Below are 57671 nucleotides of genomic sequence, written 5' to 3' on the forward strand. Positions count from 1 at the left end.
TCAGTTGTTCCGAAATACCATTGTGATGACACCAAAATGGCGTCACAATGGTGTCATGCAGCTAAACCAGTACATCACGGCGGTGCAGCACCAGCTGGAGACCGCCGCCGAGGCTGGCGGCCCGGAGGCTCGCGCCCTCAGCGAACGCCTCACTGCCGCTGTCGAATCCACGGTCCGTCTGATCCTCCTGGAGGCCCTCTCTGATGCCGCCAGCGAGATTACCTTGGAGCTCGCTCCCGGGTCCGTGGAAGTCAGGCTCCGGGGCCGTGACCCGGAATTCGTGGTCACAAATCCGCACGGCGGGGACTTCGAGGCCATGATCGAACAAACCATCCAAGGCACCATGGCACCAGAAGACTTTGATGGCACCAGTACCTCGCGCACCACGCTCCGGCTTCCGGATCAGCTCAAGCAACAAGTTGAAGAGGCGGCCGGCCGGGACAGCCTTTCCGTGAACTCCTGGCTGGTCCGCACCATCGCCGAAGCGTTGAACGGCGGCAACGCGCCCAGGAAAGGCACACGCCGCGAACCCGGCGAGCAAAACTTCACAGGATGGGCCCGCTAATGGCAACCTTCCAGACCCCCCAGCCAATCGCCGTCGTCATTGACGTCTCCGTCCGCGGCGATATCCAGGTGGTAGCCCAAGATCGCCACGACACCGAGGTGACGGTCCAACCCCGCAAGGCCACACGAAACCTGGACGTCAAAATGGCCGAGCAGACCACCGTGGACTACTCCGACGGCCGCCTGCAGGTAAGGCTTCACCCATCGTTCCGCCATAGCTGGTTCAGCGACGGCGGCGCTGTAGAGATCACGGTGGAGGTTCCTACCGGCAGCAGCCTGGAGCTGAAGTCCGCCATGGGAGACCTCCGTTGCGAAGGCGAATTCGGCGCAGCCGACCTCAAAACCGACCTTGGCCACATCCGCGTCGATCACTGCGGCGAGCTGCGGGCACACACGGACATGGGAGACATCACGGTGGAGCACGCTGTGGGCCGGTCCCGAATCAAGACGGGCTCAGGAAAAATCCGCATCCATCACCTGGACGGAGTTGCCACCGTCAAGAACGGCAATGGCAATACGTACATCGCCCACGCTTCCGGAGAACTGAGCGTTAGCGCAGCCAACGGCGACATTTCGCTGGAACGGGCCGGCCTTTCCACCACCGTCAAAACATCCAGCGGCGATGTCACCGTGGGCGAAGTGGCCGCCGGCAGCCTCACAGTTCAGACTGCTGCCGGCACGCTGGCCGTGGGTGTGTCTGAAGGCACTGCCGCGTGGCTCGACCTCAGCACCAAATACGGACGTGTGCGCAATGCCCTCGAAGCTACCAACGGACCGGGCGACACCGTGGACAGAGTGGAGATCCGCGCCCGCAACGCCTATGGCGATATCGCGGTGATGCGGTCCCCTGTCAGCGCGCGGTAGCTGTGGCGAGGGCCCGCTTCCTGCGGGCTTTGGCCAGTCGCGTACCGATCAGTCCCTGCCGCGGGCTGAACAGATACACAAAGCCGAACACCACTCCCTGAGTAAGGACCACCATGGCCCCGGAAGCCGTGTCCAGATAGTAGCTGAGGTAGATGCCGGCCACGGAGCACACCACTGAAATGACGGGGGCAATCACCAGCATCCGGGCGAACCGGTCGGTCAGCAGGTACGCGGTGGCACCCGGGATGATCAGCATGGCCACCACCAGCACCACACCCACAGTCTGAAGGGCAACCACGGAGGTCAGCGCCAGCAGCCCTAGGAGCAGGGCGCCGAGCCTGCGCGGAGAGAGTCCGATCGCGTGGGCGTGCGTGGGGTCAAAGGCATAGAGCGTGAGGTCACGGCGTTTGAGGATCAGGATCGCGAAGGCCACCACACCCAGGACCACCACTTGGATGAGGTCCGGAACACTGACACCCAGGAGGTTGCCGAAGATGATGTGGTTCAGGTCGGTCTGGCTCGGGGTCACGGAGATCAGCACCAGGCCCAGTGCGAACAGCGAGGTGAACACGATGCCGATCGCAGCATCTTCCTTCACCCGGCTGGTATTCCGTACCACGCCGATCAACGTCACCGCGATCAGGGCGAACACCAACGCGCCCAGCGCGAACGGCGCACCCACGATGTAGGCAAGGACGACGCCGGGAAGCACCGCATGCGAGACGGCGTCGCCCATGAGGGACCAGCCGATCAGGACGAGCCAGCAGCTCAGGACGGCGCATACCACCGCAGCGATGGCGGTGGTTGCCAGGGCCCGGACCATGAAGTCGTAGCTGAGGGGTTCCAGGAGGAATTCCATGGCTTAGCCCCTGTTCATGACATCGAGGCCGAAGGCCATGGCGAGGTTCTCCGGCTGGAGCACGGTGTCCGGGCTTCCATGCATGAGCACCTTGCGCATCAGGAGCACTGCTTCGTCACAGAGTTGGGGCAGGGCGTGTAGGTCATGGGTGGAGATGAGGATGGTGGCTCCGTTGTCCGCAAGCTCGCGGAGCAGCCTGGTGATAGTAGCCTCAGACCGTTTATCCACGCCCGCGAACGGCTCGTCCAGCAGCATCATGGTGGCGCCTTGCGCAATGCCGCGGGCAACGAAAGCCCGCTTTTTCTGCCCACCGGACAATTGACCGATCTGCCGGTCGGCGTACTCGCTCAGCTCCACGCGTTCCAAAGCATGCTCGACGGCGTCCCGGTCGGCTTTACGGGGCCGGCGCGTGAATCCCAAGTGCCCGTAGCGGCCCATCATCACCACATCCCGGACGGACAGGGGAAATGCCCAGTCAACGTCTTCGCTTTGGGGAACGTAGCCGATCCCCGCGTCCTTGCGCATTTTCACCGGAGGTTGACCATTGATGAGCACCCTGCCGGAATCCGGTTTGACCATGCCCATGATGACTTTGAACAGAGTGGACTTGCCGGAGCCATTCATGCCCACCAATCCGCAGATCCGCGAATGCTCCAAGGTGAGGGATGCCTTGTCCAGGGCCAGGACGTCACCGTAGTGAACCGTGACGCCCTCAACAGCGATCGTGGGTGTGCTCATGAGGTTCCTCCTGTCAGCGCCGTGGTGATGACCTTTGCGTCATGGCGCATGAGGTCCAGGTACGTGGGAACGGGCCCGTCCGCTTCAGAGAGGGAATCAACGTAGAGCACCCCGCCGAACTTGGCATCGGTGGCTCCGACAACCTGCTGCATGGGTTCGTCGGACACCGTGGATTCACAGAAAACGGCCGGAACCTGGTTCTCCTTGACGAATTCGATGGCCCGCGTGATCTGCTGCGGCGTGGCCTGCTGCTCCGCGTTCACAGCCCAGATGTACACCTCTTTGAGGCCTGCGTCGCGGGCCAAGTAGGAGAATGCGCCTTCGCAGGTGACCAGCGCCCTCTGTTTTTCCGAAAGGACGGACAGTTTGGATACCATCTCGTCCTGCACGGCCTGAAGTTGGGTGTTGTAGGCCTTCGCGTTGGCTTCGAACTCGGCAGCGTGGGAAGGAGCCAGCTTGGCGAAAGCCGTGGCCATGTTGTTGGCGTAGATCTGAACGTTCTTGGGCGACATCCATGCATGGGGGTTCGGCTTGCCCTGGTAGGAGTCCTCGGCAATGGGCATGACCTCCACACCATCGCTGACTACTACGTGCGGCACATCAAGGTCTTCGACGAACTGGGCGAACCAGGCTTCGAGATTCAGCCCGTTGTCAAGGATGAGGTCGGCTTGGGCGGCTTTCCGAATATCACCTGGCGTCGGTTCATAGCCGTGGATTTCAGCTCCGGCTTTGGTGATGGACTCTACGCGCAGTTTGTCTCCGGCAACGTTTTTTGCAACGTCCGCCAGCACGGTGAACGTTGTGAGCACCACCGGCTTGTCATCGCCTCCGGCCGAGGAATTCCCACCGCAGGCGGAGACCCCCAGGGCAAGTGTGATTGCGGTCAGGGCAGCAGCGAAACGGCGGACATCTTTGGCGCGCCGAAACGGAAAGTTAGGCATACCGAAAATTGTAGCGACGCATGGGCCGCCCGGCAAAGCTAGGCTGGTCATATGGGCACTCTTTCCACCAAGGCACCTGAGTTCAAGTTCACTGCCTTGGACGGCCTCGCCGTTGCCGTCTACGTAGGCTTCACGGCCTACTTCCTGCTGGCCGGTGAGACGCTCAACCTCCTGATGCTGCAGCTTTTCGCGAACCCGGCCACAGCGTCGTTTGCCGTCAACGCAATCTTTTATGCCGGCGTCGGAATATTCTCCGTGGCGTCTGCCTGGCGTGTGGCCGGCCGCGACCTGAAGATACTGGGGACCCGGCCGTGGTTCACGCTGGGCATGGTGCCGCTCGCCATCGTGGTGATGCTGATACTTACGGCACTTCTGGTGGCGGCCTTCGGAGGCGTTCAAAGCTCTGAAAACCAACTGGGCATCCAGGGCATGCTGCAACAGGTCCCCGCGTGGTTGATGGTGCCACTATTGGTGATCCTGGGCCCGTTCGTGGAGGAATACCTCTTCCGTCACCTCCTGATCGGCAAGTTGTCGCAGTACCTGAACATCTGGATCTGCTGCGTGATCTCCGTAGTGGTTTTCGCATCCATCCACGTGGTGGGCCGCGAAGGGCTTGCTTTGCCCGCGTTGGCACCGTACTTGGGGATGGCCGTGGTGCTGGTGGGGGTCTATGTGTGGACGGGGAAAAACCTGATGTTCTCCTACTTTGTGCACGCCGCCAAGAACCTCATGGCCGTTGTCCTGATCTACGCTGTTCCCCCCGAACTCCTACCCAACTGAGTCGGGAACCCGGACGGAAGCTGACCGCAAGGCCCTACCCGGCCACCCGCAGTCGGGAATAGCTTGAGGGCATGACACTGAACATCCAGGTAGTAGTCGACTGCAAGAAGCCCCACGAACTCGCCGATTGGTGGGCAGAAACCCTTGAGTGGACCGTGGAGCCCCAGGACGAGGCCTTTATCCGCTCCATGATCGAGCAGGGCCACGCCACCGAGGCCCAGACCATCACCCACAAGGGCAAGCTGGTGTGGGCCGAGGGCTGCGCAATTGTGCCCGCCGAGGACAAAGACCCCAAGACCGGCCGGCGGATCCTTTTCCAAGCCGATCCCAACCAAAAGTCCGTCAAAAACCGCGTCCATTGGGACGTCCGCCTGGACGGCCGTGACAAGGACGACGTGCGTAAACAGCTGGAAGCACGCGGTGCCAAACACTTATGGACCGCCAACCAAGGACCCCACGAATGGCACACCATGGCCGACCCCGAGGGCAACGAGTTCTGCATCAGCTAAGGCCATTACTAGACTCAGGGTGTGAACAACCAACTCCCTGCCAAGGTTTCCGACGTCTTTGACCCCTCACGCTGGCGCACCGTTTCCGGCTTCGACGACTTCAAAGACATGACCTATCACCGGCAGGTTGAGCGTTCAACGGACGGCTCCGTCAAGGACCTCCCCACGGTCCGCATCGCCTTCAACCGCCCCGAGGTCCGTAACGCGTTCCGCCCGGGCACCGTGGACGAGCTCTACCGCGCCATGGACCATGCCCGCATGACACCCGACGTCGCCACCGTCCTGCTCACGGGTAACGGCCCCTCGGACAAAGACGGCGGCCACTCGTTCTGCTCCGGCGGAGACCAGCGGATCCGCGGCAGGGACGGGTACCGCTATGCCGAAGGGGATACCCAGGAGACCATAGACCCCGCCCGCGCCGGCCGCCTCCACATTCTTGAAGTTCAGCGGCTCATGCGGACTATGCCCAAAGTGGTGATCGCTGTGGTGAACGGTTGGGCGGCAGGTGGTGGCCATTCATTGCACGTGGTCAGCGACCTCACCATCGCCTCGCGCGAGCACGGCAAGTTCAAGCAGACCGACGCCACCGTGGGAAGTTTCGACGCCGGATACGGCTCTGCGCTGCTGGCCCGCCAAATCGGTCAGAAGGCCGCGCGGGAGATCTTCTTCCTGGCCCGCGAATACTCTGCCGAAGACATGGTCCGGATGGGCGCTGTCAACGAGGCCGTGGATCATGAACGGCTGGAAGAAGTGGCCCTGGAATACGCCGCGGACATCGCCCGCCAATCTCCGCAGGCCATTCGCATGCTCAAGTTTGCCTTCAACCTGGCAGACGACGGCCTCGCCGGGCAGCAGGTATTTGCCGGCGAAGCCACCCGCCTCGCGTACATGACGGACGAGGCCGTGGAGGGCAAAGAAGCGTTCCTCCAGAAGCGCGATCCCGACTGGTCCAACTTCCCTTACTACTTCTAGGACACCCGGTGGACATCGATCCCATACTCAAAGCCCTGATGGCCGCCCTCCACGGCGAGGGCCCCGCCGTCGAAATCGTCGTGGACGAACTCGGCGAGCCGCAAGCGGTTCCGGTGGAGACCGGCGTCGAAGAGGCAGCCGTTGTGGTCCGCACCTCCGGCTCCACGGGGACGCCCAAAGCCACCGTTCTGACCATTGACGCCCTGGCTGCGTCCTCCGTGTCCACTGCCATGGCCCTCCGCGGCGAAGGCCAGTGGCTGCTGGCCCTCCCCCTGCAGTATGTGGCCGGGGTTCAGGTGCTGGTCCGCTCGCTCTATGCGGGCACACGTCCTTGGGTGATGGACCAGTCGAACGGCTTCACCCCTGAGGCCTTCACCGCTGCGGCCGAGGAACTCACGGACAAGATCCGGTTCACCTCTTTGGTGCCCACGCAACTGCAGCGGCTGTTGCACTCCCCCGCGCCGGAAACCCTCGCCGTGCTGCGCCGCTTCAACGCGATTCTGCTGGGCGGCGCACCCGCTTCGGCTGAACTCCTCAGCACTGCCCGGGAGCAGGGACTCAAGGTGGTGACCACCTACGGCTCAGCCGAGACTTGCGGTGGGTGCGTCTACGACGGCGAGCCGTTGGACGGCGTCGAGGTCCGCATCGGCCAGGGCGAACTGGAAGGCCGCATCCTGCTGGGTGGCGACACCGTGGCGGCAGGCTATATGGATGCTGCCCGGGCTTCAAAGGCTGCGTTCTTCGAGGAAGACGGGACCCGCTGGTACATCACCGGGGATCTTGGGGAACTGTCCGACGACGGCAAGCTTACGGTTCTGGGCCGCGCCGATGACGTGATCATCACCGGCGGCGTCAAAGCCTCCGCCGCATACATCCAAGGCAAGTTGGAAGAGCTCGACGGCGTCACCGCGGCTTTCGTGACCGGCGTCCCGTCGCGCGAATGGGGCCAGGCCGTGGCAGCCTACGTTGCCGTGACCGATCCCTCGCCCGAAGGCGTGAAGGGATTCACCGCCCGACGCGAAGAGGCACTGGGCGTCCTTGCACCCAAGACGGTGCTGGCCGAGAAGGAACTGCCGATGCTTCCCAACGGAAAACCGGACCGCATGGCCATGATTGACCTGCTTTCCAATCTGCATCAGGGACAATAGACACGTTCTTCCTCCCGAGCCTGACTCAAGATCAACCGCGAAATACACGAGGTACTACACGTGGCGACAGCTGCACAATGGATTCAAGGAGCCCGGCTCCGCACACTGCCCGCGGCGATTGCGCCGGTCCTCATCGGTTCGGCAGCGGCGTACGAGCTCCAGGCTTTCCGGCTGCCGAACGCGATCCTGGCGGCACTTGTGGCTCTCTTGCTTCAAATCGGAGTCAACTACGCCAACGACTACTCGGACGGGATCCGCGGGACGGACGAGGACCGGGTGGGTCCTCTTCGCTTGGTGGGTTCCGGCGCAGCCAAACCGGAACAGGTGAAATGGGCAGCCTTCGCGCTCTTCGGGGCGGCGATGATCTGCGGCCTGATCCTGGTGATCATTACCCAGACGTGGTGGCTGATCCTGGTGGGCATTGGCTGCGTCCTGGCAGCTTGGGGATACACCGGCGGGAAGAATCCCTACGGGTACCTGGGCTTGGGTGACGTCTTTGTCTTCGTGTTCTTCGGTCTTGTGGCCACCCTTGGCACCACCTACACCCAGGCCGGGCAGGTCAGCCTCGCCGCGGTGATTGGTGCGATCGGCACCGGGCTCATTGCCTGCGCATTGCTGATGGCCAACAACGTGAGGGACATCCCCACGGATGCGGCAGCAGGAAAGCGCACCCTTGCTGTGCGGCTTGGTGACAGGCATGCCCGTGAAAGCTACGTCCTGATGCTGGCCGTCGCCATTCTGCTGGTGATCGTGCTGGCACCCACCAAACCGTGGATGCTCATTGTCCTGCTGCTGATCCCCGCGTGCCTCATGCCTGCCTGGCTGATGGTGAACGGCAAGAAGCGCAAGAGCCTCATCCCGGTCCTCAAGCAGACCGGCATGATCAACCTCGGCTACAGCCTGCTGTTCTCGCTGGGGCTGATCCTAAGCCGCGGCTTCTAGACCTTTATACGAGTTTTTGTACAGCTAACGCCCCCAAGAAGCTCTCTTAGGGGCGTTAGCTGTACAAAAACTTCTAGACCGTGCCCGGGCGTTTGTCGTTGTTAACGGCGATGTCCGGGTTTTTCTCTACCAAGCCGTCCTCGGCTGCGGCGTCTTCAACCTCACCCGCGGTGCGAATCGGCTTGGCCCGCCCGGAGAAACGCTCGCGCATGGCCGCAGTGGCGGCGTCGCGCTGTTTTTGGAAGAAGAGGTAGCTGATGGCGAAGGCAATCAGACCGGCGAACACCACAGCCAGGATCCAACCAACCCCCAAAAAGGCGAACAACACGAACAACGGCACGAACAGTGCCAGGCGGATGAGGGAATACTTCAGGAAAGCCACCATCCAAGTTTAGCCGCCCGGATGGTTGCACTCTGATCACAGCCGCAAGAGGGCGTCCAGTGATTGGCTTCCGGCGACTAGACTTGGTGCATGCTCCGGGTTGTAGGCGTCGTCATTGTATTGGTCATCTTTGTCTATGCCTTGGTGGACGTCATCCGCACCGACGGCCACCAGACACGCGGGATCTCCAAACCCGCGTGGATCATTGTGATGATCGTCCTCCCGCTGCTGGGCGCGATCCTCTGGTTCATTTTCGGCCGCCCTTACAACAAACCCAAAGCCGCACCGGTTCGACGCCAGCCCACAGCTCCGGATGACGACCCCGAATTCCTCCGCAACCTGGAAACCCGCCGCCGTAACCAGGCTGAAGACGATCGCCTGAAAAAGCTCAAAGCGGACTTGGAAGCCAAGGAACGCGATCTTGGCGAGAAGCCCGGCGATGGCAGCGGCGACGCCAAAAACAACGGATTCAAACCCGGCGATGTCAAGCGTACCGAGCCGGATCCGCATGATACGGACGAGCTGAAGTAGGGAACATGGCCCAGCAAGCTGATGGATCACGGCAGACACCTTCCTCCACGCCATCAGTCAGCGGGCCCGCGTCACCCTCCGCACCACCGCCGCGCCCCGGCATTTCACTTTCCACGCCCCCGCCCATAGCAGCGGTGGTCAAACCTCCCGCACTAGCGCGATGGTCGCGCTCACTATGGGTGGCCAGCTTCGTGGCGGGGATAGCCGTGGTGGCCACAGGCTTTCTGGGCCGTGATTCCCACTTCGAACGCTTGAAGGGGGTCATCGGAGGCATGGTTCCCGAGGGCGACGCCAATGCAGTGGAGGGGGCCACTGCGGTGGTGTTCCTGGGAAGCCTCGCCATGCTGGCCCTGGTGGTGGCCATGGAAGCGACCCTGCTGGCGGCCCTGTTTAGACGCCGCATTTGGGCGCGCTGGGCCTTGGCCCCGCTGGTCCTCCTGCACGCTGTGGTCACCGTCATCACCGCCGACTTCGTGGTGGCGCCCGGAGCCGATGGCGTCCTGACAACTGTGCTTTTGGCGGCCCAATTCATCCTGGCCGCTGCTGGCCTGATCCTGCTGTTTCTCCCATCCACCACCAGCTGGCTGCTGAGCGAACGGTTTTCTTAGCGAACGGCCGGAATTGCGGCCAACATCCCTTCGCAACTGCGCAGGACTACGCGGCATGCGTCCAGTGCGGCCGGCTCAGTGAGCGGGTTTTCCGCGATCAACCGCCAACGGTTAAAGGCGTTCCGTGCCGCCTCACTGATCTGCTCCGGGGTTGCCCCGGGATCCAAGCCCAACCTCAGCTGGGGGGTACTGCCGTGGCCGCCTACCAACTGCTCGGCTTCCGCAGACAACTCCGGGGTCAGGCCTAGTCCCGTCGTTCGCAGCGTCCCTAGGAGTTTCAACTCCCGGAACTCGTGCGCGCCAGCCTGCAGCCTCTCCAAGCCGGCTTCCAGCGGAAGCACGGTATCCCGCGGTGAACCGCGCAGCAAAGCTTCCAAACCCACGACGGCGGCACGAGTCTTGAGTGCGTCCGCCCGGGTTTGGAACAAAGAGGCGATATTCTGAAGCAACTGGCCAAGTCCGCTGCGCCGTGCCAACTCATGGGCTAGTTCCGTGGGGTTGCTGATTCCGCCCCGGATCAGTGCAACACCAAGGCGAATGCCGAAAAGGCCGAATCTTTGCACGAGGAACGCTTTGGCTTCCGGTGTCAGCTCAGCGGGTTCGCTGGCCCGGACAAAGAGGTCCGCTGATAGCATCAGCCTTTCCCGCTGGTTCCTGTCCATCAGCGCCAACACCTGCATGGCTTCAAAATCCGTTTGGCGCATGGTCCGCGAGCTTTGCGCAAGCAGCCCGGCAACCGGCACGACGCCCAGCGCAAGCGGCCTGAGGTTCTGGTCCCTGCTGTATCTATCAGCGATCACCGCGGCGGAGATGAGGGAGTCGATTCTTCCCGCACCGATCTCGTCGGCCCGGGACAGGACCGCCAACGCATTGACAGTCCCGGATTGACCCGCGGCGGTGTCCTTAAAGGACTCGAGGAACCTGACATCGGAGGCATGAAGATGCCGCATGAGATAGATGACAGCATCGGCAGCCATGGGGGCGTCCTCGGGTAGGAGGAATTCTGCGGAGCGCCCTGACACATCCCGGGACAACGAGGCGATCCCCGGGGTATCGATCAGCGTCAGCTCCCTCAGGCTCGCTGCCGGCCAATCCACCACCAAGCGTTCCACGTCCTCAGGCCGGACATCGCCCAAGCTGAAGATCAAACGGCCATCCTCACGGGTAACCGGGAGCGCAAGCGGCTCCCCGATGATGGGATGAAGCGTAATCCTGGGAGTATGCCCGTACCGGTACCAGGTGACGATTCGTGTGCATTCCCCGGCATCGGTGGGCGCGATCTCTTCTCCGATGATCGCATTGAGAAGAGTGGATTTGCCGGCCTTGACCATACCGGCCACTGCTACCCGCAAAGGCCCTTCCAGCCTGCCCTCGAGCTCCTCCACCACCGCCAGCGCTACTGCGTCGTGCCGGAAGATCTCCCTTGCTTGCCGGAGCAGGTCAGATGCTCCGGCGATGCCCGAGTCCATCATCCTGCCGGGACCGCCGACGTTGACGTGGTGGATTGGGGCAGGTTGTTGGCCTGGTCGGTTGCGGGTGGCTCTTGGTGCAGTTGATGCGCGGTCTTCGCCAGGGCGTCCACTGCTGTGAGCTGGTTCCGTATCTCTTTGATTCTCATGTCCCGCTCAACCGCGTACGTGGCTGCCGCTTTCTGTGCGGCCGCAACGGATTCTGTCAGGGAACGGTGGTGCTCTTCGGCGATCTCCGTGAAATGGTCGCGTGTGGCACGCTGGACCAGCCGCAGCCTGTCTTTGAGCTGCTTGCCCACTTGGAACACAACATCATCAACGTGCTTCCGTACCAGCACCTTCGCTTCGGACTGGCGTTGTTTCAGGCGCGCTTCTTTGTCTTCCCTATAGGCTTTCCGTCCCAGCATCAGGCCGGCCCCAACCGATAGCGGATTGATAAGGGCCATCCCAAAGATGCCTGTCAGGAGGCCGAACATCAGTACGCCTCCGTAGGACCCGCGCATCCCGATCAGCACTTTCTGCAGCGGCCCGAGCCTGCCATCCTGCATCTCCTGGATGTCGGCTACAGGGTCCAGTACGCCGCCGGTGTCTGCCACTTTCAAGGCGGGGAGGGCCACCACTTCCTCTGAGAAGTGCTCCGCCACCTGGGTGGCCAACCATTGCGCACGTTCGCTGGTCCACACGAAGGTATCTGAAACCGCCGCTGCCGTGCTCTGTTCCAGCCATTGCGTGAACTGCTCCCACGCGGGTCCGGGGTCCCCTTGATCAATGGCAGTTTCGGCCTCGCGTTGTATCCGGCGGAGCCTGTCCCTCAAGTCGTACTCCAGGTCGGCGATCAGGTCACCAATGCCGTCATTGAGGGTGATCTGCCAACGGGCGGAGCGTTTGCGCAGCGAGTCCGCGTCCTCCTTCGCCGCGTTCAGGCCAGCGATCATTTGTGGTGTTCCTGCCGGGTTTTCCAAGGCTTCAAGTTCCGACTGCAAAGCAAGCCGAAGGTTTTCGGTGACAGACAAAAGGTCGTTGCTGACGGATCTGCGTTGCATCCTGGCCGCCCCGCCCACAATGTTGTTCCGCAAATGGCCGATCAGCGCGGGAAATCCTGAGTCGGCGTTCAATTCCTGGTCCTGCAGCCGCGCCGCATGGAGCCGCAACTCCGAGGACACTGGAAAGAGTGGAATATCGGGCCCGACGCTGGCCAGGTGTCTTTGATCCAGCTCAGCGATTTGGCGCCAACTGGGATAAAGATCTGTCTTGGACAACACACACAGGACGTTCGGGCTGATGCGCATCGCCTGACTCAGGAACCGCATCTCCGGTTCGGTGTATTCCTGCGATGCATCGGAGACGAACACCATGGCGTGGGCCGATGGCAAGGCAGTCAACGTGGTCAGTGTGTGTGTTGAGCCCAGTCCGCCAACGCCAGGGGAATCGACGATCGTCAGTCCACCGCTCAGCAGCTTCCGGGGCAGTGACACTTCTGCGGCCACGATGTTCTTCGCGTTGCCCGGATTACCTTTCTCTGAGACGTATTCCGCGAGTTGATCCAGGTGGACGGGTTGCCTTTCCAAGCCGTTTTCGCGTCCTCCGGCATCTCCTTCGGCCTCCGGTCCGCTGCTTTGTTGGGCGGGAACGAGAACGACCGCCGACGCCGGGTCCCCGTGCCGCACAACTGTTGGGACGGCGGTGGCAATGTCGTCATCCACCGGGCAGACAGGTGCGTTCACCAGCGCGTTGATGAGCTGGCTCTTCCCTTGTTTGAACTCGCCCACCACGATCACACGGACACTGGGATCGCTGAGGCGGGTGAGGGTATTTTCCAGACGACGCCGGAGGTCGTTCCGGTCCCCTGCCAGCGCCATGCCCTGTTCCACCAAGATGGTCATGCGTCCTGTTTCCGTCACCGTCTGTCCTTTGTCCCTTGTTTTCCAGCGCCGCTCCAGTGAAGAGGCCACGAAGTGCCCGGCAAACGTTATGGCGTCTGCCGGGCACTGCTGGGGTTTTCGTAAATGTTGTGTCAAAAATTCTTTACGACGTTTGGACCTTCCGGGTGCTAGTCGATTTCCACATCGTTCTTGGCGACGACGATCGAATCATCAATGTCGTTGTATTCAACCTCAACGTCGAGTTCGTTGTCGGCGATGACGGTGTTGTCCTCGACGTTGGTGTATTCGAGTTCCAGCTCGTTGTCCTGGATGACCGTGGAGTCGTAGTTGACCTGCACGTCCTCGACGTCGATGTCGGTGGAGTTATCAACTTCCAGCTCGTTGTCCTGTACAACGATGGATTCGTTGATGAGCTGAACGTCTTCGACGTCCACATCCGTGGAGTTGTCGTTGAACGAATCGGTGACGTTCACGGAGTTGTCCGTGACGGAGTTGTCGGAATTATCCGAGTTGTCCGAGTTGTCAGAGTTGTCGTTGAACGAATCCGAGACGTTGACCGAGTTATTCGAGTTGTCCACGGAGTTGTCCGTGTTGAACGAGTCCTCGATGTCCACATCAACATCAACATCGGTGTTGTAGGAGTCCTTGGTCACCGAATGATCGGAGTTGTCGTTGAACGAATCCTTGACCTCAATGTCCGTGTTGCCTACTTCAACATCTCCGTCGCCGGACTCCGTAATGTTCACCGAGTTATCCGTTGAATGGTCATCGGTGGTGGTAGTGGTTGTAGTCGTGGTGGTGTTGCCCGAATTGCTGACGTCGTCGCCGGCAGCAATAGCGCCGTCGCCGGAGGCCACCACAGCGTCCTGGTTGAAGAGTTGCGTGACATCGCCGTCGGCCCAGATGTTCTGGTTCACCGACTGGTCAGTGATGGTGTCGCGGTCGTCGATGGTGGTGGTGTAGGAGTAATTGTTCACCACGTGGACCAGCTGCTGAACGGCATGTGCGTGGTCGTCCCAGTCGCCGCCACCGCCGCCACCACCGTGACCGCCGCCGTCGTGGCCACCGTGGTCGCCGCCCCCGCCACCACCGTGGCCGCCATGTCCGTGATCGTCGTCGTCGTGTCCACCCCAGCCGCCGCCACCGCCGCCACCACCGTGGCCGCCATGTCCGTGATCGTCGTCATCATGATCCGGGCGTCCGCCGCCGCCACCGTGGGGGTGATCATCGTCGTCGCGGCCACCCCAGGCACCCCCGCCACCGGTGGAAGCGTGATTGCCGCCAGTGTTGTATTCGCGGTCGAAAGAGGAACGGGCGCTGATGGGTGCGTAGTCCAGGACAACCGGACGAACGGCGTCGACGTCGGCCGAGGAGACGTCACGCAAACCCGCTGCAGCGAGCGCAGCTTCCGGATCACGGACGAACTCTTCAGCTGCATCAGGATCATTGAACAGGCTCATCAGGAACTGCACGAGCTGTTGTGCGAGTGTAGGCATTGGAGTGCTCCCTCAAATTCTGTGGTGTGTGGTTGGCCCGGCGCCTTTGCCGGGCTTGAATTCAACGTATTGCCGGGCCGGGGGTCCGGGCATCGGGGGTGGTCCCCCTACCCAGTCACCCACCGTTAGGGGATGGCGGGGTTTCCCGTTAGGGGGTGAAGGGGTATGCCGCCTACGGAGGCGGGTACCCCTCCCCCAACGCCAGCCGTAGGCGGACCAAGAGCTCCGAACGGTTTTCCGCTCCCAGACGTCGCCGCATACGTGCCACGTGATGCTCCGCCGTGCGGGGAGAGATATAGATGGCCTCACCGATCTCCCGGTAGGTCTTGCCTTCAAGGATGAGTCGGCCGACTTCACGTTCCCGGGCGCTGAGCCCTGAGGTGTCGGGAGTTCCGGGACCACCATTGCCAAAGTCCATGACGGGTTGAGCTGTAGCGCTAGAGCGCGCGTCCTCTGGCCGTTGGGCCGCCCCGGCAGGCGGTGCTGCACTTTGGGGATGAATATCCCTGGCGCACGCCAGTAGTTTCACCATGTCTCGTCGCTCATCCGCGTGCGCGGCGGCGTGGCCCGCCAAGCGCGCGCCCTCCCAAGGCATCCCGACGGCGGCCAACCCACGGGCCGCTGTTTCGACGTCGGACGCTTCAAATCGGCCTGCCAGGACGGAGACCCACGCCTTGCCGCCTGTGGCGAGCACGGACGCCAGATGGCTGTGTTCAGAGGCGCGCACGAGTGCTGCAGCGTGTGGTGCCAGTCCGGCGGGGTCTTCGCTGAGCAAAGCCGCCTGCACCGCCGCCCAGTGCAATGGAACGGACCACAAGGGCGGTTTGCCCAGCCTGCCCAGCAGCTCCCAGGCGTTGTCCAGGTAATGGCCAACCCTCCTTGATTCCCGAAGCCGGGCCGCGGTGATCATGAGTTCGCCCCACGGCAGGAGGCTGAAGAGATCCACGGACACATGCATCATCGCTTCGCGGGCTCTCTCCCAGGCAAGCACGAGCTCGTGCATGTCACTGCCGCGCCGGGCAAGGCCCACCTCCAGTGCCGCAAGCAAGAACCCATCCCTTGGTGCCAAGGACCAATGGTTGGCCTTGAGGGCCTCGTTGATGGCCAGGATGGCGTCATCGGCGTTGTCCTGTTGCATGGAGGACCACGCCCGCAACAGGAACAGCCGTGGTCGCGCCGCATCGCCCCCTTGACCAGCCGCCAGCGCTGCTTTGAGCACTGTGTCCGCCACCTCCGGCTCCCCGCTGTGGAGGGCGCATAAGGCTGCCAAGGCTCCGGGTGTTTCCGGAAGGGGGATGGTTGTGCCTGCCGCGTTCATCATGTCCGAGGCCCGGATGAGCTCAGGCAGTGCCAGTTCCGGGGCCGGCCCCAAGGTTCGGCGGAGACCCTCCTGGGTCAGTGACAAGGCCACTGCCAGGAGCGTCGGAGAACCGCTCGGCGGAGCAGCTGCCAGAAACTCTTCGGCGGCCGCGGCATTTCCCGTCCCGATCATGGCCACAGCAGCAAGGGGTGCCGAACCATCGATCCTGTTCGGCCCAAGCCAGCTGTAAGTATCGGCGCTCCGGGACAGCATTCCGCGCTGCGCCCAGACCGCCGAGGCTACGTCTACTCCCAGTCGCAGGTCCGGTGCCTCGGGCACCGCCAGGAGTCTGTCCGCGATTCTGCCTGCAGCATCCAAATCACCAGTCGCGGCAGCAGCCTGGGCGCGTCTTGCGGCCTTGGCGGCCTCGTCACCCCCGGCCAAAAGAGCTTCGGCGTAGAGCTCTGCAGCCAGCCGCGGGTCATTTTCCAGCGCTTCATCTGCGCAGCGTTCGAGCTCAGCCACCACGCGGGGATCCTTGAAACCCGTCCGTGCAAGGTCACGGGCCAGTTCCCCCAAGTGCTGGCCGTCCTGAATGGTCTTGTCCACCAGCTCTTTTTGCATTGCACGGGTGCGGGCAGGTGGAGTTTCCTTCAGCAAGGCATACCGTGCCGTTGCTGCGTCCCAGGTATCGGTTGTCTCTGTGAGGGGGTGATCTTCTGCGCCGGGACCATAGTGGCCGGGCATATGGTCATGTCCCGTCATGGGTTAGACCGCCGAGAGCAGCGACGGATCCGCAGCGGGGCTGGTTTCCGTTGGTAACGGAGCCGGGTCAGGGACGGCCGGCGGTGTGGTCTCTTGCGGCAGTATTGGTTCCTGTGCCGGGGGTGGAGGGTCTTGGACCACCGTCGGCTCGGGCGCCGGCACGGTCGGTTCCGGCGTTGGGGGTGGAGTCACTGGGTCCGCGGGAGTACTCGGAGGTGTTGTCGGTTCTGTTACCGGTGGGGTGGTGGGCTCGGTCGTTGGCGGTGTTGTGGTCGGTGGCGGAGTCGGTCCGCTGGCGGCACCTCCTGTGGGATCAGGTGCAGGGGTCGCTGGCGGGGTCTGGGTACCTGGAGCCTGGGTACCCGGGGCCTGGGTACCCGGCGTCTGAGTACCCGGAGCCGGTGCAGCCGGTGGGGTGGACGCCCCCGGCGCAACCGGTGGGGTGGTGCCGGCCGCGCCGGTTCCCGTCCCGGCAGTGGTTCCGGAGCCGGACCCGGCGCTTCCTGTACCACCGGTGCCCGCGCTGGTTGACCCGGGGTTCGTACCCTGAGTGTTTGCACCTTTGGCTGGCGCCTTTCCGTTGGATCCAGCCCTCGTGACGCCCGCCCTGGCGCTCGCTTCGAGACCGCCCGCCAGTCCTCCGACAACCGGGACCGAAGCACCTGCGCCTCCAGCGCCGTTGCCTTGGGCGCCGGTAGCCTGTGCCCCGGCTGCCTGCGCACCGCCGTCGCGCATGACATCCGCTGCCTGATTGCCGAACATGGTGGCCAGCAGTCCTGAGCCTTCGGGGCTTTGGGCCGCCGTGGCAGTCGCGATGGTCAGCGCGGCAGCGGCCGCAGCGGCTGCTGCCGCCATCCGCACGCGGGGCCGCGGGGCATGCCGGCCTGGTGTGGTCACACTGGATTTGGGGTGGTTGAATGCCGGAGCCCTGCCCGGGACGTGCGGCCTCCGCATCGCAGCCGCCGCGCTTGTTTTTACAGGCCCGGATGGCAAAGCTGCAGCGGCCGGAGCTGAAGCGGCCGTGGCCGAGGCTGCCGCGGCATCCACTGCGTCCGCCCCCTGCGAGAGCAGGCCAGCGACAGCAGCGCCACGGCAGATAGACGATTTGGGATCGGCGTCAACGGCGATTGGACGGTCAAGTTCCACGGAAATCAGCTCTGCCACGAGTGGAATCCGGGAAGACCCGCCGATGAGCAGCACTGCGCTGAGATCCTGGGCTTGGAGGTTGATGGTTCTCAGGCTGCGTTGGAGGGCGTCCACGGTATCCCTGACAGGGGCCTCGATCATCGCCTCGAATTCGGAACGGACCAGCCGCACCGACGTCTGGGTTCCGGGCAGGGATACGGCCACGCTGGCTTCGCTGTCCAGTGAGAGTGCCTCCTTGGCTTCCCGGCATTCCCGCCTCAACCGCGCCAGTGCAGCCAAGGTCTCGGGAGAGGCCGGGTCCATGGCCGGGCCGTCGCCAAGGTGACCCATGACGTGGCGCAGGACGGCGGCGTCGAAATCGGCGCCGCCCAGAGTTTCAATGCCGTCCGGACGGCCCAATAGCTCAAAGTTGCCCGCTCCGGCTTTGCGAAGGATTGCGGTGTCGAACGTACCGCCGCCGAGGTCGTACACCGCGATGATGCTGCCGTCCTCCACGCGCGTTTGGGAGGCGTAGTGCAGCGCAGCCGCTTCCGGCTCGCTGATCAGGGTGATGTCCTGCAGGCCTGCCATGGTGAGCGCTGCCAGGACCAGTGAGGTGCGGTGCTGACCCCACGCTGCAGGGTGGGTCATGATGATCGACGTCGGCGCGGTGCCCTCGCGCTCTTGGGCCTTATCCACCACCCATCGGGCCATGGTGGCGTACACGTCCTCTGGTGCCAGCCAGCTTTCGCCCACAGCGAGGGGAACGGAGTCACCTATGCGGCGCTTGAACTCCCGCACCATGCGTTGGGGGTCGTCCAGACCGCGACGTTCGGCGGCTTCTCCTACCAGCACCCGGCCGTCGCCGGCATAAAACAGCACCGAGGGCACGGCACTGCCATGCAATCCCAGCGAGAGAATTTCAGGGGTTGGAGTGGGTCCTTGGCAGGGCTTGACAAGGGCTGCGGCGGTAAAACTTGTTCCGACATCGATGGCGAGAACATAGCTCATGGTTACCTCGAAAAGGTCACGGCGCGTCGCTAGCGGGCTGCATCACAAGCGGGTCCTGAACAAGGTAGCACCTGCCCCTGACGGGCAAAAGGCTTAGTTGCAACACCAAATTGTCATGATTGCTACACCGATTTGTCATACTCCGCGACCATCTTCCGCGTGCAGGAGCAAAGCCCCTGCTCAGAGGGCCAAAGCGGCAGGCCCCTCGGCCTACAGCCCCGAGTAGGAGTGCAGACCGTTGAAAACGGTATTGACGAGCGTGAAGTTGATGATGACGCAGGCGTAGCCAACAATTGACAACCATGCGGCACGGGTTCCGGTCCAACCGCGTGTGGCCCGCGCATGCAGGTAGCCCGCGTAGACCACCCAGATCACAAAGGTCCACACTTCCTTGGGGTCCCAGCCCCAGAAGCGGCCCCAGGCTTTCTCAGCCCAGATCGCCCCGAACATGAGGGTGAACGTCCAGCCGATGAAAGCGATGGCGTTAATGCGGTAGGAGAGATTCTCAAGGCTCAAGGCGTTCGGAACCAGGCGCATGAAGCCCAACTTGTCCGCACGGCCGGCAGCCAGGTTCTTTTGGCGATGCGATTGCAGCAACTGCAGCACGGACATGGCAAACGTCAGGGTGAACAGTGCAGAGGACAGCACCGCGATGGAGACGTGGATGATCAACCAGTAACTCTGCAGTGCCGGAACCAAATGGCCCACTGGAGTCCAGAAAGCAGCCGAAGCCGCTACCAGCATGATGATGGCCAAGCCGATCACGAACGTGCCCAGGAAGCGGAGATCCCTACGGATGAGGACTATAAGGAAGACAGCCACTGCCACGAAAGCACCGGTGGTGAGGAACTCGTACATGTTGCCCCACGGCACGCGGCCTGCACCGAAGGCACGCGTCACCACACCCGCACCATGGATCAGCACACCCAGCACGGTCAGCGCGACGGCCACGCGGGCAGGAGCGCGGCGTTCGCCTGCGTACTTCATGTCGCCGGCGGCGGTACCGCCCTCAACGGTGAGGCCCGACGTCGGACGCTCGGCGCGGCCAGCCGGCCCACCGGCGTCGGGACCTCCCAAACCTGCCGCGACACGGCCCGCAGCAACGCTCACCTTGTGGTCGGTGGTGCTGGCCGCAGCCTTCTGGTCCACGGCGCGGAGCATCTTGCTGCTCTTGGCCAGGTCCCAGGCAAAGGCGATGAACGCCACGGTGTACGTGCCGGCGGCCAACAGCATGAACAGCTCGCTGTACTGGCCCAGGGTTTCGTTGATGACGGGCATTACTGGTCCTTCGAGGTTGAGGAAGATCCTGCAGTTGTTGTAGCGGTGTCCGGCGTGGCCGGCGTTTCCGGGATGTTCCATTCCCGGGCAAAGATCTCGCGGAGGGCTGCTGCTTCACCGGCGAGGCGGTGGTCTTCGCCGCGAGCCAGCAGGCCGTATTCCACCATGGTGCGGCCATCGGAGTGGGTTCCGGTGCGGACCCAGACGCGGCGGCGGTTGATGTACAGCGACATGACCAAACCGGCGACTGCGAGGAAGCCGAAGATCAAGGCGTACAGCTGGCCGGGGTTGTGGTGGATGTCCACGCCGATGTACTTCTTGACGCCATCGAACGTGATGCTGCCCTTGCCTTCGGGCAGGTCCACGGTGGCTCCGGGCGTTAAGGTGATGCCGCCCGCAGCGAGGTCGCGGGCATTAAGGGGTTTCAAGTCCTTGACGTCCAGCTCGAACACGTTCTGGGGCACGCCCTTGTCCAGGCCGAGGTCTCCGTAGAAGGAATTCAGGCTCAGCTGGGGGTTGAAGAGTTCCGGGGAAGCGCTGAACGAGGTGCCGGTCTCTGTAACGAACGCCGTCGGAAGGAAGAAGCCCACAAAGCCCAGCTGTTCCGGCTTGGCATCCGGGACCTTGATGACCACGGACGAGTAATAGTTGTCGCCCTGGACCTTGGCAATCACTGGCCCTTCGAAGGAGACGTTGCCCTCCCCATCGCGGATAGTGACCATGGGCGCGTAGCCGTTTCCGGTGAGATAAAGGCTGGTTCCTCCGAGGGAAACGGGGTCGTTGACCTTCAGTGTTTCCTTCTTGCCCGGCGCATCAGGGGTTTCCTTGGTGGTCACCTCAGCGGTGTAATCGATGGGCTGGCCGGCCTTGCCGGGAGACTCACCGCGATCGAACGTGGCCTCAAACTTGTCCAATTGCATGGAGTACGGCTGGAGTGAACTGCTCTGGAAGTTGGTACCCGGAGTGAATTGGTCATAGCCCACCAGGGTGTTGACGAATGTGTCGCCCTCCACCAGGATTCGCTGGCCGCTGTACCCGAAAAGGCCGCCAATGGCCACGGACACCAGCACCCCGATCAATGAGGTGTGGAACACCAGGTTCCCCACTTCCTTCAGGAAGCCGCGCTCGGCACCCAAGGACGGCAGGTCGCCGTCGACGTCCCTGACTTCCACGCGGTAGCCGCGCTTCTTGAGCAGCCCGGCGGCATCGGTGACGGCCTTCGACGCCGGGATCCCGGCGTCGGCGGGCAGCGCCAGAGTGCCGTATTCCGGCAGGCGCGAAAGGCGCCTGGGAGTGCGCGGCGGCTGAGACTTCATGGCCTTGTAATGGGCCATGGCGCGGGGAGTAACGCAGCCGATCAAGGAAATGAACAGCAGGATGTAGATGGCCGAGAACCAGGCCGAGGAATAGACGTCGAACATCTGGAGGGCGTCCAGGAATGGGCCGGTTGTTGGGTTGTTCCTGATCCAGTCAGTAACCACCACCGGATTGGCCGGCCGCTGCGGAAACAGGGAACCCGGGACCGCGCCAACGGCCAGCAGAAGCAGCAGGAACAGAGCCGTGCGCATGCTGGTCAGTTGGGTCCAGGACCACCGGAGCATGCCCTTGAAACCAAGCGCGGGCAGGGCAGCCTCGGACTTGGCCTGCTGGAGTTTTCCGTCCGCTGTGTTCTCAGCGGCTGGTGACTTCTTCTTGGCTTTCACGGACTCGCTCATCAGATTGGCAACTTCACATCGTTTTGGAACCAGTACTGCAACTCGGTCACCCAGGCTCCCCACACTCCGGTGGCCATCAGGATGCCGAGCAAAATCAGAATGCCTCCGCCGATCCGCTGGATGGCCAGCCGATGCTTTCGGAAGAAGGACATGACTCCCATGCCCCGGCGTACGGCCAACGCAATCAGGAGGAACGGAATGCCAAGGCCAAGGCTGTAAACGAACGCCAGGAGGGCACCTTTGGCCGCCGACGAACCGCCGGACAAGCTCAGCAACTGTACCGCGGAGTACGTCGGACCAATGCAGGGCGCCCAACCCAAGCCGAACGTCAGCCCCAGGAGCGGAGCACCCCACAAGCCTGCCGGCGGTTTGGCATGGATTTTCGCGTCCCGCTGGAGCCAGCCGAAACCACCCATGAACACCACGCCCATGATGATCACCAGGATGCCCAGCAGTTGAGTGATCCAGGCGTTTTGCGGACCCGTCAGCAACGTTCCAAGCTGACCGAAAGCACCGCCCAAGAGGACAAAAATCACCGAGAATCCCAGGACGAACAGCCCGATTCCGGCCAGCATACGGCCTCGCCGCTGCTTTTGGAGGTCGACGCCGGTCAGTCCCGTGACGTAGCCAAGGTAACCAGGGACCAGCGGCAGGACGCACGGCGAAAGGAAGGAGACCAGCCCGGCCAGCAATGCCACCGGCACAGCCAGCAGCAGTGATCCGTTGAGGATCGTCTCGGCGAATGGACTGTTCATGGGTGCTACTCCGCCGCTGCGGAGGTGATGAGGGCCTTTAGGGTGCTCTTCTCAATCTCGCCCAGCACGCGGGAGGCAACCTTGCCTTCCTTGTCCAGGACCAGGGTGGTGGGAACCGCACCTGGAGGGACAATGCCGGACACGGACAGCAGCACTGCGCCGTCCTTGTCATCGAAGCTCGGGTAGGTGATGTTGAAGGTCTTGTCGAAGGCCTCAGCGGTGGCTTTTTCGTCACGAAGGTTAACGCCGAAGAACTGGACTCCCTGGTCCTTGAAGTCCTGGTGCAGGGCTTCAAGCTGGGGAGCTTCGATGCGACACGGAGCGCAGGCGGCAAACCAGAAGTTGAGCACGGTGACTTTGCCCTGGAGATCCTCAGGCTTGACGGTCTGTCCATTAAACAAAGTGCCCTTGAGCGCCACCGGAGCTGCGCGGTCAGCCTTCGCGAATTCCGTCACCGAGCCGTCGCCTGCCACGTAGTTCTTGTTATCGCCGGCCTTGGCCTGCTTGGCAAGGGAGTCTTCCTGAGCGCATGCGGACAGGCCCATGGTCAGTCCTGCCAGGAGAACTCCTCCGGCGGTCAGCACGCCGCGGCGTGAAAGATTGTTGTCCATGCCTCTATGCCCCCGGGGTGCTCGCCGCGCCGGGGAGCAGAACGGCAGCAGGCTCGGAGTATTCGACGCGCACGATCTTGCCGGCATCGTCCAAAGTCAAGGATGTCAGGGAGGTGAGGGTGCATTCACGCTTGCGGGGATCGTGCGCGAGGCGGCGGCCCTCAGCGGTCAAACGGGTTGACCAAATGGGAAGTTGGTGGCTCACCAGAATGGCTTCAGCGCCGTCGCCACCGAGCTCGATCGCCTTCACCCGTGCGTCTTCCACAGCCGCCAGAACGCGGGCCGCCTGCTCTTTGTAGGGCTCGCCCCAGGAAGGCCGCAGGGGATTTCGGAAGTAGAACCAATGCTTGGGCTTGAGGAACTCGCTCTTGGTGGGATGGAGTCCCTCAAAGTGGTTCTCGGCTTCGATGATGCGAGGATCCGTGGTGATGTCCAGGTTCAGCGCCTCGGAGGTCGGCATGGCTGTTTCCTGGGCGCGGGTCAGCGGCGAGGCTACCAAATGCACAATCTTGGCACCTTCACTGGCGCGGGCCGTGAAGTGGTCCGCCAACATCCGGGCCATCTCCCGGCCACGCTCTGAGAGGTGGAATTCCGGCAGCCGGCCATAGAGGACGGCGTCGGGATTGTGGACCTCGCCATGGCGAAGCAGATGGACAGTTGCTTGGGGCATGTTTACCAGTTTCTCAAAGAAGCGGGGCGATCCGAAATCTTCTACCGCTAGTAGAACTCAAAGTTTTCCCGAAATGTTCCGTGGAGTTGGAATAAAAGATGCATATGCATGTTTATACTGGGTACGAAGCTCGGTTGACGCTTCAAGCAATGAGCTCGACCGGACAAGCACGCAGTACCCACCACTTGATATAGGAGCAACACCATGATGACTCTCCCCGCTTCCGTCACCACCGGCACCTGGACCCTCGACGCTTCCCACAGCGAAATCGGCTTCACCGTCCGCCACGCAGGCATCAGCAAGGTCCGCGGCCAGTTCAAGGACGCCACGGCCACCTTGGAAGTTGGCGAAACCCTGACCGATTCCAAGGTCACCGCCACCATCCAGACCGCCAGCTTCGACTCCGGCGACGTCAACCGCGACGGGCACGTCAAGGGCGAAGACTTCTTTGACGTAGAGAAGTTCCCGGAAATCACCTTCGTGTCCCGGCACGTCAAGGCCAACGGAAACAGCTTCGACCTCGTGGGCGATCTCACAATCAAGGGAGTGACCAAGGAAGTTTCCATCGAGACCGAATTCAACGGTGTAGCAGTGGACCCCTTCGGCAACACCCGCGCCGGCGTTTCCGGTGAAACCACCATCAGCCGCAAGGACTTCGGCCTTACCTGGAACGCCGTCCTCGAAGCCGGTGGCGTCCTGGTCAGCGACAAGGTTGTCATCAACCTGGAACTCGCTTTCATCGCACCGGCTGCCGCGTAGTCCTTCACCACCCGGCCGGCTACTCCCGGCCCGCGTCCGCAAACGGCGCCCTGCACAGTTCATTCTGTGGGGGCGCCGTTTCGCGTAGGGAGAAGTCACCTCGCAATTGTTCGGCAAAAGGCCTGTATTTAGCTGCGCGTTAGCTCCGAATTTCCTATGCATCCTTCAACCTGCGGTCTAAAGTGATGCCATGAGTACCCCAGACGAAACACCACAGCCACAGCAGCCCGGCGCTCAGCCTCCGCAGCCCGGCAATGTTCCTCCTGCGGGTCCCCAACCTCCGCAGCGCGGCGACGTCCCTCCCTCCGGCTACCAACCGCCCCAGGGTTACCAGCCACCGCAGGGTTACCAGCCGCCGTCGCAACCCGGCCAATACTCACAGCCCGGACCGGCCCAGCCCGCACCCGGCCAGCCGGGTTTCCACTTTGAAATGCCCACTGACGGACCGCGAAACTTCAACGACGTCATGCCCCAGGGCGGCTTCTCGGGAATGTTCAAAACCCAGGGCCTGCCAACGGAACTGAAGGTTTCCTACTTCATCTGGGTGATCTCCGGTCTCCTGGGATTGTTGTTTGGCCTCATCGCCTTCTTCGCGGTGATCGCCGCCTTCGCGTTCGCTCCAGGATTCGCTGCCATCGCACTGATCCTCCTACTCCTCACCCTGGCCGTCTCTGCCGCCCAGGTGGTCCTGGCCATGAAGATGAAGGAAGGCAAAGAGTGGGCACGCCTCGCCCTGACCATCCTGGCCGGCATCTCCCTCCTGCTGGCCATCTTCGGCGCAGCGAGTGGCGGCGGCTCAGGGATGGGCCTGGGTGGCAACTGGTTCGGCTTCCTGGTCAGCGCCGTAGCCGTGGTACTGATGTGGCTACCTAATTCACAGCTGTGGTTCAAGGCGGTCAAGGGCCACGCCTGACACGTACCCAGCTGCCGCCGTCGGGCGTTTTCGACGCAAATGCAGGCTGAAGGCCGCGGTTGAATCCCCAGGGATCCCGCGGCCTTCATCATGAAGGCGTAAGCCCACATGATGATTTTTCCCGCCAGCTGTAAATACCTGCGTGTGATCGTCTGCAGCGCAAGGACCTGGAGGTACGGTGGTAGCAGAACCACGCTGGGGGCAGGGTCGTTTTGCTGATCCCGGCGGCCGCACCAGCAGTCGAACAAGCAAAGGAATGCCATGAGCAACCCTCCGTACCCGCCGTCAAACCCGGGCGACACTAACCAGCCCGGCACAAACGGCTCCCAGCCCCCGGCACCGCAGTACGGTCAGCAGTCCCCCTCCGCACCTCAGTACGGCCAGCAGTCCCCCGCCGCGCCGCAGTACGGCCAGCCCGCCGCGCCGCAGTACGGCCAGCAGTCCCCCGCCGCACCTCAATACGGTCAGCAGGGCTCCCCGTATGGTCAGCCTCCCGCAGCTCCGCAGTACGGCCAGGGCACCAACTGGCCAAGCCAGCAGCCCGGACCCACCACCGTCCCGCAGATGGTCAATTACGCCTTCTGGATGATCATCGCCGCCGGAGTTCTGTCCGCCATCAGCTCGATTATCCTGGCCACCACCGGTGCGGATGCCTTCATCAATGCCATGAACCAGCAGGCGGCCCAGCAGGGTACCGATTTGCCTGAAGGGTCCATGGAAGGCATGCGTGGCGTCATTGGCGTCAGCGCCATCGTGGGTGCCTTCATTTCCCTGGGCCTCTACGCACTGGTTGCCTTCCCTGTCCGGAAGGGCAAGAACTGGGCAAGGATCCTGGGCACGGTCTTCGCTGCCATTTCTGTTCTGGGCCTCACCAGCTTGTTCCAGTTCGGTGCCACCTACGGCGTCCTGCAGCTCATTGTGATCCTGCTGGGTGTTGCCGCGATCGTTCTGCTGTACCTGCCGGCGTCGGCGCCGTACTTCCGCAAGGCACAGCCTTTCGGCAACCCGTACCAGAATCCGTACGGGCGCTAAACACCCACGCTTCCGAGCAGTACACGCGGGCGCGGACCCGGCGAAGGCTAAACAGCCTGGCCCGGTGTCTGCGCCCGCTGTGCGTGGTAGGCAAGGATCTGTAGCTCGGTTGCCATGTCCACCTTGCGGAGGTTGACGTGCGGCGGGACCTGCAGCAGTACCGGGGCGAAGCTGAGGATGCTCCGGATGCCTGCGGCAATGACGCGGTCGCACACGGCTTGGGCCACCGTGGCAGGCAGGGCCAGCACCACCATGTTGGTGTGGGTCCGTTCCAGGACCCGTTCCAGCTCGGCTGAGTCACTGACCCGCAACCAACCCACTTCATTGCCGATCACCATGGGGTCAGCGTCGAAAATGGCTACGACGTCGAAGCCTCGGGACTCGAAGCCGCCGTACCGGGCGAGGGCTTTGCCGAGGTTGCCGGCGCCCACAATCGCCACCTTCCAGTCGTGGGTCAGCCCCAAGGCTGCTGCTATGTGGCGGCTCAGGTTCTGGACTTCGTAACCTACGCCGCGGGTCCCGTAGGAACCAACGTAGGAAAGGTCTTTGCGGAGCGTGGATGAGCTAACGCCCGAGGCTTCCGCCAGTGCTTCAGAGGAAACCCGTTCAACGCCTTCGGCCAGAAGAGAGTTGAGCGCACGCAAATAGAGGGTCATCCGGGCCACGGCCGCGGGCGGGATCTGCTTGGCGGCAGGCTCATAGTCTCCGGTTGTGGCTTCCGGGGACGGTTCCAGCGCAGTCACGGTATTCTCCATTGCGTCGCTTTGTTGTTCCACTCTATGACCCTCGGGCGGACTCAACAAAAGCCATTACCTGCGGGTAACCCCACCCTCAGCCCTCCAGGACTTTCTTCAAGGTCCGGGTAAGTCGCTGCTCGTCGATCTTCCAGAAATCGCGCTGGATACCGTCCACCAGCACCACCGGGATCTCCTCTGCGAACCGCTCCTGCAGTTGGGGGTCGCCGTCAATCTTCTGCTCGGTCCACTGAACGCCAAGACTTTTTGTGACACGCTCGACGGCGGCACGAGCCTCCGTGCAGAGGTGGCAGTCAGCTTTGGTGAGGAGAACGACGTCGGGAATAGCCATGTCTCAAAGGTACCGGCCCCACGCTCTCTCACATCCCACCCCCTTCCGGCCGTCCCTCTCTCACATCCCATGCCCGTCCGGCCAACGCTCTCTCACATCCCACGCCGTGGGTGACGCCACCGTGCGTCCTCAACACTGGCCCCGGTGATTGACTAGACTCAAAGCATGCCCGAGGAGAAGAACGCCGCCGTGGTCGCAGATGCCTTGGTGCAGCAGGACGCCGTACAGAGGGACGCGGCCAAAAAGGACATGGCGCGGAAGTACGCTGGCGAGGCCGCTTTTTTCGATGTCGACAATACGTTGATGAAAGGTGCCAGCCTCTTCCACGTGGCTCGCAAAATGTATGAGCGCAAAGCGTTCACTCTTTCGCAGGCCGCCGGATTCGCCTGGAAGCAATTCAAGTTCGTCATGCGCGGCGAGAACATGGAAGATGTCCATTCGGTGCGTGACTCCGCGCTGACACTTGCTGCGGGCATTACGGTCGAGGACATCAAGGCCTTGGGCGAAGAGGTCTACGACGAAATGATCGAGTCGCGGATCTGGCCCGGAACCAAGGCGCTGGCCGACCAACACCTCCGGGTGGGCCGTAAAGTGTGGCTCGTGACTGCCACGCCCATCGAAGTGGCCACAGTCATCTCCACCCGGCTCGGTCTGACCGGCGCCCTGGGCACCGTGGGCGAGGTGGACGACGGCGTGTACACGGGGAAGCTTGTAGGCGACATCCTGCACGGACCTGCCAAGGCGATCGCTGTCCAAATCGTTGCAGATCGCGAAGGGCTGGACCTGGACCATTGCTGGGCTTACAGCGACTCCGCCAATGACATTCCCTTGCTCACCATGGTGGGACATCCAGTGGTCATCAACCCGGATGCAAAGCTGCGCCGGCATGCGCGTGAAAACAATTGGCCCGTTTACGATTTCCGTTCCGGACGCCGCGCCGCAACATTCGGCCTCAAAGCCGCGACCGTCGGCGGAGCCGTCTACGGTCTATGGCGCGGATTCGCGAAATTCCGCGGCCCCCACGTCTAACGCTCTCTCACATCACGCGCGCCTAAACCCAGCGCTCCCTCACATCACGCGCGGGCCTCACACAGCCTGTGGATAACTTCCGGTGCCTTCAACGTATCTGGGCAAGAATGCCGGTATGAAGAACTTCACGCCGATTCCTCCGCAACTGACGGTTGCACCCTTCACTCTCGACGAGGCCGAGGTTGCGGGCCTCAAGCGATCGCACCTAAGGAACCGAACCAAGATTGATGGCGTTAGCCGAGGTGTTTATCGACCTTCCGACTGGAATTTCGACCTGTCAGCGGCTGCAAGAGCGCTCTCAGCTGCAACTCCTGGCGCTTGGATTTCACATGTAACGGCCGCGAGGCTACATGGATCCTGTCTTCCGCCTTGGTTGTCGGACTCCAACGAATTGCATCTCAGCAAGCCGAGGCATCTCCCTTCAGTTCGGCGCAAGGGAGTGATCGGGCACACGGTAGTCGCCTCCGAGGACGAGATCGAGTTTGTCCGTGGCATCTGGATCAGCACTCGATCGCGGACTTGGTTGGATCTCGCAAGACGCCTTCCGGTCCCCGACCTCGTCTGCATGGGCGACGAACTCATCCGAACTCCCAGGCTGGAGTTCGAAGAACGCGATACACCATTCACTACACTTGAGGCGCTCCGCAAAATGGTGGATAGGCACAAGAATCTCCAGGGTGTGGTTCGGGCAAGAGAAGCACTCGACCTCATGCGCGTGGGCGCCGACTCCGCACCCGAGTCGCTACTCCGCTTGGCGATGCTGGACGCTGGTATTCCCGAACCGGAGCTGCAGGTACAGCTCCGGCCGGGCGACCCGTTCTCCCCGTCCGCGGACCTGGGCTTCCGCGATCGGCGAGTAGCGATACAGTACGACGGCGGCCATCACCTTGAGCAGGAACAGATATTTAGCGACCGGCGACGCGACAAAGCATTCGAAGCAGCAGGTTGGACGGTCCTTAAGTTCGGAAAAGATGACCTGGCGGACCATTTTTCATCAGCCATTGGGAAGATTAAACGCGCTCTGAGATCAGCCTGGCAGGATCCCGCCGTCAGCTCAGGCTTTTCCCGCAGGACGTGAGAGAGCGACCGGAAAAACCCCGCGGGACGTGAGAGAGCGACCGGAAAAACCCCGCGGGACGTGAGAGAGCGACGGGGGTGCAAAAATGCCCGCCACCTCGAGAGGCAACGGGCATTCACGCTTGATGAAGTATCTCTACTTCTTATTGCGGCGCTGGTGGCGAGTCTTACGAAGCAGCTTGCGGTGCTTCTTCTTGGCCATACGCTTGCGGCGCTTCTTAATAACTGAACCCACGAAAGTTCCTTACAAACTAGAAGTTCCTGTCTGTTGGAACCGATCCGCGGAAGCAGACAGTACAACTGACAGATTCTTACATTGACGTAAAACGTTCCTTAACAGAGTACCGCTTCAAAGAGGCACCCTGTGACCACGGTCCGGAGGACGGACTGCGGCAAGTCTCAGGCGGTCTCGGATTGTCCGTCCACCACAGCACCCTTGAGGTACTGGGCAACAGCCTCTTCGGGAACCCGGAAGGAACGGCCGAACCTTACAGCGGGCATCTCTCCGGAGTGAACCAGGCGGTACACGGTCATTTTGGAAACGCGCAGGACGTCGGCCACCTCGGCCACCGTCATGAAACGCGCATTCGAGAAGTTAGTCTCCGCGGACATTTCCCATATTCCTTTGCTCTCAGACGATAGGACACCCCCAGTGGAACGGTGTGCCGATGCTGAGCCATCAAACAACCATGTGCTAGATACTCTAGAGGCTGATGGGGCCAATGTGAAAGAGCCAGCGACACAGATCTGCCCGGCGTTACCGGGACTACGCCGCGACCACCGCGCGACGCTTGCGTGCCGAGGCCGCGAGCTGATCCAAAACCGAGGCCGTGACGTCCCACTCCATGCAGGCATCCGTAACGCTCTGGCCGTACACCAGCTCCTGCTCCCCGGAAAGCTGCTGGGCGGTATCCAGGTTCTGCGCCCCGCCCACAAGGAAGCTTTCCAGCATCACACCGGCAATCGGCGAGGTCTCCCCTGCTTCCAGCTGCGCACCGATTTCCAGTGCAACCTCGGCCTGGCGGTGATGGCTCTTGCCACTGTTGGCGTGGCTGGCGTCCACGATCAGGCGAGGGTTGAGGCCCTTGGCAGCAAGCTTGCCCGAGGCCGCTGCGACGTCGTCGGCAGAGTAGTTGGGACCCTTGCGTCCGCCCCGGAGGATCACGTGGGTGTCGGGGTTTCCGGAGGTCGCTACGAGAGCTGCCCGGCCGTCATCGTCGATTCCCAGGAAGGCTTGCTCAGCGGCGGAGGCGCCGCACGCGTCGATGGCCACCTGGAGGTCGCCGTCGGTGCCGTTCTTGAAGCCGATCGGCATGGACAGACCGGAGGCGAGCTGGCGGTGGATCTGGCTTTCGGTGGTGCGCGCACCGATGGCGCCCCAGGAGACGAGGTCCGCCATGTACTGCGGGCTGATGGGTTCCAGGAACTCGGTGGCCGTGGGCAGGCCCAGGGCGGTGACCTGCTTGAGGAAGCCGCGGGCGGCGCGCAGGCCTGCGGCGATGTCGTGGCTGCCGTCCAGGTGGGGATCGTTGATGAGGCCCTTCCAGCCGACGGTGGTGCGGGGCTTCTCGAAGTAGGTCCGCATCACGATCAGCAAGTCTTCCTTGTGCTTCTCGGCCTGGCTGACCAACCGGCGGGCGTATTCGAGCCCGGCCTTGGGATCGTGGATGGAGCACGGGCCCACAATCACCAACAGGCGATCGTCCACGCCGTCCATGATGGCGCGGACCTGGTCACGGCCGCGGTCGACGACGGCAGCTGAGCGGGCGTCCAGCGGCAACTCGGCGATGAGGTCCTGGGGCGCCGGAAGCGGTTCGAAACGGGCCACCCGCAGGTTGGAGGTGGCGGGCTGGGCGGAATCAGCCGGGTGGAGCGGTGTGGGTTCTACAGCGATGCTGGTCATGTCTGGGTCCTGTTCCGGGATGCGGAGCGGGCCCCTTTTCAGAACCCGCCGGATATGGCGAAGGGCAGAGAGTAATCTCTGCCCTGTTGGCTCTGAAGGAAAGTTGGATGCGTGTCAGTTAGACGCGGGCCCCTCCAGAGCCAACGAAAAATACGCATACCAACGGTTTGTCATAGCCACACCATAACCGCGGTTCTTCATCGCGGGCAAATCGCTTCCATCAAGATGACAGTAGTTTGCGCAGGAACTGCAGCTGCTTGATCCAGTGGTGTTCCTGCCCGCCTTCGTGGTTGTTGAAGCGGTAAACCTCGATGTCCTTCTCAACCCCGCCGATGCGTGTGCCGAAGCCAGTGCCGTAGCTGTTGTAGCTCGCGAACACCGTTGACGGAGGGCAGATGTCATCCATTTGCGCAGCGGAGAATAGAGCGGGAACTGTAGCGGCACGGCCCAAGTGCACGCCGTCGAAGTAGTTCAGCACTGCCAGCATGGGCTCATACTTTTCGCGGTGCCGGCCCAGGAATCCGGCAATCTCGGGGTACGGGCCACGCGGGCTGATGTCGATCGCGCGGGGGAAGTCCTGCAGGAATGGGACGTCGGGCAGCGCGGCGATGACGCCGTCGAGCCTTCCAGCGGTCAGCCCGGCAGCGGCAACAGTAATGCCGCCACCTTGGCTCACGCCGGTAAGGATTACCTGTGAAGGGTCGACGGCGGGATGGTTCTGTGCCGCTTCTACCGCACGGAAGGCGTCCACATAGACCCGGCGGAAGTAGTAATCGTCCTGGTGCCCGGAACCACGGGTCATGAGCCCGGCGTAATTGACCTCGCCCGCCGAGGGGTGTGGATCCGGGGTGTCTCCGGAGACGCCGCCATAGCCTTGGCCGCGGGTGTCCATGATGAAGTGCGCGTACCCGGCCTGGGCCCAGCGGGTGTTCTGGTTGACCAGGCCGCGCCCGCCTGAGTAGCCGATGTACTCCACCACCACGGGAAGCTGCTCCCCCGGCTCAAGCTGTGACGGCACGTGCAGCCAGCCCTTGATGCGGTCTCCCCCGAAGCCGGAGAACGTGACATCGAAGGTGTTGATCACGCTGAGGTAGTTGTCCACGGGTTCGAACACGGCATTGAGCGGGAGCGCCCGGGCCTCAGCGATGGTGCGATCCCAGAAGTCACTGAGATCGGCTGGTGCTACGGCCGTGGAGGAGTAGGTGCGGAGCTGGTCAAGGGGGAGGTCGAAGAGGGGCATGGTCCATTCCGGTTCGGGTGGGTCTGACTGAGCTGGCTGAGCTGCTGGAGTCGAAGGCTGATTGAGGACATCCTACGTCATGAGAGGCTCTAATGGTTGCTCAATTTGAATCGTTACATTTCGAGGCGGATCAGGCTAAACTAAACACAGCCAACCACGGGAAAGCGCTTGCTGAGGTGTAGCCTAAACCCGCCCGAACACTTTTGTGAAGACCCAAACGACGGCGTCACGCGCCATCGTCGCCGCGCCAGCCGAGGAGAGCCCATGGACACCAAGTCCGTCAGTAGCCCAACACCCAACAGGCCTGCTTCGACCGGGACTGCAGCGTCAACCGGGCCTGCCGGCGCCGCTGGACGTGCCACTGGGCCCGCCACTCCCCCCGCCCGAATCGCCCTGGTGGGCGTGCACGGCTTCGGCACGCACCATCTCCGCAACCTGGAGCGGCTAAGCAGCCAGGGCCTGGTGGACCTTGTTGCCGTGGCCGACCCGAATCCGCCGGCACCCGGAGCTTTGCCGGCCACCACGGCAGTGCATGCCAATCTGGACGAACTGCTGGCCGGCGAGCATAGACCGGACGTCATCATCGTGGCAACTCCCATCCAGACCCACGCCCCGTTGGCGCTGTCCGTTCTTGCTTCCCAGGCTGATCTTTACTTGGAGAAGCCCCCGGTTGCCTCGATGAGCGACTTCCTCCGCCTCCAGGAAGCGGCGGCAAAGGCTGGCCGCAGCGTTCAGATCGGTTTTCAGAGCCTCGGATCCCATGCCTTGGCAGCGTTGGAGAAGCTGGCCGGCGGGGATGCGGCGGAAGAGTTGCCGGGTATCGGCACTTTGAAGGGGATTTCCGCTACGGGACGCTGGGTCCGGGATCGGGCCTATTACAAGCGGTCCCGCTGGGCAGGCAAACGCAGCCTCGACGGCGTGGATGTGGTGGATGGCGTGGCGACCAATCCGCTGGCTCATGCGATTGCCACCGCACTCCGCATTGCCGGAGCCAGGGAAGCAGCGGATCTGGTATCCGTGGACACCGATCTCTACCGCGCCAATGACATCGAAGCGGACGACACCTCTGTGATCCGCATGCGGACCATCAACGGTTTGCCCATCACCTGCGCCCTCACGCTGTGCGCCACCGAATCCGTGGAACCGTATGTCACGCTCCACGGCACTGAAGGCACGGCAATATTCCACTACACGGAGGACCGGGTGACGGTCCGCACCGAAGCGGGCGAAACCGCTCACACGTTCGGTCGAGACGATCTCACGGAGAACCTCCTCCAACACCTGTCCCACGGCACGCCGCTGCTCAGCCCACTCGATCACAGCGGCGCCTTCATGAAGGTAGTGGAAGCCATCCGAACAGCAGAGGCACCTGCGCTGATTCCCACGGAATGCGTGAATTGGGTAGGAACGGGCGAGCAAGCCCACGCAGTGATTCCGAACATTGAGGACATCCTGGAACGCGCCACCCGCGCCCACGCTACCTTCTCCGAGTTGGGACTTCCTTGGGCTCTGCCGGTCACCGCTGGTGCCGAGGCACTCTTCTCCCCTGACGTGGACGCCAACGCTGACGCCTCCAACAACAGCGCCGCCGTCCTGCGCTCCGGAAGCACCCTCGAGCCGGATCTCTCCCCGAGGCCCTACTTGCACCCGGTGACCACACAAGCCGGCGTGGTGGTTACGGATCACTTGCCCTCAGACCACGTATGGCACCTCGGCGCAGGATTTGCCCTGCAGGACGTCAACGGCAGCAACTTCTGGGGCGGCCGCAGCTACCGCAGAACAACGGGCAGGTACGTGGACTTGAAGGACCACGGCAGGATCGAAACGGCGAGCATCTCCCGGGAAAAAGACCACACCACGCTTGACCTCAGCTGGCTCGCAGCAGACGGTGAACTGGTCCTGAAGGAAAGCCGTTCCCTGAGCCGCACGCCCCTGGACGCCCGCACATGGCGACTCGACATTCAGACCCGGCTTACCGCCGTCGTGGATGTTTCGCTGGGCAGTCCCGGTTCGCATGGGGCTGCCGGCAGCGGCTACGGCGGATTCTTCTGGCGGCTTCCAGTCTGTACCGCCCCGCGCGTCTTCTCCTCCACAGCCGAGGGTGAGCCGTCCGTGCACGGCTCGGTGGCGCCGTGGCTCGCTTGGACGGGAGAGTTCGACGGCGGCCCTGCCACTTTGGTGTTCGGCGCACCTTTGGAGTCGGCGGACCCGTGGTTCGTTCGGTGCAGCGGCTACCCCGCAGTGGGTTCGGCGCTGGCGTGGGACACCGCCGTAGAACTGGCCGCAGGTGACTCGATCACCCGGACCAACACGGTGTGGATCAGCGACGGAACGTTGGACGCAGCGGAGATCGAGGACCTGGTGGGCAGCGTCAGGATGTAGCGCGCTTGTCCGTCCTCGTCACTTTTCATCAACAGGGAGGACGGACAAAAGCCGCCTTGTGGGGGGTGGCTAGGCGCGCCGGCGAGCCGAGTAGAGCCACAGCAGCAAGCCAATCACTGCCGCCGACACCATGCCCAGTGCGCCCGTGACAACCAGTCCCGCCCGGACCCCAAAGTCTTCTGTAAGCCAGCCGGCCAGCAAACCGCCCAAAGCATGGCCACCCAGCAGGAGCGGGAAATACAGGGCCAGAACCCTGCCACGCACGCTGGCGCCGGCCTCGAGCTGCACCGCCGTTGCCGCGCTCGTGAGGAACACCAGGGTCATGAATCCCACCACAATGAGCATCACCACAAACCACTCCTGGGTGGGCATCACGGCAGCGAGCGCTTGCGTCAGGCCGAAAAGCCCGGCGCTGGCCACAATCCCTTTTCGTCCAAAGCGTTTGATGCGCGTGGCCACCAGCGCACCTGCCAGTGCGCCCAAGGCGCTGACGGTATTGAAGAGCCCAAAGCCGGCAGGTCCGCTATGCCACACTCCGTCAGCGAACGCGGCGAGGACTACGGGCCCGTTCATGCCAAAGGCACCCAGTAAGCCAGCAAGCAGCATGGTCAGCAGCAGGGGCGGACGAGCGATGACGAAGCGGAAACCGGCCAGGATCTGGCCACGCCGGGCACCCGGCTCAGTGGGCGGGTGAGAATGGTGCAGTTCGCCGGGCCTGATGGAGGCGATCATCACCAGGACCGACACCCCTATCAAAGCGTTGGCCGCGAAAGCCGCTGCTGAACCGGCCTGGGCAATGACTACCCCTGCCAGAGCGGGGCCTGCCATGGCCCCCAACTGCCCTATTGCGCTGTTAAGGCCGATTGCGGCGGGCAGTCCGGCGTCGCCCACTACCTCGTTGACAAAGACCTGCCGTGCCGGTCCATCGATCGCACTGGTGATTCCCAGGGCTATGCAGGACGCATAGACCACCCAGACGTCCGTGCCGCCCGTCGCGTTCCACACAGCCAAAGCTGCGGCCAGCAACGCGGCGACGGACTGGCAAACCAGAAGGATGCGGCGTTTAGGGAACAGGTCCACCAGCACTCCGCTGATTGGACCCACCACCAGCATGGGCAGGAACTGGAGTGCAACGGCGACACCTACGGCGGCCGGACTCCCCGTGAGCTGCAGCACCAGCCAGTCCTGGGCGAGGCGTTGCATCCACACCCCGCCACTTCCTACAAGGGAGAGAGTGACGAAGATCCGGTAGTTGTGATGCCTCAGCGGGTAATGCCAGCTTTCCGTGGATCGGGCACGCGGGGCGGTGGATTTGGGGCGCAGTGGGAACGGGCGCGGCGACACGGAGTGTTCTGCTCGATTCAGCGGGCTGGGACGGATTCTTGTGGAGTTTTTGTACAGCTGATGCCCTTAAGGGCGCTCCTAAAGGGCATTAGCTGTACAAAAACTCAGCGACTGGCGCGGATTTTGATGGCTGCTGCGGCCAGGATCAGGGTCCCGGGGACGATCACGAACAGGGCCTGCAGCATCCACACGAAGACCACCGTCATGAACACGGCCGCGAGCAGCAGCAGGGATCCGGTCCAGTCGCGCAGCGAGTCGGCCTTGGCATTGGCATACGCGGCAGCCCAGCGCTGCGGGCCGGGAACGTCGGCGGATTGTTGGCCGGCGTCGCCGCTCCAAGTCACGCTCCCGCTCCAGTTGGCGGCGATACGCAGGAACAGCACAGCACCTGCAGCGGCGAGGATCAGCGTGGCGGGCAGGATCGCTGCCCGGCCGGGCAGTTGACCTACCAGGGCGAGCAACAGGTTCAGGACAATCACGACGGCGGCTGCCGCCGTCGTGATGCCGATCTTCCAACTGCCGGGCAGCGCACGGCGGAAATTGCCCCACAGGCTTCGCAGGGAATCGTCCCTGCCGCTGAGGTGCCTTTCCAGGTGCGCGACGCCGGCCGCGTAGGCAGCCGGCGCCGTCACCAACGGCACGGAAAGGAGGAGCACGATGACTCCGGCCAGGATGGTCTCGGCGAAGAGGGCAAAACGGTTGACCGGAATCCCGGGGTTCCCCGAGGACTTTCCTGTGGCGTTCATAGTGCTCATTCTCTGCTACTCCTTAACCCTTGAGACCCTGGGTTGAGACGCCTTCGACGATGTAGCGCTGGAAGACCAGGAAGAAGACCAGCACGGGCAGGAGCGCCAGGACGGACATGGCGATCATGGCTCCGTAGTCCGAGCTCTGGGTCTGGTCCACGAAGAGCCGCAGCGCCAGGGGTAGCGGGTATTTGTCCGGAGTGTTCAGGTAGAGCAGCGGGCCCAGGAAGTCGTTCCAGCTCCAGATGAAGGAAAAGATGGAGGTGGAGATCAGGGCCGGTTTCATCAGGGGCAGCATGATCGATCCGAAGATCCGGACGTGCCCGGCGCCGTCGATGCGGGCGGCTTCGTCGAGTTCGGCCGGCAGGCCGCGCATGAACTGGACCATGAGGAACACGAAGAACGCATCCGCGGCCAGGAACTTGCCGATCAGCAACGGCACGTAGGTGTCCACGAGGCCAAGCTGCTGGAACACGATGTACTGCGGGATGATCACCACGTGGAAGGGCAGCAGCAGGGTGGCGATCATCATGCCGAAGAACAGCCCACGGCCGGGGAAGTTGATCCGGGCGAACGCGTAGGCCGAGATGGACGCCGAGAGCACAGTACCTACGACGGCGCCGACGGCCAGGATCAGCGAGTTGGTGAAGAACGTCAGGGTGGAGACCCCGCCGATGCCTTCCATGGCGGTGGCGAAGTTATCGAAGCTGAAGTTGTTTGACCACAGCGCGTTGTTGGCGCCGCCGATCTCGGAGTTCGGCTTGAACGCCGCGGAGATCATCCACAGGGCCGGGTAGAGGACCATCGCCACCAAGCCCAGGGCCACGATGTGGAAGATGGTGCTCTTGATCCGTTTGACCGTGGTGGATTCGGACTTCGGGTTATAGACCGGCGCCGGGGTGGTTGTTGTTGGTTGGTTCTGGGTGGGGGTTGCCATGGTTGTCACTTTGCATCACCGCTGTAGTGGACCCAGGACTTGGAGGTCTTGAAGAAGATCAGCGTGATGATGCCGACCACGATCACCAGGAGCCAGGCCATCGCCGAGGCGTAGCCCATCCGGAAATCGGAGAAACCGCGCAAGTACAGGTAGAGGGTGTAGAAGAGGGTGGATCCTGCCGGGCCGCCTTCACCGTTGGAGATGATGTAGGCCGAGGCGAAGATCTGGAAGGCGTGGATGGTTTCCATCAGCAGGTTGAAGAAGATCACCGGGGAGAGCATGGGCCAGGTGATGTTCATGAACTTCCGCACCGGGCCAGCACCGTCCATCGAGGCAGCCTCGTACAGGTCCGCCGGGATCTGCTTCAGGCCGGCCAGGAAGATCACCATCGGGGCGCCGAACTGCCACACGGTCAACAGGATCATCATGCCCATGGTCATGTTCGGGTTGCCCACCCAGCCGCCAAGGTTGATTCCGAAGAAGGACAGGCCTTGGTCCACCGGGCCGGAATCGCCAAACATGGCCTTCCAGACGATCGCGATGGACACCGATGCGCCGATCAGGGACGGGGCGTAGAACGAGGACCGGTAGAAGCCCTGGCCTTTGCGTTTGCTGTTGAGCAGCATCGCGATCGCCAACGCCGCCGCGAGCTTCAGCGGAGTACCGAAGACCACGTACTGCATGGTCACGCCCACCGACTGCAGGAACCGTTCGTCCTGGAAGAGGCTGACGTAGTTGTCGAAGCCGATCCACTTGGGGGCATCGAAGAGGTTGTAGTTGGTGAAGGAAAGGTACAGCGAGGAAATCATCGGGCCTACGGTCAGGGCGATGAATCCCAGCAGCCAGGGCAACAGGAACGTGTAGCCGGCGCGGGCGTCCGCCCCGCGCCGGCGCGATTTACGCGGCGGCGTGGGAGCGGAAGCGGTGCGCCTGCTCAGGGTTGGGCTTTGAGTCACAGGATCAGTCCGTCAGTTATGAAGCCTGTATCAGGCGTTCTGCTTGATGAGGTCTTCGGCTTCCTTGAACCACGCATCAACTGCGCCGTCCACGGTGAGCTTGCCGTAGTTGAGGTCCTGGGTGACGCGCTTGAACGTGGACTCCAGGGTGCCGAAACCGACGATGGGCGGCTCGGGGGCGTCCTTGAGGTACTTCTCGATGGACTTCTCGTAATCCACCACGAGCTTGTCCGTGCCTTCGAACGTGGTGCCGTCGCGTTGGGTCTTGGACGCAGGAACACCGCGGGAGGTCTTGAAGATCTGGCCCACCTCGGGATCGTTGACCATGAAGTCAATGAAGCGGGCAGCAGCATCCTTGTACTTGGTCTTGGCGCTGGCCACCATGAGCATGGACGGCTTGAGGAACAGGCCTAGGTTGTCCGGGTCATCCGACGGGACAGGAACCAGCTTGAGTTCCTTGGCACCGCTGTCAGCGAGGTAGCCGGCCATGAAGTTGTCCCACGTAACTTCCGTGGCAGTGACATTGGATCCGAACGGGGACTTGGGCAGCAACTGGGTGGCCTTGTCTTCGCCAACAATTGCCCCGGTACCGCGCAGGTCCGCGGTAAGGTTCCACCACTTCTTCAGATCGTCCTTGGAGAACCCAAGCTTGCCGTCCTCGGTGAAGGCCTGGATGTTGTTCTGACGCAGCCAGATGTTGAAGTTCCACCAAATGCCGGTGTAGTCGGTGCCACCGAACAACGTGCCGTTGCCCTTGGCGCCAACCTCGGCCAGGAAGGTATTGAATTCTTTGTAGTTCCAGGTGCCATCGGGCTCTGCGATTCCCAAGGAAGCGAGTTTGGCGGGATCGTAGTAGACCGCGAAGGCGTTGGTGCTGGTGGGGATGCCGTAGGTCTTGCCGCGGATCTGGCCCGAGGGAAGGAGCGACTTGTCGAATGCGTCCGTGTTGATCTTGACGGTGCCAAGGTCCAGGAGCTGGTTCCGCTGACCGTAGTCACGCAGGTAGGACAGATCCCACTGCATCACGTCCGGCAGGCCACCACCGGCGGCTTCGGTGGCACGCTTCTGCCAGTAGCCTGCGAAGTCGGAGAAGTTGCCGTTGACCTTGATGTCCGGATTCTTGGACTCGAAGAGCGCAATGGCTTTGCGGGTGCGCTCAGCACGGTCATCGTTACCCCACCAGGTGTAGGTGATGGTGACGGGGTTCTCCGCGGAACCCGTCTGTCCTGCCGTTGAGGATTGGCCACAAGCGGACAGGAACGCGGCAGATGCGGTGCCCAGAGCCACCGTGGTGAGGAATTTCCTTCTATCGAACATAAGAGCCTCCTTGCTCAGTTGGTGCAAGCTTCCGAGTTCTCTACAACGTGGTAGTGACTTCGCTTACACTCCTTCTGAATCGATACAATATCTCTAATGGCGGATCTGGGCAAGCGTTTTCCAAAGATCGCAATTTGACCGGTACGCTGCATTCATACCTTCAGTACCTCCAGTACCAGCACGGCCCACCTGACGAAGGAGTCCCCTTGACTTCCCCCGAAATCCCACGCAGTCCATCCGTCTGGAACAGCATCGACGGACTCGCTTACGGCGGCGACTACAACCCCGAGCAGTGGCCGGAGGACATCCGGCTTGAGGACATTGAGCTCATGAAGGAAGCCGGGGTCAACTTCCTCAGCGTCGGCATCTTCTCCTGGGGGCTCCTGGAGCCCACTGAAGGGAACTACGACTTCGGCTGGTTGGACGATGTCATGGACAACCTCCACGGAGCCGGAATTAAGGTGGCCCTGGCAACCGCCACAGCCTCTCCCCCTGCCTGGCTGGCCCGCAAATATCCCGAGATCCTGCCCGTCACTGCGGAAGGAGTCAGGCTGGAACGGGGCTCGCGACGCCACTACACGCCGTCGTCATCCGTGTACCGCAGGTACGCCACCGCCATGACGCGGGTCATCGCCGAACGCTACAAAAACCACCCGGCCCTGGCACTCTGGCACGTGGACAACGAGCTTGGCTGCCACGTTGGCGAGTTCCATGGCGAGGAAGACGCAACCGCTTTCCGCGCTTGGCTGGAACGGCGCTACGGTTCCATCGAGGCCCTCAACGATGCCTGGGGTACGGCGTTCTGGTCCCAGCATTACGCATCGTTTGACGAGATCATCCCGCCGGGCGCAGCTCCCACTACATTGAACCCTGGGCAACAGCTGGACTTCGCGCGCTTCAACTCCTGGGCCTTCATCGACTACTACCGCGAGCTGCTGGCCGTGATCCGTGACGTCACCCCCAACGTTCCGGCGACCACCAACTTCATGGTCTCCAGCGCCACCAAGGCCCTGGACTACTTCGATTGGTCCAAAGACATGGACGTGATCGCCAACGATCACTACCTCGTGGCCGCTGACCCGGAGCGGGAAATCGAACTCGCGTTCAGCGCGGACCTGACCCGCGGTGTAGCCGGCGGTGAGCCGTGGATCCTCATGGAACACTCGACGTCGGCGGTTAACTGGCAGCCGCACAACCAGCCCAAGATGCCCGGCGAAATGCTCCGGAATTCCCTGACGCATGTGGCCCGCGGCGCCGATGCCGTCATGTTCTTCCAGTGGCGCCAAAGCAAGGCCGGCTCGGAGAAGTTCCACTCCGCCATGGTCCCCCACGGCGGCCGCGACACGCAGGTGTGGCGTAACGTGGTGGACCTCGGCGAGGCGCTGTCCAGGCTGGAACCTGTCAAAGGCTCCCGCGTGGACTCGCGGGTCGCGATCGTGTTCGACTACGAAGCCTGGTGGGCCTCCGAGCTGGACTCACACCCGAGCAATTCACTGAAGTATTTGGACACCATGCGGGCGTTCCACCGTTCCCTCTATAAGCGCGGGATCACCGCGGACTTCGTGCACCCGTCATCGGACATCTCCGGATATGACCTGATCCTGGTGTGCACGTTGTACGCCGTCACGGATTCAGCGGCCGCCTCCATCGCGGCAGCCGCGGAGGGTGGCGCCACCGTGCTGATCAGCTACTTCAGCGGCATTGTTGATGAACGGGACCACGTTCGATTGGGCGGCTACCCGGGCGCTTTCCGTGAACTTTTGGGCGTTCGGAGTGAAGAATTCCACCCGCTCTTCCCCGGTACCTCGGTCACGTTGAGCGACGGAAAGGTATTTGCCTCCGGAACAGTGGGATCCGTGTGGAGCGAGAACGTGCGTGCCGCCGGGGATACGGAAGTTCTGGCAGCCTTCGCCGACTACCCGCTCACCGATGTCCCGGCCCTGACACGGCGAAGTGTGGGCACCGGTTCAGCCTGGTACCTCGCAACCCTCCCCGACCCCGAAGGCATCGACGCTCTTACCGCCCGGTTGGTGGACGAAGCAGGGGTGACACCCGTTGCTGAGATTTCTTCCGGCGTCGAACTTGTCCGACGGCGCGCCGCGAACGGCCGCACCTTCCTGTTTGCCATCAACCACAGCCGGGAAGACGTCACAGTGAAGGCCGACGGCGGCGAACTGCTCAGCGGCGAACGCTTCACTGGGGTGGTACCCGCCGGAGCTGTGGCCGTCATCGCGGAAGACTGACCCAAGAAGGGACAGCACACGCAAAAACCGCGCCCCGGACGGATCACGAATGATTCGCCCGGGGCGCGGTTTGCGGTGCGAAAGCTAGCTGATTGCGGACTTCATTTCATCCACTGCCTTCTTGCCGGCTTCTTCTGTGGAAAGCCTGTTGAACAGGACCTCCGAGGTGTAGCGCTTGATGATCTCCTGAATGGCTCCCGCACCCTTCGGCGGTGCCGCCGGAGCCTCTCCAAGTTCGTCCTTGATCGCGTCAATGAAGCTGACAACCTTGACGTCGGCCTTGGCCAGCTTGGGAGCGATGGCCTCGCGGACCTCCGAGTTGGGGTACACGCCGCGGTCGGCCAGAAGTGCCTCGCCAGCCTTGACGTCGTTGGCCAGGAAGTTGATGAACTTGGCCGTCTCTTCAGGGTGCTTGGTGCGTGATGATGCGGACCAGAACTGCGAAGCCTTGTACCAGAGCTTGGAGTCCTCAGCCTTGCCCGTCTTGGACGGGAAGCGCATGATCTGCAGTTCTCCGCCTGCCGCCTTCTCCAAGGCCGGAAGCTGGTTGGACCACCAGAAGGCCAGTCCGTTCTTACCCGTAGCCAGGCCACTCTGGTCCAGCGGGGCTGCCTCGGCTTCAACAACCTCGGACGCTGAGGGAACAGCCTTCTTCTCGCTGAGTTCCTTCAGGAAACCCCACCACTGGGCGATGTCCGAGGGCTCGAAGCCAAGCTTGCCGTCCTCGGTGTAGAGGGACTTGCCGTTCTGGCGGAGCCACACCCCGAGGGAAGCTTCATCCGTACCATAAGCGGCTGCGCCGTAAGTGCCCTTGGGCGACTTGGCCGTGATCTCGGCGGCGACGCGCTCGAAGTCTTCCCACGTCCAGGTCTTGTCATCGGGGATAGCGACTCCGGCAGCCTCGAACACTGCCGGGTTGGCCAGGATGGTGGCGGCGTTTATGCCGGCAGCGATACCGGTCAGGCCGTCCTCGCCCTGTCCGGCTTCCAGCGCGGCCTTGTCGAGCTTTGAGGTATCGATCTGGTATTTGGAGAGGTCCAGCAAGGCACCGCGGGTGGAGTATTCGGTGATGTACTTCTCGTCCATCTGGATGATGTCCGGAGCGTCATTGGCTGCCACCTGCGTAGCCAGTTTGTCCCAGTAGCCACTCCAGTCGCCATACTCCGGCTTGATCTTGATGTTGGGATTCTCGGCCTCGAAGGCGGCGATGGCAGCCTGGGTCACCTGGGCGCGCTTGTCGCTGCCCCACCAGGAGAAGCGCAACTCCACCTTGCCGTCAGCACTCTTGGCCTCCGATCCCCCACCGCCGCAAGCGGTGAGGGCAAGAACTGCAGCAGCTGTTGCTGCCACCAGGGCTGAGGCACGAACTCTACGCCGTGCTTTGGGGGCCCGGGCCTTGAGGGCTGCGGTTCCCGACTCTTCTGCGGGGGCGACTGCTTCACCCTTGGGATGTACCGGCACTATTGTCTCCGATCTTCATTGATCCTGATGCGATTGGGAAAGCGTTTTCTTACTGTTCATTATGATACAAGTCACATGCTTGTATTACAAGATATCAACTTGTCTTAGTTGTTGGATTGTCGACGGCGGCATGCAGCCATGCAGTCGGCACGCACCGGCGTCGACGGGCACGCCCTACAGCGGTACCCAGCAGAAGGGGGCGGGACCAACCGCCCCCTTCAGATAAGCCGGCGGCCTACTTGATGCCGGTGGTGGCGATTCCCTTGATGAGGAATCGCTGGCCGAAGAGGAACACCAGGAACACCGGGAGCAGGGACACGATGGACATTGCGAAGAGCGAGCCCCAGCTGGTTGCCGACTGCGAGTCAACGAAGGCGCGCAGGGCCACGGGAACAGTGAACATGTCCGGGTCCGTGAGGTAAATCAGCGCGCCGAAGAAGTCATTCCAGGTCCAGATGAACGTGAAGATGGTGGTGGTAGCCAGGGCCGGGACCATCAGAGGCAGAATTACGCGCAGGAAGATCCTGGGGTGGCCGGCGCCGTCGATGCGGGCGGCTTCGTCGAGGTCCTTGGGGATGCCGCGGATGAACTGGACCATGAGGAAGACGAAGAACGCGTCCGTGGCCAGGAGCTTGGGCACGATCAGCGGCCAGAAGGTGTTCACCCAGCCGATCTGGGAGAACAGGATGTACTGCGGCACGATCACTACATGGAAGGGCAGCATGATGGTCAGGAGCATGATGCCGAAGAAGAGTTTCTTACCGCTGAACTGCAGGCGGGCGAAGGCGTAGGCGGCCATGGAGCAGGAAACCAGGTTGCCAACAATCGAGCCCAGGACCACGATCGCGGAGTTGATCATATAGTGCCCGAACGGGTGGGTCAGCGCGGACCAGCCATCGGTGTAGTTGCTCATTTCCAGGTTTTCCAGCCACAGGCCGGGTTCGCGGAAGATGAGGTCGTTGGGGCGCAGGGAGGAGACCACCATCCACAGCAACGGGTAGATCATCACACCGCCAACAAGGATCAGGATGGCATGCTTGATCAGGCCCTTGGTCCGGGCGGAGCGGCTGAAAGCCAGGTTCCCCCGGGATTCGCGGCGGCGCGGGCTCTTGCCGGACTTGCCGGCTTTGGCGTCGGAGGAAGAAGCTGCGGGGAGGGTCTGGAGTTTAGTCATCGTAGAACACCCAATACTTTGAAGCGATGAAGTTGATGGCAGTGAAGACACCGATGATGACCAGCAGGAACCAGGCCATCGCTGAGGCGTAACCCATATCGAACTGGCCGAAGCCCTTTTGGTACAGGTACAGGGTGAAGAACATGGTGGAGTCGGACGGGCCGCCGTTACCGCCGGAGACGATGAACGCCTGGGTGAACGACTGGAACGAACCGATGATCTGCAGCACCAGGTTGAAGAAAATGATGGGGCTCAGCATCGGAAGCGTGATCCGCCAGAACTGCTGCAGCGTGGTGGCCCCATCCACCTTGGCCGCCTCGTAGTACATCACCGGGATCTGCCGCAGACCGGCCAAGAAAATGATCATCGGGGCACCGAACGTCCACACGTGCAGCAGGATGATCGAACCCAGCGCGGTCCCGGGATCCGAGATCCACCCCGGACCCTGGATGCCCACCATCGCCAGGACCTGGTTCACCAAGCCCGTGGTGCCGAAGATCTGCTTCCACAAGATAGCGATCGCTACTGAACCGCCCAACAGTGAGGGCAAGTAGAACACTGAACGGTAGAACGGAAGGCCACGCAGCCCCTTGTCCAGGACCAATGCGATCAACAACGCCACCGCCAACTGCAACGGCACACCCACCAGCACATACGTGAACGTCACGCCGAGCGAGTTATGCAGGCGCGCATCACCGAACATCCGGACGAAGTTATCCAGGCCCACCCATTCCGGGGGCTGCAACAGGTTGTAATCCGTGAACGACAGATACAACGACATCAGCATCGGACCGATGGTAATAGCCACCAACCCCACCAACCACGGCAAGAGGAAGATATACGCAGCCTTGTTATCCCGGCCGTTCGCCTTCTTCTCTTCCTTGGTAGCAGGGCCCTTACGGCGGGTCATCGTGGAGAGTTCGCCAATAGCGCTCATCGCTTCCCCCTCACAGGCCCGCGGACGCTTCGCGGCGTCCCCGTGCGTAGTACAGCGGCCATGTGGTCTCCTTTGGTCATCGTGGCCATCCACGGACATCGAGTCTGGTTGGTACTTGCCTTCCGGGACGCCGACCTTCCGGCGTTCCCTCCTGAGGTGCCAGGATCGAGGTCCCGGGTTTCAGCGGCTCCGTATCAAAGTAAACGTTTTCTTGACCCTTGTACAGCCTTTTGCTAATTTTTGAGAAAGCGTTTTCTTGCGAAGCCGCCCAAACTTGTTTTTCCACGCTGACGAAGCCCGGCGTGCGCTGGAGCACACCTTCCGCATCGATAAGGCAGGACACTATTGTTCCCCACCGACTCCGCCTGCCATGACCACCGTTGACATGGCAGCATCCCCCACGCGACCCAGCGCACTTGCTGGTTACGAGGATTGGCCGGCCTATGCAGCCAAGCACCGATTCGCTGCCGAGCTCACCGCTGGCCCACCAGAAGCCAGACAACTTGCCGACACCCTTGGCGTGCCCGCCGTAATACCAGACATTGAGTACACAGTGCTTGCCGAATCGGAGCACGACGGCGTCATCACCTCGCATCTGCAGTGGCAGTTGGGTTTCGGCCCTGCCACATCCGCCTGGTTCGTACGACCTGCCCGGGCAACCGGCCCGCAGCCCGGACTGCTCGCCCTTCACTGCCATGGCGGAATCAAGGCATACGGCGCTGAGCGGCTGGTGCGGTTCGAACACAACCCGGAAGATAACGACGGCGGCATCTCCGCGGCGGTCGCCTCCGGTTTTTCGTCGCTTGCGTTGCCGCCCCTGGACGTCAGGGCGAAGCTCTACGGCGGCCGGGCACTCGCCACGTGGTTGGCCCGGCACGGCTTTGCCGTCCTTGCGCACGATGCCTTCATGTGGGGCAGCCGACGCTTTGAACTCGATCCCCTTCCGTGGCGGACTGCCAACGCCGTCAACGGCCGGAAGGCACTATGGCGGGAGGCCGGCGTCGAACTTTCCGTAGCGGAACATTACGACGCCGCGGCGGCTTCCCACGAGGAAACCGTGGCGAAAGCCGCAACGCTGATCGGGACCACCGTGGCCGGGACCGTTGCGCATGACGACCTCGCGGCCCTGGGTGTCCTCGCGTCCCTGCCGGGCGTGGATAGGGATCGGCTCGGTTGCCTGGGATTCTCCGGCGGCGGCGGACGGGCGATGGTACTCGGTGCCCTGAGCCCGCTGATCCGCAGCTACGTGGTCACGTGCATGATGACCACCTTCGAGTCACTCCTGCCCTCATACTTGGACGCGCATTCCTGGTTACTGCACTCCCCAGGCCTGGCCGGGCTAGGTGACTGGCCGGACCTGGCCATCCGTTCCACTGCCGAAAAAGTGCTGGTCCAATACGCCCTGGATGACCCCCTGTTCCCGGAACGGGGTATGCGCGACGCGCACCAGCATCTAGTGGAGGGCATGCCCGCCCGCTACACCGGAAGTTTTTGGCAGGAACCACACGTCTTCACCCGGGCCATGCAGGACGAGGCCGCCGCGTTCCTCACCTCCGCATTGCAGCCCCGCCCCACCACCGCTACCCACGCACCTGACCCCGCTAGGACAGCCTCATGACACAACCCCTGACCGCCACCACCGAGCGCATTGCCCGGCTCCCGCGCATCGCGCTGGTGGGCGTGCACGGTTTCGGCGAACGGCACTTGGACAACCTCGGCAGGCTGAGTGCCAACGGCGTCTTGGAGTTGGTGGCCGTCGCCGATCCCCTGCCCCCGGCGGACGGAACGCTGGGCCCGGAGGTGAAGGTCTTCGCTTCCCTTGACGAGCTCCTGGCTGCAGGTACCAAACCGGACGTGGTCATCGTCTCCACCCCCATCCAAACCCACGCACCTCTTGCCCTCGCCGCCCTCAACGCAGGTGCCAACGTGTACTTGGAAAAACCGCCGGTGGCTTCCATGGCCCAATTCGAGGAGCTCATGGAGGCGGCTGCGAGCGCCGGCCGTCTGGTGCAGGTGGGTTTTCAGAGCCTGGGCTCGGAGGCTTTGCCCGCAATCGAGGCCGTGGTGGCATCCGGCGAGATCGGCGATGTCCGAGGCATCAGCGCTACCGGACTGTGGCTGCGGAACAAGGCGTACTTCAAGCGGTCACGATGGGCCGGCAAGCGGGGCCTCAACGGGACCGACGTGGTGGACGGAGTGGCCACCAATGCCTTGGCACATGCTGTGGCTACCGGTCTCCGGCTAGCTGGTGCGCGGACTGTGGCGGACGTTGATTCCGTGGAGACGGACTTGTACCGCGCCAACCACACCGAAAGCGACGACACGTCCGTGGTGCGGGTCCGGATTACGGGAAGTACTGTGCTGACGTGCGCCCTGACCCTGTGCGCGCCCGTGCAGTCCGCGCCGACGGTCACCATTGACGGGACTCTCGGTCAGCTCACCCTCTTCTACACGGAGGACCGCGTGGAGGTTACCTCCCCCCAAGGCACCCGGACGGAGACCTTTGGGCGGACCGACCTGCTGGAGAACCTGCTGGCCGCCCGCACGGAGCGGGATCTGCTCAGCCCGCTGTCCGGATCGGGTGCCTACGTTTCTGTCTTGGAGGCCATCCGCACAGCAGATGCTCCCCGGCTGATCCACCCGGAATTCATCACCTGGGAAGGTGAGGGCGACGCCGCCCACCCCGTGGTCCATGGCATCGAATCGCTGATCCGCCGGGCAGCCCTGGGGCAGGCCACGTTCGCGGAGCTTGGAGCGCCCTGGACTGTTTCCGACGAGCCCGCCCTGCAAGCCGATGAAACTCTGCACGTCAATGGCCTCCCTGTCGCTACCCTGCAGGACGGGACCCGGATCCGGCCTACGTCCTCGCCACGCCCTTACCTGCACCCCGTGCGAACCCTCGCGGGAACCGTGGTCACCGATCACATCCCGGAAGACCATGTGTGGCACCTCGGGGCGGGAGTGGCCCTCCAGGACGTGGACGGCATCAACTTCTGGGGCGGCCGGACCTACACCCGCGACGCCGGAGCGTACGTTTGGCGTAAGGATCACGGCAGGATCGTCACAGAGTCCGCGGAGCACAGTGAAGGACACAGGCGCGAACAGCTGAGCTGGATCGGCCCGGACGGCACACCCGTGCTCCGCGAACAGCGCGAGTGGCGCTGGTCCGCCGTCGGACATTCAACGTGGAAACTGACGCTGGACTTCACACTGGACTCAGCCACAGGACGTCCGGTGCTGCTGGGCAGCCCGGGCTCCAACGGGCGGCCGCAAGGTGGTTACGGCGGCTTCTTCTGGCGGCTCCCCAAGGTTGGCGACGCGACTATTTGGACACCGGACGCGCGGGGCGAGGACGCCGTACATGGCACCGTGGCGCCATGGCTGGCTTGGTCCGGAACGTTCGACGCCGGCACAGCCACCACTGCGCCCGTCACCGGCGATCCCTGGCTGGGACGCCCGGCAACCCTCGTGTTCCTTGCCTCACCGCAGGCACCGGATCCGTGGTTCGTGCGGCACTCGGGGTACCCCGGGGTTGGGCTGTCCTTGGCCTGGGACACCCCGGTGACCGCCGCACCGGGAAAACCTGTCCACAGAACCGTCACCGTCCTCATCACGGACGGCTTCCTGGCCACACAAGACATTGAACAACTCATCACAACTCTGGGGGAACCGGCATGACCACGCCTACTCAATTCACGCCAGCTCTGACCGCAGTCACTGCGCGCGGCCCTCTGACTGCGCCCGGCAACGTCGCCGACCGTGCAGTGAAGCGCCGGCGGGTGTTGGACATCATGGACGCTGCGGGTCGCGACTCGCTGCTGCTGACATCCAACACAGCCCTTACCTGGTACCTGGACGGCAGCCGTGTGCACATCAGCCTGGCCGGCGACCCCATTGCCGCCCTCTTGGTGGACCGCACCGGTGATCACCTGGTCACGTTCAACAACGAGGCCGGCCGGATCGCAGCTGAAGAATTGCCCGAGGACGTCAGCCTTGACACGGTTCCCTGGCATGGCCAGTTGCAGGCCTTCGCGGCCGGGCTGGCCCTTGACGGCGACCCGTTGCTGGAAGCGGCTGTGACCGCTGAACTGCGTGCGGCCCGGCAGCAACTCCTTCCCGGCGAGACGGCCCGCTACGCCGAACTTTCCGCCGACGCAGCCGCCGCCATGACCGATGTCCTTGCTGCTGCGACGCCGGAAACCACGGAATTCCAGCTCGTCTCGGAGCTGGCCGCGCGGATTGTTTCGGTGGGAGCCGAGCCGCTGGTCCTCCTTTGCAACGGAGCGTCCCGCAGCGACTTCCGCCACCCCTTGGCCACGCACTCCCCCATCGGACGCCGCGCCATGGCTGTGGTCTGCGCCCGTCGGAACGGACTGGTTGCCAACGTCACCCGTTGGGTAGCATTCGACGCCGGCACTCCCCAGGAGCTCGATGCCGAGGCCCGCATCGCCGCAGTTGAGGCGGACATTCTCCGGGCGACGGTTCCCGGCGCCCGCCTCAATGAGATCTTCGCCGAGATCAAACTGGCATACCTCCGGCACGGCTTTGGCGAGGACCAGTGGACGCTTCACCACCAGGGCGGCCCGGCCGGCTATGCGGGGCGCGATCCCCGGGTCACCGCAGACGTTACGGATACCGTGGTGCTCAACCAGCCTTTCACGTGGAACCCGTCCGGCCCCGGTGTGAAGATCGAGGACACGGTGCTGCTCACTGAATCCGGCATGCGCGTCCTGACCGTCGACGAACGGTGGCCGACCACCCCAGTTGACGGCCGTCGTCGTCCGCTGACGCTGCGCCCGTAAGCAACCCGAAAGGGGCGGGGTCACCGTGTTGGTGACCCCGCCCCTTCATCGTGTGCTCTTACCCAACCGAGTCGCAGCAGAGCGCGTTTTGAGGGCTCAAACGCGCTCTGCTGCGACTCAGTTGGGTGCGGGTGGGCGGGTTTGGGTGCGGTAGCCGGGGTTAGCCCAGCGTCAGCACGCCGTCCACGCGCCGCGGGATGCCCAGCGGGTTGGCGTCATGCAAGGCAGGGTGCAGCACGCTTTCCGGGGCGTCCTGGTAAGCCACCGGACGCTGGAAGCGGCGCACAGCAGTAGCGCCCACCGAGGTGAACAGGGACGTCGTAGCCGGGTAGGGGCCACCGTGCTGCTGGGCCCAGTTCACGGCGACACCCGTGGGCCAGCCATCGAACAGGACCCGCCCGGCCAGACCGCTGAGCTGCTCCACAAGGGCGGAGACATCCTCGCCCGGCTGGGCGTGCACCGTGCCCGTGAGGCTGCCAGGGACCTTCGCGAGTGCCGCGGAGAGTTCTTCCTGGTTGGCATACTCAATGAGCAGCGTGGTGGGGCCGAAGCACTCCTCCAACAGTTCATCCGGGCGTGCCAACACGTTGGCGGCGCTGGTGGAGAACACCACGGGCGCGGCGCCGTCGGCCAGGCTGTCCTGCTGGACGGTGCCACTGACGACGGCGACACCCGGCTGGTCTGCGACGTTACGGAGCCCGTCCGGGTAGGCCTCTGCGATCCGCTCGGTCAACATGGCAGCGGTGGGCTTGTCCTTGCTGGCCTCGGCCAGGTGTGAAGCAAAGTCCGTGCCTTCGGGGATGAAGACCAGCCCGGGCTTGGTGCAGAACTGGCCGGCGCCCTGGGTGAAGGACCCAGCCAGACCGGCGGCGAGTTGCTGTCCTCGTTCCGCGAGGGCGTCCGCAGTGATGACTACGGGGTTGAGGCTGCCCAGCTCGCCGTAGAAAGGAATGGGCTCCGGCCGGGAGGACGCGAGATCGAACAACGCGCGCCCGCCCGGGATGGAGCCGGTGAAGCCGACGGCCTTGATGGCAGGATCCTGGACCAGGGCCGTACCGGCCTCCCGGCCACTGACCAGGGCAAAGATTCCGTCCGGGGCCCCGGCCTTTGCCAGCGCTTCGGTCACGATCTCGGCGGTCCGCTGGGACAGTCGGAGGTGACCCGAGTGTGCCTTGACGATCACCGGGCAGCCAACGGCCAACGCGGACGCGGCGTCGCCGCCGGCCACGGAAAACGCAAACGGGAAGTTCGACGCCGAGAAAACGGCCACCGGACCAATCGGACGCAGGATGCGGCGAAGGTCGGGCTTGGGCGGAGTTGCCGTCGGGTCGGCGTGATCGATGACGGCTTCGAGGTACGAGCCCTCAGTGATCACGTTGGCGAACAACCGCAGCTGCCCGCTGGTCCTCGCCACCTCACCTGTGAGCCGGACTGTGCCAAGGCTCGTCTCGGAATCGGCAATGGCCACCAGTTCGGTGACGTTGGCGTCCAAAGCGTCGGCGACGGCGGTCAGCCAAGCGGCGCGCTCGGCGTCGGAGGCCGCTGCGGTCACCTTTGCCGCCTCGGTAGCTGCCGCTGTAACGGCGGTCAGGTCAAGAGTTGCTGTACTCAATGCGGTTTCCTTTACTCTCAGGGGCGGAATGCTCTGGGGCTGCCGCCTCAGGTGCGTGCGGCCCTGCTGTGTGCGGCGTAGAGCTGAAGTCGAAGCCAAGCCCGCGAAGGCCGGACGAGGTGAGCCGGCTGTTGTGGATCCGGATCGGAGAAGGTCCTGCCAGGATGCCCAGCTGCTGGAACGAGGCATCCTCCACGTCTTCAACGCTCACGGCCTCAGCCAGGGTGAGGGCCAACTGTCCGGAGAGTTCCGGAAGAAGGTGCGGAGCAACCCGGATGCTGTTGGCCCGTGCCAGTTCAACAATTCTCCGGAAGGGGGTAATACCACCCACCCGGACGATGTTGGGCTGGATGATGTCCACCGCTTCGGCCTCGATGAAGTCGCGGAAGCGGTAGATGGTGTGGACGTTCTCGCCCAGGGCAATGGGCACCGGGGAGTGCTTGCGCAGGCGGCGGTAGGCCCACAGGTCATCGGCACGGATCGGCTCCTCCAACCACTCCAGTCCGTACTCCCCCAAGATATCCAATGCACGGAACGTGTGGGCCAGGTCCCAGCGCTGGTTGGCGTCGATCATGAGCAGCCGGTCCGGGCCGATCACCTGGCGGACGGCAGCAACGCGCTCGGCGTCTTCCCGAAGCTCGGGCTTGCCCACTTTGATCTTCACCGCGTTGTGTCCCGCAGCAACCCAGCGCTGCGCCTGCTCCACCAGCTGCTCCAAGGTGTAATGCAGGTTCACTCCGGAGCCGTACACCTCCACGGATTCCTGGCGCTGGCCCAAAAGCCCCGTGACGGACGTCCCGGCCTGCCGCGCCTTCAGGTCCCACAGCGCCAGGTCCACACCGGCCATCGCGATGGTGGTCAGTCCTCCCCCGCCAGCCTCGTGAAGCCTCTTCCAGAGTTGGTCCCACACGATCTCCGGATTCGCTTCCAACCCCAGGATGAACGGGGCGATGTCGTGATCCAGCAGGGCCTTCACCGCATGGGGACCAATGGTGGGTGTCCACGAGAAGCCGTGGCCCGTGCCGCCGTCGTCCGTGGTCAGCTCGGTGACAATCACATGGTTCTCCGGCGCCTCCACGCCCCAGCTGCGCAGCAGCGGGACCGTGATCAGCCGGGTGGAGAGGCCCGTGATGCGGGCGGGCATCAGCGGCCGGCCAGCTCGTGGCCCTTGGCCAGGATGGACTTGAGCTCCAAGAGTTGTTCCTCGCTGGGGTCCACCAGCGGTGGGCGGACCGGACCGACAGGAAGCCCGGCGAGGCGCAAGCCAGCCTTGATCAATGAGACGCCAAAGCCAGGAGTCTGGTCGCGGAGCCGGACCAGCGGCGCGTAGAAACCTTCAAGGAGCGCGTGGCGGCGCTCCTCGTCACCGGACACATAGGCGTCGTAATACGCCTTGGCGATTTCGGGGGCCATGGCGAAAGCAGCCGAGGAATACAGCGGGATGCCGAGGCCGCGGTAGGCGCCCTGGGTCAGCTCTGCCGTCAGGAGGCCGTTGAAGAGCGCGAAGTCGGTGCGCCCACTGGCGTTGATGGCCGACACGATTTCCTGGGCCAGGCCCACATCGCCGATCCCGTCCTTAAATCCAACAACCTTGGGGTTGGCTGTCAGGCGGGTGATGGCCTCGGCGGTAAACTTGGCAGTCCCACGGTGGTACACGATCACAGGCAGGCTACTCGCGGCCGCGATGGCTTCGACGTAAGCCACCACGCCATCGGTAGGCCCGGTCACCAGATACGGCGGGAGCACCAGAAGGGCGTCCGCACCGGCTTCCTCAGCAACCTTGGCTGCAGCGATCGCGTGACCCAGCGGACCACCCGCACCGGAAACCACCGGCACCGCTCCCGCAACGGCCTCGACGGCGGCGGTCACCACCGTGCGGATCTCATCCAGGGAGAGCGCATGGAATTCACCGGTGCCGCAAGCAGGGAACACGCCGCCCGGGCCGAACGGAAGCCGGGAAGTGATGTGCTCCTTCAACAGGGCAACGTCCACGCTGCCATCCTCGGCGAAGGGTGTGACGGGGAAGAACAGTACGCCGTCGAAGTTCATGGGGTCTCCTTTGTTGCTCCCGCTGCCACCAGGCGCGCGGGATTCTCGTCATTGAGTGCTGCTTGTTGGTTCTCTTGGTCAGACGCGGTGTCGGCGCCTTGGTAGGGAGGCGTGAGTTCGGTGCGCCAGGAACGCTTGGGCTCCCACCCCAGCAATTCCCGGGCCTTACTAATGGAAAATGCCGGACTGGTGCCGGAAAGGTGCCCGGTGATGGGACCGCTACCCGGCAAAAACCGCGGGAAGAGCTCTGCCAGCGGAGCCGTGGCCAGGGCATCCTTCGCGCCAACGAAGAACACCTCGCCGTTGGGGATCGAGTCCATCTTGTCCAGGAGCACATCCAGGAAATCGGCTACGTCCCGGGCGTCAACATAGTTGAACTGGGCGGGAGCGGACAGCGCAGGATCATCCAGGCGCTCGCGGACAGTGTGTCCCTGCTGCGTCAGCGCACCTTCCCATTCCTCCGGCGAGATGACGTAGCACGGGCGGAATGCCGCATAACGGATCTTCTCGCCCTGCGCGGCCGCGAACATCTGCACGGTTTGCTCGGCGATCAGTTTGGACAGCGCATAGGCGTTCCACGGCTTGGGCGGCGTCCGCTCGTCCAAGGGGAACGACGGCGGCAGCCACCCGGCCGGTGAGCCATAGCCCAGGGCGGTGGGGCTGCTTGCCGTCACGATCTTCGGTACACCGGCGTCGGTGGCCGCACTGACAACCGCAAAGGCGAGCCGTGTGTTCGTGCTGAAAATGACATCCTCGGGCGCGCTGAAAGGTACGGCAATGGCAGCGAGGTGGATGACGGCGTCGGGCGCTGTTTCCCGGATGAGCCGCTCCGCCTCCCCCGGCGCCAGCAGATCTGCGGTGTATTGCTCGGCTCCGGGCGGCAAGTGCTCTGCCGGAATGGCATCCCGGTCAACCGAAATCACGGTGTGGCCGGCCTGGGCCAGTCCGGCCACCACGCTGCGGCCCAACCGGCCGGAACCGCCGGTGACAAAAATCCTGCTCATGTGCGTTTCCTGGTTTCTGTTGGCTGGTCAGTCCTGGCCGCGGCTGAGGTCGGCGCCGAGGCCAAGTTCGCTGATACGGACGGGAAGATCGGTGTCCAGTGACTTGTTGCCCGCGATGCCCACCGACACGGACCGGAGCCCATCGATGTAGCCGGACGGGCGGCCCAGCGGGTCAATGCCGGGACCGTTGAAGAGGTCCGAGAGCAGCAGATTGTCGCCGCCACCATGGCCACCCTCGCCGTTGATGATCGGAACTTCGTACGCAGCTTCCCAGTGGCGCTGGACCACCAGGCGTTCACCGTTTCGGCGCACTGCGTCTTCTTCTTCGATGGGTGTGGCGCTGGGGTCCACCACGGTCTTTTTATCGGTGCTGGAGACCACTGCGGCACGTTCCACCACTTCGAGTTCAGCCCGGCCCTCGGTGCCGTTGACGGTGACGCGGTAACCTTCCCACGGGCTGTGGGCGTTTAGGGAGTAGCTCAGCGTCGGGCCGCCCTGGTAGTCAACCACCAGGGCGAGGTTGTCCTCGATAGTGATGCCCTCGGTGAAAACGTCCTGGTCACGGATGTAGCCGTCAAACTTTTCGTTGTCGTAGTACAGGGCCTTCAGGCGCTCGTCGTCGCGCATGTCCAGGCGGAATGGATCGTGCTCAAGGCCATCAACGGTGCCGCGTTCCGGACGGGCCCCCAAGCCGCGCTCGGCCGCGTTCTTGTCGCCGTAGAAGCGCAGGCCACCGGAGGCAAACACGCGCTCCGGAACATCGTTGATCCACCAATTGACCAGGTCGAAGTGGTGCGAAGCCTTGTGAATGAGCAGGCCGCCGGAGTTCTTCTTCTCGCGGTGCCAGCGGCGGAAGTAGTCAGCGCCGTGAACGGTATCCAGCACCCAGCTGAAGTCGACGGACGTTACCTTCCCGATCACGCCGTTCTGGATGACTTCCTTGAGCGCGCTGTTGCGCGGCGAGTAGCGGTAGTTGAACGTGACCACCACGTTGCGGCCCGTCTTGGCCACTGCGTCGGTGATCCGGCGGCAGCCCTCAACGTCGATGGTGAGCGGCTTTTCCACCACGACGTCGGCACCCGCCTCAAGTGCCTCCACGATGTAGTCCGCGTGGGTGTAGTCGGGCGTGGTGACAATCACCCGCTCAATGCCGTTTGCCCGGATGAAGCTGGTGAGTTGGCCAGGTTCGAAGGATGCCACCGGCTCCGTTCCGCCCAGTTCCTTGATGAGGTCCTGGTAGAAGTCCACCCGGCCTTGGTTGACGTCGGAAAGCGCAATGAGTTCAGCGACGTCCGAGTGCTGTCCGTAGATGGCCCGGATGTACATCTCTGAGCGGCCGCCGGTCCCAATGAGCGCTATCCGGGTCCGGTGGGGGCCTTCAGTCTGGGCTGCGGGTGCGGCAGATGCGGTCTGGGTCTCAGCTGAGTCGACGTTGACCATATTGAATGCCCCTTTCAAAAGGCAGGAGTGAACCGCTTGACGGCCCGGCTTCGTATGGGAAGAATCATGAGAAAGCGTTTTCTCAGAGCGTTATAAGCTTTGTATCAAGACTCTGGTGGTCACGTCAACCACTGCTCCAACGACGGAGCATGCGGGAGGCGACCAATGGGAAGGGGCCACATGGCACGCAGGAACACCAACAGGCGCGTTGGCATTGCCGATGTCGCAGAGAAGGCGGGCGTCTCGCACGCCACCGTGTCACGCGTCATGAACGGTAACGCCGCCGTGGACCCCGGCATTGCCGCACGGGTC

General features: G+C 63.1%; 53 protein-coding genes (1 of these 53 cut by a window edge). 20 read left to right on the forward strand and 33 right to left on the reverse strand.

Features of this window, described 5'->3' with window-relative positions:
• Positions 1-55: 55 nt before the first annotated feature.
• The gene (locus HAV21_RS11415) at positions 56-565 is read left to right on the forward strand and encodes a histidine kinase (protein WP_142938117.1); all 510 of its coding nucleotides are present in this window, start codon (positions 56-58) and stop codon (positions 563-565) included.
• Positions 565-1428, forward strand: coding sequence for a DUF4097 family beta strand repeat-containing protein (locus HAV21_RS11420; protein WP_142938116.1), 864 nt, complete (start codon positions 565-567; stop codon positions 1426-1428). Before HAV21_RS11415 ends, HAV21_RS11420 begins: the two co-directional genes overlap by 1 nt.
• Here HAV21_RS11420 and HAV21_RS11425 read toward each other — a convergent pair.
• Genes HAV21_RS11425 through HAV21_RS11435 form a run of 3 tightly spaced genes read right to left on the reverse strand, consistent with a single transcriptional unit; the run spans position 1415 to position 3966 of the window.
• Positions 1415-2287 (reverse strand): metal ABC transporter permease, encoded by an 873-nt coding sequence (locus tag HAV21_RS11425; protein ID WP_142938115.1) that lies wholly within the window; start codon positions 2285-2287, stop codon positions 1415-1417. The genes HAV21_RS11420 and HAV21_RS11425 overlap by 14 nt on opposite strands.
• A gap of 3 nt (positions 2288-2290) precedes the next feature.
• Complete coding sequence (locus tag HAV21_RS11430) at positions 2291-3025, reverse strand: metal ABC transporter ATP-binding protein (protein WP_142938114.1); 735 nt, start codon at positions 3023-3025, stop codon at positions 2291-2293.
• Positions 3022-3966 (reverse strand): metal ABC transporter substrate-binding protein, encoded by a 945-nt coding sequence (locus HAV21_RS11435; protein ID WP_166841783.1) that lies wholly within the window; start codon positions 3964-3966, stop codon positions 3022-3024. The genes HAV21_RS11430 and HAV21_RS11435 overlap by 4 nt, the downstream gene beginning before the upstream one ends.
• A gap of 51 nt (positions 3967-4017) precedes the next feature.
• On the opposite strand from HAV21_RS11435, the gene HAV21_RS11440 reads away from it, so the two are divergent.
• From HAV21_RS11440 to HAV21_RS11460, 5 genes are all read left to right on the forward strand, one after another.
• A complete protein-coding gene (locus HAV21_RS11440) occupies positions 4018-4746 on the forward strand; it encodes a CPBP family intramembrane glutamic endopeptidase (protein WP_166841784.1) in 729 nt (242 codons plus the stop codon).
• A gap of 71 nt (positions 4747-4817) precedes the next feature.
• The gene (locus tag HAV21_RS11445) at positions 4818-5255 is read left to right on the forward strand and encodes a VOC family protein (RefSeq protein WP_166841785.1); all 438 of its coding nucleotides are present in this window, start codon (positions 4818-4820) and stop codon (positions 5253-5255) included.
• A gap of 21 nt (positions 5256-5276) precedes the next feature.
• A complete protein-coding gene (locus HAV21_RS11450; protein ID WP_166841786.1) occupies positions 5277-6227 on the forward strand; it encodes a 1,4-dihydroxy-2-naphthoyl-CoA synthase in 951 nt (316 codons plus the stop codon).
• Positions 6228-6235: 8 nt separating this feature from the next.
• Positions 6236-7375 carry an AMP-binding protein gene (locus tag HAV21_RS11455; RefSeq protein ID WP_166841787.1) on the forward strand — a complete coding sequence of 380 codons (1140 nt, stop codon included), beginning with the start codon at positions 6236-6238 and terminating at the stop codon, positions 7373-7375.
• Positions 7376-7435: 60 nt separating this feature from the next.
• Complete coding sequence (locus HAV21_RS11460; protein ID WP_142938108.1) at positions 7436-8317, forward strand: 1,4-dihydroxy-2-naphthoate polyprenyltransferase; 882 nt, start codon at positions 7436-7438, stop codon at positions 8315-8317.
• 73 nt (positions 8318-8390) lie between these two features.
• On the opposite strand, the gene HAV21_RS11465 is transcribed toward HAV21_RS11460, so the two are convergent.
• Positions 8391-8702 carry a DUF4229 domain-containing protein gene (locus HAV21_RS11465; protein WP_062071864.1) on the reverse strand — a complete coding sequence of 104 codons (312 nt, stop codon included), beginning with the start codon at positions 8700-8702 and terminating at the stop codon, positions 8391-8393.
• A gap of 87 nt (positions 8703-8789) precedes the next feature.
• Between HAV21_RS11465 and HAV21_RS11470 the strand changes: the two genes are divergently transcribed.
• Positions 8790-9230, forward strand: a complete 441-nt coding sequence (locus HAV21_RS11470) for a PLD nuclease N-terminal domain-containing protein (RefSeq protein WP_166841788.1) — start codon at positions 8790-8792, stop codon at positions 9228-9230.
• A gap of 5 nt (positions 9231-9235) precedes the next feature.
• Positions 9236-9838, forward strand: a complete 603-nt coding sequence (locus HAV21_RS11475) for a hypothetical protein (protein ID WP_166841789.1) — start codon at positions 9236-9238, stop codon at positions 9836-9838.
• On the opposite strand, the gene HAV21_RS11480 is transcribed toward HAV21_RS11475, so the two are convergent.
• From HAV21_RS11480 to HAV21_RS11525, 10 genes are all read right to left on the reverse strand, one after another.
• Positions 9835-11310, reverse strand: a complete 1476-nt coding sequence (locus HAV21_RS11480) for a dynamin family protein (RefSeq protein ID WP_166841790.1) — start codon at positions 11308-11310, stop codon at positions 9835-9837. The genes HAV21_RS11475 and HAV21_RS11480 overlap by 4 nt on opposite strands.
• Positions 11307-13190 (reverse strand): dynamin family protein, encoded by a 1884-nt coding sequence (locus HAV21_RS11485; RefSeq protein ID WP_208096697.1) that lies wholly within the window; start codon positions 13188-13190, stop codon positions 11307-11309. Before HAV21_RS11485 ends, HAV21_RS11480 begins: the two co-directional genes overlap by 4 nt.
• A gap of 167 nt (positions 13191-13357) precedes the next feature.
• The gene (locus HAV21_RS11490) at positions 13358-14686 is read right to left on the reverse strand and encodes an IniB N-terminal domain-containing protein (protein WP_166841792.1); all 1329 of its coding nucleotides are present in this window, start codon (positions 14684-14686) and stop codon (positions 13358-13360) included.
• Between the two features lie 172 nt (positions 14687-14858).
• Positions 14859-16751, reverse strand: coding sequence for a LuxR C-terminal-related transcriptional regulator (locus HAV21_RS11495; protein ID WP_166841793.1), 1893 nt, complete (start codon positions 16749-16751; stop codon positions 14859-14861).
• Between the two features lie 3 nt (positions 16752-16754).
• The gene (locus HAV21_RS11500) at positions 16755-18887 is read right to left on the reverse strand and encodes an Hsp70 family protein (protein WP_166841794.1); all 2133 of its coding nucleotides are present in this window, start codon (positions 18885-18887) and stop codon (positions 16755-16757) included.
• A 210-nt stretch (positions 18888-19097) separates the two neighbouring features.
• Positions 19098-20165, reverse strand: a complete 1068-nt coding sequence (gene ccsB, locus HAV21_RS11505) for a c-type cytochrome biogenesis protein CcsB (RefSeq protein ID WP_142938100.1) — start codon at positions 20163-20165, stop codon at positions 19098-19100.
• Complete coding sequence (locus tag HAV21_RS11510; protein WP_166841795.1) at positions 20165-21880, reverse strand: cytochrome c biogenesis protein ResB; 1716 nt, start codon at positions 21878-21880, stop codon at positions 20165-20167. Before HAV21_RS11510 ends, ccsB begins: the two co-directional genes overlap by 1 nt.
• Positions 21880-22635 (reverse strand): cytochrome c biogenesis CcdA family protein, encoded by a 756-nt coding sequence (locus HAV21_RS11515; protein WP_166841796.1) that lies wholly within the window; start codon positions 22633-22635, stop codon positions 21880-21882. Before HAV21_RS11515 ends, HAV21_RS11510 begins: the two co-directional genes overlap by 1 nt.
• 5 nt (positions 22636-22640) lie before the next feature.
• On the reverse strand, positions 22641-23246 hold the full coding sequence (locus HAV21_RS11520) for a TlpA disulfide reductase family protein (RefSeq protein ID WP_142938097.1): 606 nt from the start codon (positions 23244-23246) through the stop codon (positions 22641-22643).
• A gap of 4 nt (positions 23247-23250) precedes the next feature.
• Positions 23251-23916, reverse strand: a complete 666-nt coding sequence (locus HAV21_RS11525) for a histidine phosphatase family protein (protein ID WP_166841797.1) — start codon at positions 23914-23916, stop codon at positions 23251-23253.
• A 207-nt stretch (positions 23917-24123) separates the two neighbouring features.
• On the opposite strand from HAV21_RS11525, the gene HAV21_RS11530 reads away from it, so the two are divergent.
• From HAV21_RS11530 to HAV21_RS11540, 3 genes are all read left to right on the forward strand, one after another.
• Positions 24124-24675 (forward strand): YceI family protein, encoded by a 552-nt coding sequence (locus HAV21_RS11530; RefSeq protein ID WP_024817916.1) that lies wholly within the window; start codon positions 24124-24126, stop codon positions 24673-24675.
• 190 nt (positions 24676-24865) lie between these two features.
• Positions 24866-25588, forward strand: a complete 723-nt coding sequence (locus tag HAV21_RS11535) for a hypothetical protein (protein ID WP_166841798.1) — start codon at positions 24866-24868, stop codon at positions 25586-25588.
• A gap of 261 nt (positions 25589-25849) precedes the next feature.
• A complete protein-coding gene (locus HAV21_RS11540) occupies positions 25850-26620 on the forward strand; it encodes a hypothetical protein (protein ID WP_166841799.1) in 771 nt (256 codons plus the stop codon).
• A gap of 47 nt (positions 26621-26667) precedes the next feature.
• Here the strand turns inward: HAV21_RS11540 and HAV21_RS11545 are convergent, their stop codons facing one another.
• Together HAV21_RS11545 and HAV21_RS11550 are read right to left on the reverse strand one after the other, a co-directional pair.
• Positions 26668-27375 (reverse strand): redox-sensing transcriptional repressor Rex, encoded by a 708-nt coding sequence (locus HAV21_RS11545; RefSeq protein WP_166841800.1) that lies wholly within the window; start codon positions 27373-27375, stop codon positions 26668-26670.
• A 76-nt stretch (positions 27376-27451) separates the two neighbouring features.
• The gene (locus HAV21_RS11550) at positions 27452-27706 is read right to left on the reverse strand and encodes a glutaredoxin family protein (RefSeq protein WP_142938093.1); all 255 of its coding nucleotides are present in this window, start codon (positions 27704-27706) and stop codon (positions 27452-27454) included.
• A 165-nt stretch (positions 27707-27871) separates the two neighbouring features.
• Between HAV21_RS11550 and HAV21_RS11555 the strand changes: the two genes are divergently transcribed.
• Complete coding sequence (locus HAV21_RS11555) at positions 27872-28735, forward strand: HAD-IB family hydrolase (protein ID WP_142938092.1); 864 nt, start codon at positions 27872-27874, stop codon at positions 28733-28735.
• A gap of 115 nt (positions 28736-28850) precedes the next feature.
• The gene (locus HAV21_RS11560) at positions 28851-29813 is read left to right on the forward strand and encodes a DUF559 domain-containing protein (RefSeq protein WP_166841801.1); all 963 of its coding nucleotides are present in this window, start codon (positions 28851-28853) and stop codon (positions 29811-29813) included.
• A 135-nt stretch (positions 29814-29948) separates the two neighbouring features.
• Here HAV21_RS11560 and HAV21_RS11565 read toward each other — a convergent pair whose 3' ends face one another.
• The 4 genes from HAV21_RS11565 to HAV21_RS11580 all read right to left on the reverse strand — a co-directional run bounded on the left by HAV21_RS11565 (position 29949) and on the right by HAV21_RS11580 (position 32955).
• The gene (locus HAV21_RS11565; RefSeq protein WP_003792170.1) at positions 29949-30047 is read right to left on the reverse strand and encodes an AURKAIP1/COX24 domain-containing protein; all 99 of its coding nucleotides are present in this window, start codon (positions 30045-30047) and stop codon (positions 29949-29951) included.
• A 164-nt stretch (positions 30048-30211) separates the two neighbouring features.
• Positions 30212-30424: a helix-turn-helix domain-containing protein gene (locus HAV21_RS11570; RefSeq protein ID WP_017199160.1), complete on the reverse strand. Its 213-nt coding sequence runs from the start codon at positions 30422-30424 to the stop codon at positions 30212-30214.
• Positions 30425-30578: 154 nt separating this feature from the next.
• Complete coding sequence (locus HAV21_RS11575; protein ID WP_166841802.1) at positions 30579-31715, reverse strand: 3-deoxy-7-phosphoheptulonate synthase; 1137 nt, start codon at positions 31713-31715, stop codon at positions 30579-30581.
• A 220-nt stretch (positions 31716-31935) separates the two neighbouring features.
• Entirely contained in the window at positions 31936-32955 is a 1020-nt protein-coding gene (locus HAV21_RS11580; RefSeq protein WP_166841803.1) for an acetylxylan esterase, read from the reverse strand.
• 264 nt (positions 32956-33219) lie between these two features.
• Between HAV21_RS11580 and HAV21_RS11585 the strand changes: the two genes are divergently transcribed.
• On the forward strand, positions 33220-35337 hold the full coding sequence (locus HAV21_RS11585; protein WP_166841804.1) for a DUF6807 family protein: 2118 nt from the start codon (positions 33220-33222) through the stop codon (positions 35335-35337).
• Positions 35338-35406: 69 nt separating this feature from the next.
• On the opposite strand, the gene HAV21_RS11590 is transcribed toward HAV21_RS11585, so the two are convergent.
• From HAV21_RS11590 to HAV21_RS11610, 5 genes are all read right to left on the reverse strand, one after another.
• Entirely contained in the window at positions 35407-36681 is a 1275-nt protein-coding gene (locus HAV21_RS11590; RefSeq protein ID WP_166841805.1) for an MFS transporter, read from the reverse strand.
• Between the two features lie 104 nt (positions 36682-36785).
• Positions 36786-37427, reverse strand: coding sequence for a Poxvirus protein I5 (locus HAV21_RS11595; RefSeq protein WP_166841859.1), 642 nt, complete (start codon positions 37425-37427; stop codon positions 36786-36788).
• A 22-nt stretch (positions 37428-37449) separates the two neighbouring features.
• Positions 37450-38373 carry a carbohydrate ABC transporter permease gene (locus tag HAV21_RS11600; RefSeq protein WP_166841806.1) on the reverse strand — a complete coding sequence of 308 codons (924 nt, stop codon included), beginning with the start codon at positions 38371-38373 and terminating at the stop codon, positions 37450-37452.
• Entirely contained in the window at positions 38370-39320 is a 951-nt protein-coding gene (locus HAV21_RS11605; RefSeq protein WP_166841807.1) for a sugar ABC transporter permease, read from the reverse strand. Before HAV21_RS11605 ends, HAV21_RS11600 begins: the two co-directional genes overlap by 4 nt.
• A 30-nt stretch (positions 39321-39350) precedes the next feature.
• A complete protein-coding gene (locus HAV21_RS11610; protein WP_142938075.1) occupies positions 39351-40637 on the reverse strand; it encodes an ABC transporter substrate-binding protein in 1287 nt (428 codons plus the stop codon).
• Positions 40638-40843: 206 nt separating this feature from the next.
• On the opposite strand from HAV21_RS11610, the gene HAV21_RS11615 reads away from it, so the two are divergent.
• Entirely contained in the window at positions 40844-42880 is a 2037-nt protein-coding gene (locus tag HAV21_RS11615) for a beta-galactosidase (RefSeq protein ID WP_166841808.1), read from the forward strand.
• An 84-nt stretch (positions 42881-42964) separates the two neighbouring features.
• Here HAV21_RS11615 and HAV21_RS11620 read toward each other — a convergent pair whose 3' ends face one another.
• The 3 genes from HAV21_RS11620 to HAV21_RS11630 form a co-directional block, all read right to left on the reverse strand.
• Positions 42965-44341, reverse strand: a complete 1377-nt coding sequence (locus tag HAV21_RS11620) for an extracellular solute-binding protein (RefSeq protein WP_142938073.1) — start codon at positions 44339-44341, stop codon at positions 42965-42967.
• Positions 44342-44576: 235 nt separating this feature from the next.
• Complete coding sequence (locus tag HAV21_RS11625) at positions 44577-45515, reverse strand: carbohydrate ABC transporter permease (protein ID WP_166841809.1); 939 nt, start codon at positions 45513-45515, stop codon at positions 44577-44579.
• Positions 45508-46452 (reverse strand): sugar ABC transporter permease, encoded by a 945-nt coding sequence (locus HAV21_RS11630; RefSeq protein WP_142938071.1) that lies wholly within the window; start codon positions 46450-46452, stop codon positions 45508-45510. Before HAV21_RS11630 ends, HAV21_RS11625 begins: the two co-directional genes overlap by 8 nt.
• A 370-nt stretch (positions 46453-46822) precedes the next feature.
• On the opposite strand from HAV21_RS11630, the gene HAV21_RS11635 reads away from it, so the two are divergent.
• From HAV21_RS11635 to HAV21_RS11645, 3 genes are read left to right on the forward strand one after another with little or no spacing between them, the layout of a single operon-like run.
• Positions 46823-48070, forward strand: a complete 1248-nt coding sequence (locus tag HAV21_RS11635; protein ID WP_166841810.1) for an acetylxylan esterase — start codon at positions 46823-46825, stop codon at positions 48068-48070.
• Positions 48067-50130 (forward strand): DUF6807 family protein, encoded by a 2064-nt coding sequence (locus tag HAV21_RS11640; protein WP_166841811.1) that lies wholly within the window; start codon positions 48067-48069, stop codon positions 50128-50130. The genes HAV21_RS11635 and HAV21_RS11640 overlap by 4 nt, the downstream gene beginning before the upstream one ends.
• Positions 50127-51254: an aminopeptidase P family protein gene (locus tag HAV21_RS11645; protein WP_166841812.1), complete on the forward strand. Its 1128-nt coding sequence runs from the start codon at positions 50127-50129 to the stop codon at positions 51252-51254. The genes HAV21_RS11640 and HAV21_RS11645 overlap by 4 nt, the downstream gene beginning before the upstream one ends.
• A 160-nt stretch (positions 51255-51414) precedes the next feature.
• Here HAV21_RS11645 and HAV21_RS11650 read toward each other — a convergent pair whose 3' ends face one another.
• From HAV21_RS11650 to HAV21_RS11670, 5 genes are read right to left on the reverse strand one after another with little or no spacing between them, the layout of a single operon-like run.
• Positions 51415-52866: an aldehyde dehydrogenase (NADP(+)) gene (locus HAV21_RS11650; RefSeq protein ID WP_166841813.1), complete on the reverse strand. Its 1452-nt coding sequence runs from the start codon at positions 52864-52866 to the stop codon at positions 51415-51417.
• Positions 52847-54010, reverse strand: a complete 1164-nt coding sequence (locus HAV21_RS11655; protein WP_166841814.1) for a mandelate racemase/muconate lactonizing enzyme family protein — start codon at positions 54008-54010, stop codon at positions 52847-52849. Before HAV21_RS11655 ends, HAV21_RS11650 begins: the two co-directional genes overlap by 20 nt.
• Positions 54010-54915, reverse strand: coding sequence for a 5-dehydro-4-deoxyglucarate dehydratase (locus HAV21_RS11660; RefSeq protein ID WP_166841815.1), 906 nt, complete (start codon positions 54913-54915; stop codon positions 54010-54012). Before HAV21_RS11660 ends, HAV21_RS11655 begins: the two co-directional genes overlap by 1 nt.
• Positions 54912-55919 (reverse strand): NAD(P)-dependent oxidoreductase, encoded by a 1008-nt coding sequence (locus tag HAV21_RS11665; RefSeq protein ID WP_166841816.1) that lies wholly within the window; start codon positions 55917-55919, stop codon positions 54912-54914. The genes HAV21_RS11660 and HAV21_RS11665 overlap by 4 nt, the downstream gene beginning before the upstream one ends.
• 27 nt (positions 55920-55946) lie before the next feature.
• The gene (locus HAV21_RS11670) at positions 55947-57359 is read right to left on the reverse strand and encodes a Gfo/Idh/MocA family oxidoreductase (protein WP_166841817.1); all 1413 of its coding nucleotides are present in this window, start codon (positions 57357-57359) and stop codon (positions 55947-55949) included.
• Between the two features lie 180 nt (positions 57360-57539).
• On the opposite strand from HAV21_RS11670, the gene HAV21_RS11675 reads away from it, so the two are divergent.
• Positions 57540-57671, forward strand: the beginning of a protein-coding gene (locus HAV21_RS11675) for a LacI family DNA-binding transcriptional regulator (RefSeq protein WP_166841818.1). Its footprint extends 900 nt past the window's final position; 132 of the gene's 1032 nt are visible here — the first part of the coding sequence; it begins with the start codon at positions 57540-57542; its stop codon lies beyond the right edge, outside the window.

The organism is Paenarthrobacter sp. MSM-2-10-13, from assembly GCF_011605365.1.
Taxonomy (GTDB): Bacteria; Actinomycetota; Actinomycetes; order Actinomycetales; family Micrococcaceae; genus Arthrobacter.

Coding starts and splice junctions, on each gene's coding strand:
- HAV21_RS11415 (WP_142938117.1), top strand. CDS start 56: ATGCAGCTAAACCAGTACATCACGGCGGTGCAGCACCAGCTGGAGACC.
- HAV21_RS11420 (WP_142938116.1), top strand. CDS start 565: ATGGCAACCTTCCAGACCCCCCAGCCAATCGCCGTCGTCATTGACGTC.
- HAV21_RS11425 (WP_142938115.1), bottom strand. CDS start 2,287: ATGGAATTCCTCCTGGAACCCCTCAGCTACGACTTCATGGTCCGGGCC.
- HAV21_RS11430 (WP_142938114.1), bottom strand. CDS start 3,025: ATGAGCACACCCACGATCGCTGTTGAGGGCGTCACGGTTCACTACGGT.
- HAV21_RS11435 (WP_166841783.1), bottom strand. CDS start 3,966: ATGCCTAACTTTCCGTTTCGGCGCGCCAAAGATGTCCGCCGTTTCGCT.
- HAV21_RS11440 (WP_166841784.1), top strand. CDS start 4,018: ATGGGCACTCTTTCCACCAAGGCACCTGAGTTCAAGTTCACTGCCTTG.
- HAV21_RS11445 (WP_166841785.1), top strand. CDS start 4,818: ATGACACTGAACATCCAGGTAGTAGTCGACTGCAAGAAGCCCCACGAA.
- HAV21_RS11465 (WP_062071864.1), bottom strand. CDS start 8,702: ATGGTGGCTTTCCTGAAGTATTCCCTCATCCGCCTGGCACTGTTCGTG.
- HAV21_RS11470 (WP_166841788.1), top strand. CDS start 8,790: ATGCTCCGGGTTGTAGGCGTCGTCATTGTATTGGTCATCTTTGTCTAT.
- HAV21_RS11475 (WP_166841789.1), top strand. CDS start 9,236: ATGGCCCAGCAAGCTGATGGATCACGGCAGACACCTTCCTCCACGCCA.
- HAV21_RS11480 (WP_166841790.1), bottom strand. CDS start 11,310: ATGATGGACTCGGGCATCGCCGGAGCATCTGACCTGCTCCGGCAAGCA.
- HAV21_RS11485 (WP_208096697.1), bottom strand. CDS start 13,190: ATGACCATCTTGGTGGAACAGGGCATGGCGCTGGCAGGGGACCGGAAC.
- HAV21_RS11490 (WP_166841792.1), bottom strand. CDS start 14,686: ATGCCTACACTCGCACAACAGCTCGTGCAGTTCCTGATGAGCCTGTTC.
- HAV21_RS11495 (WP_166841793.1), bottom strand. CDS start 16,751: ATGACGGGACATGACCATATGCCCGGCCACTATGGTCCCGGCGCAGAA.
- HAV21_RS11500 (WP_166841794.1), bottom strand. CDS start 18,887: ATGAGCTATGTTCTCGCCATCGATGTCGGAACAAGTTTTACCGCCGCA.
- ccsB (WP_142938100.1), bottom strand. CDS start 20,165: ATGCCCGTCATCAACGAAACCCTGGGCCAGTACAGCGAGCTGTTCATG.
- HAV21_RS11510 (WP_166841795.1), bottom strand. CDS start 21,880: ATGAGCGAGTCCGTGAAAGCCAAGAAGAAGTCACCAGCCGCTGAGAAC.
- HAV21_RS11515 (WP_166841796.1), bottom strand. CDS start 22,635: ATGAACAGTCCATTCGCCGAGACGATCCTCAACGGATCACTGCTGCTG.
- HAV21_RS11520 (WP_142938097.1), bottom strand. CDS start 23,246: ATGGACAACAATCTTTCACGCCGCGGCGTGCTGACCGCCGGAGGAGTT.
- HAV21_RS11525 (WP_166841797.1), bottom strand. CDS start 23,916: ATGCCCCAAGCAACTGTCCATCTGCTTCGCCATGGCGAGGTCCACAAT.
- HAV21_RS11530 (WP_024817916.1), top strand. CDS start 24,124: ATGACTCTCCCCGCTTCCGTCACCACCGGCACCTGGACCCTCGACGCT.
- HAV21_RS11535 (WP_166841798.1), top strand. CDS start 24,866: ATGAGTACCCCAGACGAAACACCACAGCCACAGCAGCCCGGCGCTCAG.
- HAV21_RS11540 (WP_166841799.1), top strand. CDS start 25,850: ATGAGCAACCCTCCGTACCCGCCGTCAAACCCGGGCGACACTAACCAG.
- HAV21_RS11545 (WP_166841800.1), bottom strand. CDS start 27,375: ATGGAGAATACCGTGACTGCGCTGGAACCGTCCCCGGAAGCCACAACC.
- HAV21_RS11550 (WP_142938093.1), bottom strand. CDS start 27,706: ATGGCTATTCCCGACGTCGTTCTCCTCACCAAAGCTGACTGCCACCTC.
- HAV21_RS11555 (WP_142938092.1), top strand. CDS start 27,872: ATGCCCGAGGAGAAGAACGCCGCCGTGGTCGCAGATGCCTTGGTGCAG.
- HAV21_RS11560 (WP_166841801.1), top strand. CDS start 28,851: ATGAAGAACTTCACGCCGATTCCTCCGCAACTGACGGTTGCACCCTTC.
- HAV21_RS11570 (WP_017199160.1), bottom strand. CDS start 30,424: ATGTCCGCGGAGACTAACTTCTCGAATGCGCGTTTCATGACGGTGGCC.
- HAV21_RS11575 (WP_166841802.1), bottom strand. CDS start 31,715: ATGACCAGCATCGCTGTAGAACCCACACCGCTCCACCCGGCTGATTCC.
- HAV21_RS11580 (WP_166841803.1), bottom strand. CDS start 32,955: ATGCCCCTCTTCGACCTCCCCCTTGACCAGCTCCGCACCTACTCCTCC.
- HAV21_RS11585 (WP_166841804.1), top strand. CDS start 33,220: ATGGACACCAAGTCCGTCAGTAGCCCAACACCCAACAGGCCTGCTTCG.
- HAV21_RS11595 (WP_166841859.1), bottom strand. CDS start 37,427: ATGAACGCCACAGGAAAGTCCTCGGGGAACCCCGGGATTCCGGTCAAC.
- HAV21_RS11610 (WP_142938075.1), bottom strand. CDS start 40,637: ATGTTCGATAGAAGGAAATTCCTCACCACGGTGGCTCTGGGCACCGCA.
- HAV21_RS11625 (WP_166841809.1), bottom strand. CDS start 45,515: ATGACTAAACTCCAGACCCTCCCCGCAGCTTCTTCCTCCGACGCCAAA.
- HAV21_RS11630 (WP_142938071.1), bottom strand. CDS start 46,452: ATGAGCGCTATTGGCGAACTCTCCACGATGACCCGCCGTAAGGGCCCT.
- HAV21_RS11635 (WP_166841810.1), top strand. CDS start 46,823: ATGACCACCGTTGACATGGCAGCATCCCCCACGCGACCCAGCGCACTT.
- HAV21_RS11640 (WP_166841811.1), top strand. CDS start 48,067: ATGACACAACCCCTGACCGCCACCACCGAGCGCATTGCCCGGCTCCCG.
- HAV21_RS11645 (WP_166841812.1), top strand. CDS start 50,127: ATGACCACGCCTACTCAATTCACGCCAGCTCTGACCGCAGTCACTGCG.
- HAV21_RS11655 (WP_166841814.1), bottom strand. CDS start 54,010: ATGCCCGCCCGCATCACGGGCCTCTCCACCCGGCTGATCACGGTCCCG.
- HAV21_RS11660 (WP_166841815.1), bottom strand. CDS start 54,915: ATGAACTTCGACGGCGTACTGTTCTTCCCCGTCACACCCTTCGCCGAG.
- HAV21_RS11665 (WP_166841816.1), bottom strand. CDS start 55,919: ATGAGCAGGATTTTTGTCACCGGCGGTTCCGGCCGGTTGGGCCGCAGC.
- HAV21_RS11670 (WP_166841817.1), bottom strand. CDS start 57,359: ATGGTCAACGTCGACTCAGCTGAGACCCAGACCGCATCTGCCGCACCC.